This is a genomic window from Chloroflexus sp., from assembly GCF_049970315.1.
Lineage (GTDB): Bacteria > Chloroflexota > Chloroflexia > Chloroflexales > Chloroflexaceae > Chloroflexus.
Genome location: NZ_JBMFNE010000025.1, coordinates 1 through 57,671, shown reverse-complemented (window position 1 = coordinate 57,671; position 57,671 = coordinate 1). Strand labels below are relative to the sequence as shown.

45 protein-coding genes and 1 pseudogene (1 of these 46 running past the window's edge) are annotated in these 57,671 nt (G+C 55.0%); 22 read left to right on the top strand and 24 right to left on the bottom strand.

The genetic code is table 11. The annotated features are described in order from the left end of the window. From ACP5OT_RS14900 to ACP5OT_RS14890, 3 genes are all read right to left on the bottom strand, one after another. A protein-coding gene (locus tag ACP5OT_RS14900) for a protein kinase domain-containing protein (protein ID WP_424675455.1) crosses the window boundary here: on the bottom strand, positions 1-749 show its 5' portion. The gene continues 565 nt to the left of window position 1, outside the view; 749 of the gene's 1,314 nt are visible here — the first part of the coding sequence; the start codon lies at positions 747-749; its stop codon lies off the left edge, out of view. Next, positions 746-2,353, bottom strand: a complete 1,608-nt coding sequence (locus tag ACP5OT_RS14895; RefSeq protein WP_428112650.1) for a Stp1/IreP family PP2C-type Ser/Thr phosphatase — start codon at positions 2,351-2,353, stop codon at positions 746-748. The genes ACP5OT_RS14900 and ACP5OT_RS14895 overlap by 4 nt, the downstream gene beginning before the upstream one ends. Positions 2,354-2,477: 124 nt before the next feature. Next, positions 2,478-3,737 (bottom strand): Stp1/IreP family PP2C-type Ser/Thr phosphatase, encoded by a 1,260-nt coding sequence (locus ACP5OT_RS14890; protein ID WP_428132568.1) that lies wholly within the window; start codon positions 3,735-3,737, stop codon positions 2,478-2,480. 330 nt (positions 3,738-4,067) lie between these two features. Here ACP5OT_RS14890 and ACP5OT_RS14885 point away from each other — a divergent pair, with 330 nt between their 5' ends. From ACP5OT_RS14885 to ACP5OT_RS14875, 3 genes are all read left to right on the top strand, one after another. Then, entirely contained in the window at positions 4,068-6,659 is a 2,592-nt protein-coding gene (locus ACP5OT_RS14885; RefSeq protein WP_424675452.1) for an FHA domain-containing protein, read from the top strand. 229 nt (positions 6,660-6,888) lie between these two features. Next, positions 6,889-7,434 (top strand): helix-turn-helix domain-containing protein, encoded by a 546-nt coding sequence (locus ACP5OT_RS14880; RefSeq protein ID WP_424675451.1) that lies wholly within the window; start codon positions 6,889-6,891, stop codon positions 7,432-7,434. A gap of 37 nt (positions 7,435-7,471) precedes the next feature. Continuing rightward, on the top strand, positions 7,472-8,725 hold the full coding sequence (locus ACP5OT_RS14875; RefSeq protein ID WP_428112648.1) for an AI-2E family transporter: 1,254 nt from the start codon (positions 7,472-7,474) through the stop codon (positions 8,723-8,725). A 72-nt stretch (positions 8,726-8,797) separates the two neighbouring features. Here the strand turns inward: ACP5OT_RS14875 and ACP5OT_RS14870 are convergent, their stop codons facing one another. Beyond that, positions 8,798-9,361: an HD domain-containing protein gene (locus tag ACP5OT_RS14870; protein WP_424675449.1), complete on the bottom strand. Its 564-nt coding sequence runs from the start codon at positions 9,359-9,361 to the stop codon at positions 8,798-8,800. Positions 9,362-9,540: 179 nt separating this feature from the next. On the opposite strand from ACP5OT_RS14870, the gene ACP5OT_RS14865 reads away from it, so the two are divergent. Genes ACP5OT_RS14865 through ACP5OT_RS14855 form a run of 3 tightly spaced genes read left to right on the top strand, consistent with a single transcriptional unit; the run spans position 9,541 to position 11,399 of the window. Beyond that, positions 9,541-10,260 carry an SDR family oxidoreductase gene (locus ACP5OT_RS14865; protein WP_287906269.1) on the top strand — a complete coding sequence of 240 codons (720 nt, stop codon included), beginning with the start codon at positions 9,541-9,543 and terminating at the stop codon, positions 10,258-10,260. Between the two features lie 16 nt (positions 10,261-10,276). Then, complete coding sequence (locus ACP5OT_RS14860) at positions 10,277-11,092, top strand: class I SAM-dependent methyltransferase (protein WP_424675448.1); 816 nt, start codon at positions 10,277-10,279, stop codon at positions 11,090-11,092. Beyond that, the gene (locus tag ACP5OT_RS14855) at positions 11,070-11,399 is read left to right on the top strand and encodes a hypothetical protein (protein WP_424675447.1); all 330 of its coding nucleotides are present in this window, start codon (positions 11,070-11,072) and stop codon (positions 11,397-11,399) included. The genes ACP5OT_RS14860 and ACP5OT_RS14855 overlap by 23 nt, the downstream gene beginning before the upstream one ends. Here ACP5OT_RS14855 and ACP5OT_RS14850 read toward each other — a convergent pair. Both ACP5OT_RS14850 and ACP5OT_RS14845 read right to left on the bottom strand, forming a co-directional pair. Next, entirely contained in the window at positions 11,390-12,337 is a 948-nt protein-coding gene (locus ACP5OT_RS14850) for a 1-phosphofructokinase family hexose kinase (RefSeq protein WP_428112646.1), read from the bottom strand. The two genes, ACP5OT_RS14855 and ACP5OT_RS14850, sit on opposite strands and share 10 nt — an antisense overlap. 98 nt (positions 12,338-12,435) lie before the next feature. Then, positions 12,436-14,220, bottom strand: coding sequence for a SulP family inorganic anion transporter (locus ACP5OT_RS14845; RefSeq protein ID WP_424675445.1), 1,785 nt, complete (start codon positions 14,218-14,220; stop codon positions 12,436-12,438). Between the two features lie 338 nt (positions 14,221-14,558). On the opposite strand from ACP5OT_RS14845, the gene ACP5OT_RS14840 reads away from it, so the two are divergent. Beyond that, positions 14,559-14,882 (top strand): ArsR/SmtB family transcription factor, encoded by a 324-nt coding sequence (locus ACP5OT_RS14840; protein WP_424675444.1) that lies wholly within the window; start codon positions 14,559-14,561, stop codon positions 14,880-14,882. Between the two features lie 160 nt (positions 14,883-15,042). Here ACP5OT_RS14840 and ACP5OT_RS14835 read toward each other — a convergent pair whose 3' ends face one another. Beyond that, the gene (locus ACP5OT_RS14835; RefSeq protein ID WP_424675443.1) at positions 15,043-16,296 is read right to left on the bottom strand and encodes an acyl-CoA dehydrogenase family protein; all 1,254 of its coding nucleotides are present in this window, start codon (positions 16,294-16,296) and stop codon (positions 15,043-15,045) included. A 203-nt stretch (positions 16,297-16,499) separates the two neighbouring features. Here ACP5OT_RS14835 and ACP5OT_RS14830 point away from each other — a divergent pair, with 203 nt between their 5' ends. Then, positions 16,500-17,687, top strand: a complete 1,188-nt coding sequence (locus tag ACP5OT_RS14830) for an iron-containing alcohol dehydrogenase (RefSeq protein WP_424675442.1) — start codon at positions 16,500-16,502, stop codon at positions 17,685-17,687. 66 nt (positions 17,688-17,753) lie between these two features. Here ACP5OT_RS14830 and ACP5OT_RS14825 read toward each other — a convergent pair whose 3' ends face one another. The 3 genes from ACP5OT_RS14825 to ACP5OT_RS14815 are packed head-to-tail and all read right to left on the bottom strand — an operon-like array spanning position 17,754 to position 19,290. Then, positions 17,754-18,155, bottom strand: a complete 402-nt coding sequence (locus ACP5OT_RS14825) for an anti-sigma regulatory factor (protein WP_424675441.1) — start codon at positions 18,153-18,155, stop codon at positions 17,754-17,756. Then, positions 18,142-18,528, bottom strand: a complete 387-nt coding sequence (locus tag ACP5OT_RS14820; RefSeq protein ID WP_041470350.1) for an STAS domain-containing protein — start codon at positions 18,526-18,528, stop codon at positions 18,142-18,144. Before ACP5OT_RS14820 ends, ACP5OT_RS14825 begins: the two co-directional genes overlap by 14 nt. Before the next feature lie 48 nt (positions 18,529-18,576). Next, positions 18,577-19,290 (bottom strand): diacylglycerol/polyprenol kinase family protein, encoded by a 714-nt coding sequence (locus ACP5OT_RS14815; RefSeq protein ID WP_424675440.1) that lies wholly within the window; start codon positions 19,288-19,290, stop codon positions 18,577-18,579. Between the two features lie 180 nt (positions 19,291-19,470). On the opposite strand from ACP5OT_RS14815, the gene ACP5OT_RS14810 reads away from it, so the two are divergent. Both ACP5OT_RS14810 and ACP5OT_RS14805 read left to right on the top strand, forming a co-directional pair. Then, entirely contained in the window at positions 19,471-20,742 is a 1,272-nt protein-coding gene (locus ACP5OT_RS14810; RefSeq protein ID WP_424675439.1) for an alkaline phosphatase family protein, read from the top strand. A gap of 63 nt (positions 20,743-20,805) precedes the next feature. Further along, positions 20,806-22,401, top strand: a complete 1,596-nt coding sequence (locus ACP5OT_RS14805; protein ID WP_424675438.1) for a hypothetical protein — start codon at positions 20,806-20,808, stop codon at positions 22,399-22,401. A gap of 3 nt (positions 22,402-22,404) precedes the next feature. Here the strand turns inward: ACP5OT_RS14805 and ACP5OT_RS14800 are convergent, their stop codons facing one another. Then, positions 22,405-23,643, bottom strand: coding sequence for an MFS transporter (locus ACP5OT_RS14800; RefSeq protein WP_428112641.1), 1,239 nt, complete (start codon positions 23,641-23,643; stop codon positions 22,405-22,407). Then, positions 23,640-24,110 carry a MarR family winged helix-turn-helix transcriptional regulator gene (locus ACP5OT_RS14795; protein WP_424675436.1) on the bottom strand — a complete coding sequence of 157 codons (471 nt, stop codon included), beginning with the start codon at positions 24,108-24,110 and terminating at the stop codon, positions 23,640-23,642. Before ACP5OT_RS14795 ends, ACP5OT_RS14800 begins: the two co-directional genes overlap by 4 nt. 515 nt (positions 24,111-24,625) lie before the next feature. On the opposite strand from ACP5OT_RS14795, the gene ACP5OT_RS14790 reads away from it, so the two are divergent. From ACP5OT_RS14790 to surE, 8 genes and pseudogenes are all read left to right on the top strand, one after another. Continuing rightward, complete coding sequence (locus ACP5OT_RS14790; RefSeq protein WP_428132564.1) at positions 24,626-25,960, top strand: ABC transporter substrate-binding protein; 1,335 nt, start codon at positions 24,626-24,628, stop codon at positions 25,958-25,960. An 81-nt stretch (positions 25,961-26,041) separates the two neighbouring features. Beyond that, a complete protein-coding gene (locus tag ACP5OT_RS14785) occupies positions 26,042-26,983 on the top strand; it encodes a carbohydrate ABC transporter permease (RefSeq protein ID WP_428132562.1) in 942 nt (313 codons plus the stop codon). 12 nt (positions 26,984-26,995) lie between these two features. Beyond that, positions 26,996-27,835 carry a carbohydrate ABC transporter permease gene (locus ACP5OT_RS14780; RefSeq protein ID WP_424677574.1) on the top strand — a complete coding sequence of 280 codons (840 nt, stop codon included), beginning with the start codon at positions 26,996-26,998 and terminating at the stop codon, positions 27,833-27,835. Positions 27,836-27,850: 15 nt separating this feature from the next. After that, positions 27,851-28,890, top strand: a pseudogene (locus ACP5OT_RS14775) (UDP-glucose--hexose-1-phosphate uridylyltransferase). 288 nt (positions 28,891-29,178) lie between these two features. Continuing rightward, positions 29,179-29,937, top strand: a complete 759-nt coding sequence (locus tag ACP5OT_RS14770; RefSeq protein ID WP_428112638.1) for an RNA polymerase sigma factor — start codon at positions 29,179-29,181, stop codon at positions 29,935-29,937. 460 nt (positions 29,938-30,397) lie between these two features. Next, positions 30,398-30,781, top strand: a complete 384-nt coding sequence (locus ACP5OT_RS14765) for a zf-HC2 domain-containing protein (protein WP_424677480.1) — start codon at positions 30,398-30,400, stop codon at positions 30,779-30,781. A gap of 206 nt (positions 30,782-30,987) precedes the next feature. Beyond that, the gene (locus tag ACP5OT_RS14760; protein WP_424677481.1) at positions 30,988-32,247 is read left to right on the top strand and encodes a vWA domain-containing protein; all 1,260 of its coding nucleotides are present in this window, start codon (positions 30,988-30,990) and stop codon (positions 32,245-32,247) included. Between the two features lie 165 nt (positions 32,248-32,412). Further along, complete coding sequence (gene surE / locus ACP5OT_RS14755) at positions 32,413-33,171, top strand: 5'/3'-nucleotidase SurE (RefSeq protein WP_424677482.1); 759 nt, start codon at positions 32,413-32,415, stop codon at positions 33,169-33,171. A 16-nt stretch (positions 33,172-33,187) separates the two neighbouring features. Here surE and ACP5OT_RS14750 read toward each other — a convergent pair whose 3' ends face one another. The 6 genes from ACP5OT_RS14750 to ACP5OT_RS14725 form a co-directional block, all read right to left on the bottom strand. Further along, on the bottom strand, positions 33,188-33,919 hold the full coding sequence (locus ACP5OT_RS14750) for a hypothetical protein (protein WP_424677483.1): 732 nt from the start codon (positions 33,917-33,919) through the stop codon (positions 33,188-33,190). Between the two features lie 676 nt (positions 33,920-34,595). Further along, entirely contained in the window at positions 34,596-37,796 is a 3,201-nt protein-coding gene (gene ileS, locus ACP5OT_RS14745; protein ID WP_424677484.1) for an isoleucine--tRNA ligase, read from the bottom strand. Between the two features lie 355 nt (positions 37,797-38,151). After that, a complete protein-coding gene (locus tag ACP5OT_RS14740; protein WP_428132560.1) occupies positions 38,152-39,756 on the bottom strand; it encodes a glycosyl hydrolase in 1,605 nt (534 codons plus the stop codon). Beyond that, a complete protein-coding gene (locus tag ACP5OT_RS14735) occupies positions 39,753-40,379 on the bottom strand; it encodes a GNAT family N-acetyltransferase (RefSeq protein WP_424677093.1) in 627 nt (208 codons plus the stop codon). The genes ACP5OT_RS14740 and ACP5OT_RS14735 overlap by 4 nt, the downstream gene beginning before the upstream one ends. A gap of 4 nt (positions 40,380-40,383) precedes the next feature. After that, positions 40,384-45,561, bottom strand: a complete 5,178-nt coding sequence (locus ACP5OT_RS14730) for an Ig-like domain-containing protein (RefSeq protein WP_428132558.1) — start codon at positions 45,559-45,561, stop codon at positions 40,384-40,386. An 87-nt stretch (positions 45,562-45,648) separates the two neighbouring features. Next, positions 45,649-46,653, bottom strand: coding sequence for a homoserine kinase (locus ACP5OT_RS14725; RefSeq protein ID WP_424677095.1), 1,005 nt, complete (start codon positions 46,651-46,653; stop codon positions 45,649-45,651). A 122-nt stretch (positions 46,654-46,775) separates the two neighbouring features. Here ACP5OT_RS14725 and sfsA point away from each other — a divergent pair, with 122 nt between their 5' ends. Beyond that, complete coding sequence (sfsA, locus tag ACP5OT_RS14720; protein WP_424677096.1) at positions 46,776-47,558, top strand: DNA/RNA nuclease SfsA; 783 nt, start codon at positions 46,776-46,778, stop codon at positions 47,556-47,558. Positions 47,559-47,581: 23 nt separating this feature from the next. On the opposite strand, the gene ACP5OT_RS14715 is transcribed toward sfsA, so the two are convergent. From ACP5OT_RS14715 to ACP5OT_RS14705, 3 genes are all read right to left on the bottom strand, one after another. Further along, positions 47,582-48,307, bottom strand: a complete 726-nt coding sequence (locus ACP5OT_RS14715) for an SGNH/GDSL hydrolase family protein (RefSeq protein ID WP_428112632.1) — start codon at positions 48,305-48,307, stop codon at positions 47,582-47,584. A 35-nt stretch (positions 48,308-48,342) separates the two neighbouring features. Then, positions 48,343-49,557, bottom strand: a complete 1,215-nt coding sequence (locus tag ACP5OT_RS14710; protein WP_428112630.1) for an MFS transporter — start codon at positions 49,555-49,557, stop codon at positions 48,343-48,345. Positions 49,558-49,732: 175 nt separating this feature from the next. Further along, positions 49,733-50,656, bottom strand: coding sequence for an LLM class F420-dependent oxidoreductase (locus tag ACP5OT_RS14705; protein WP_428132555.1), 924 nt, complete (start codon positions 50,654-50,656; stop codon positions 49,733-49,735). Between the two features lie 134 nt (positions 50,657-50,790). On the opposite strand from ACP5OT_RS14705, the gene ACP5OT_RS14700 reads away from it, so the two are divergent. From ACP5OT_RS14700 to ACP5OT_RS14690, 3 genes are read left to right on the top strand one after another with little or no spacing between them, the layout of a single operon-like run. Then, on the top strand, positions 50,791-51,204 hold the full coding sequence (locus tag ACP5OT_RS14700; protein ID WP_424677101.1) for a gamma-glutamylcyclotransferase family protein: 414 nt from the start codon (positions 50,791-50,793) through the stop codon (positions 51,202-51,204). Between the two features lie 19 nt (positions 51,205-51,223). Continuing rightward, positions 51,224-52,111 (top strand): carbon-nitrogen hydrolase, encoded by an 888-nt coding sequence (locus ACP5OT_RS14695; RefSeq protein ID WP_424677102.1) that lies wholly within the window; start codon positions 51,224-51,226, stop codon positions 52,109-52,111. A gap of 4 nt (positions 52,112-52,115) precedes the next feature. Further along, positions 52,116-53,159, top strand: coding sequence for an agmatine deiminase family protein (locus ACP5OT_RS14690; RefSeq protein ID WP_424677103.1), 1,044 nt, complete (start codon positions 52,116-52,118; stop codon positions 53,157-53,159). 90 nt (positions 53,160-53,249) lie between these two features. On the opposite strand, the gene ACP5OT_RS14685 is transcribed toward ACP5OT_RS14690, so the two are convergent. The 3 genes from ACP5OT_RS14685 to ACP5OT_RS14675 are packed head-to-tail and all read right to left on the bottom strand — an operon-like array spanning position 53,250 to position 56,914. Beyond that, positions 53,250-53,702 (bottom strand): cupredoxin domain-containing protein, encoded by a 453-nt coding sequence (locus ACP5OT_RS14685; RefSeq protein WP_428132553.1) that lies wholly within the window; start codon positions 53,700-53,702, stop codon positions 53,250-53,252. A gap of 16 nt (positions 53,703-53,718) precedes the next feature. Then, positions 53,719-55,089 (bottom strand): DUF1501 domain-containing protein, encoded by a 1,371-nt coding sequence (locus ACP5OT_RS14680; protein ID WP_424677105.1) that lies wholly within the window; start codon positions 55,087-55,089, stop codon positions 53,719-53,721. Positions 55,090-55,117: 28 nt separating this feature from the next. Further along, complete coding sequence (locus ACP5OT_RS14675; RefSeq protein ID WP_424677106.1) at positions 55,118-56,914, bottom strand: DUF1800 domain-containing protein; 1,797 nt, start codon at positions 56,912-56,914, stop codon at positions 55,118-55,120. Between the last annotated feature and the right edge of the window lie 757 nt (positions 56,915-57,671).

Genomic DNA, 57,671 nt, shown 5'->3' with positions numbered 1-57,671 from the left:
CTCGGATCATGACCGGTGAGCAGATGGTGCATCAGCACACCGAGGCTATAGATGTCGGAGCGCGGATCGGTTTGACCACGACCGTACTGTTCGGGTGCGCTATAGCCGAGCGTGCCAAAGACTTGGGTATCGCGTTCCTTACCCGGTTTGAACAAGCGGGCAATACCGAAATCGACCAGCTTGATCGTACCTTCTGGCGTAATCATCACGTTGGTCGGCTTCAGATCGCGGAAAATGATCGGCGGTTGTTGCGCGTGTAAATAGGTAAGCACCTCACAAATCTGGGCGGTCCATCGTAACACCTCATGCAATGGACGCGGCAGGCCAACGCGATTGGTATAATCTCTCAGATTCTCGCCAGGCACGAACTCCATCACCAAATAGTGGCGGCCATTCTCTTCAAAGTGGTCGGTGACGCGCGGGAGATAGGGATGGTTTAGTTTCGCCAGCAGTTCTGCTTCTTGGCGAAAGGCCTCTTGGGCCAGTTGGCGATCGATCGGCGAAGTGATCAGGGTATCACTCATCTCTTTTACTGCCCATTGGATTGTACCCAATCGTCGATCGGTCGCGAGATAGACCGCCCCCATCCCACCTGCACCAAGGCACCGACGTAATTCGTACCGGCCTTGCAAGACTGCTAATGGGGCAGATGCTGCAACCGGTTGATCGGTGCTGCGGATGCGGTTTCCACATTCGGGGCAAAAGATAACGTCTTTGTTAAAGCTGGCCCCACATTGTGGACATTTCATGGCATTATTCTCACCAATATGACAGCGATGTTGTCTTCACCGCCGGCTTGATTGGCTGATGCGACTAACGCTTCACAGGCCTGCTGTGGATCGGCAATTTCGGTAATAATCCGCTCCATCTCCGGATCGCGCGTCATCTCCCATTGTCCATCGGAGCAGAGTAAGAGCGCGTCACCGGCAAAGAGACGGACACTGTACAGATCAATCTCTGGCTTCGTGCGATCACCTAACGAACGAAGTACGGCATTGCGCTGTGGATGAGTGTAAATATCCTCTTCTTGCAAATGACCAAGCTCGACCAACCGCATCACCAGGGAGTGATCCTTACTGATCCGTCGGAGCTTGCCATTGCGAAAGAGGTATGTCCGACTATCGCCAACATTAGCAATTACCGCTCGATCACCGATCACGAGCGCCATGGTTAAGGTTGCTCCCATATCATTGGCCTGCGCGTGGCCTTCGTGATAGATCGCTTCATTGGCGGATAATACAGCTTGCCGTACCAATTCCCGCATCTCAGACTCGTGATACAGACGTGATCCGGCTATCATTTGTTGCAGGTAGTTATCGATCAGTAGGCGAGCAGCATTCCTCACGGCTAAGCCACTGGCGACTTCGCCGGCTGCGTGTCCACCCATACCATCGGCGACGATATATATGCCACAGCTCTGTCGTTGACCGTTATTTTCAAGGCAGACGGTTAGGCGAAATAGGCTATCTTCATTGTGATCGCGCACGCGGCCCACATCGGTATACGAACCGGCCATTTGGATGAGGGGTATGGGATGGGTGCGTTCATCGCGTAATGCACTGAGGCGTGTAGCAACCGTGGTTGCATCGCGTAGTTCACCGGTACGGATTTGCCGCAGGACGGTTCCTAGACTATCGGTGATCTGCGTTGCTTCAATCAACGCCTGTTCGTCAAGGCGCTGCGTTGTGCGGGGGATGGCCATCAATCGTTCCAATATCTCAGCAAGCACAACGAGATCGGCGTAAAACACAGTTTCGCGTTCATCATCATTAACCAGCCGCAACTGATTTACCTGACGGAGTCGAATCTGTTGTGGCCCACTCAAACCGAGATCCTCGACGGTCAATTTGCCAAGAGCGATGTGTGATCCGTGAAGATTGACCAGGAGTTGGGCCAGTGCGGCGCCGATGGTCAGGGCTGTTGTCTCATCGAGCGGTGTGCTAAGTGGGGGCAATTCACTATCGTTCAAGACCGTAAGGCGCCAGCCATCGAGATCATGCTGTTCAAGAACTTCAGGCAAAATAGCGCGTGCTAGCGGATCGGCCAAGCGATCGATCAAGGCCGGGCCAGATGGAGTATCACGGGGGGAAAGGAAAGCGGGATAGACCCTTGTTTCGAGAGCAGCTCCGCAATCGATGCAGTACGACTCGTGCGCTTCGTTGGCCGTCGAACCACATGCCCAACAGCGTTGCCACGGTGCTAAATCACGTACTTCGAGCGGTCCGGTCGACCATGGTTCGGTAAGTGGGTGGGTTGGCGCAAACCGGTTAGCAAAGAGTGGTAGGTTGGGTTCCATCAGTTCCTCCTCACCGGCGATCGGTTGTGTGGGTGGATCGAGCGGACTAGCGAGCATGTCGCTTAACCATCCTCCACTAACCGCAAGCGGTTGGCGTCCCGGCAATGGTTGTCCGCAGATGGCGCAACAGCGAGCTTGTGGGCGATTTTCAGTGCCACATAACGAACAACGCATATGTCATCTACATCGCAGATTGAGCGCTAAAATGCGCAATAATAATCGAAATGTTATCGTGTCCGCCGCGTTGGTTGGCAAGATCGACTAACGCCATCGCAGCACGTACCGGTGGATTGGTAACGACCAGTTGGGCTAACTCTTCATCGGTGACGTGGTTCACCAATCCATCGGAGCATAACAACAGTATATCGCCGGGTGCTAGCGCCTGTACACGGGTGTCAACAACAAACGGCTGGTCAGTACCCAATGAACGATAGAGGATGTGGCGTTGTGGATGGGTGCGGGCTGCTTCCGGGCTGATCTGACCAATATCGACAAGCCGCGCAACAATCGTGTGGTCGGTCGTCAATTGCTGACACAACGGCGCCTCATTGTCAGTTCCGGCAGTAATGAGGTATGCGCGACTATCCCCAATGTGGCCGAGGTAGGCCCGTCGATCAACCGTCAGTGCGATGGTGAGCGTTGTACCCATGCCGGCTCGGTGTTGGTCGGCGTGGGCCGCATGAGCGACTTGTTCGTGGGCGGTCTGCATCGCGGCTTGTAACAAAGCAAGCCACGCCTCGTCGTCGCCGGGGAGGTTCTTGTTCAGCGCCTGTTGTAAGAAATGCTTCACCGTCGTTACTGCCAATTGTGAGGCCACTTCACCGGCTGACGCACCACCCATGCCATCGGCGACGATAAGTAATGTGCCGATATGCTCGTTCCCACGACTAAAAGTACCGGCGTACACGGTATCTTCATTAATCTGGCGGACACGACCGGTGTGGCTATGGAGGGCCACTTGTGGTTGCAGTGGTGGCGGTGGATACGTTTTCTGCAATGGTGGTTGGAGGCTAGAACCACACGAGACGCAAAAGCGAGCTTGCGCACGGTTCCCACGGCCACAGAACGGACAGGCGAGCGGATAGCGTCGTTGGGCGGGCAAGCGGGTGGTAATATGAACAGTCTCGCGCCCTTGGGCAATCTGCTGCCCCAGGCTAGCAAGAATTTGTGACAGTTCTTGTAACGCTACGGCAGCCTTGTCACGGGCGACACCGGTTGCGTTCTCGTATCGCCGACGCCAGAACGCAAGGCTGGTTTCGATAATCGCCAGTAAATCACGTAAACTAATCGTGTCGGCCACGAGTACTAATTGGCGTTCGCCGGTAATAATCACCTGTTCGGATGGCGTAGCAAGTGATGATCCGCAGTGAGGGCATACTTGCTGTGCCGTTCCGATTGGGTTGCCACACACTCTGCATTGCCCAGACTCTTGTGTTGCCACCGCTTACCTTCATCATATGGTAGGTCGGAATGGGAGCAACTTTGCTGGTATCTTACTCCACTCGCTCGTAATGAACATATACTGGCGTAATGTTATCTCGTGGTGCGATGCGTATTGGTGTGAGCCGAACGTACCGGTTGATTTGGTGCATGCATCCCTTCGCTCCTTTGCGCCCTTCGCGTCTTTGCGTTAGCGCCTATGCGTCAGGCAACACATACGACGTCACACAACGGATGTTGGATGCATTGCGGTTGCAAATCGTAGTGATCCATGCTATCACAAGAACGGAACCCGAGAAGCAACTCGCATTATAGCATAGGAGCTACCGTTGTGGCGACCGATGAAACGCCGCTGTGCCCCTTCTGCCAGGCCCCGCTTACCCGGCCTGATGCCCGCTTTTGTTCGTCGTGCGGGCGAGCGTTGTCCCCCTCCCCCCCTCACGACCCGACTACCATCCTTGCTACTGGTAATGCCGTTTTGCAGATTAGCGAACTCGGCAATGAACGTCACGTGTTGCTCGGTAGTCGACCGTTAACAATTGGGCGGGCTGCCGATAACGATATTGTGTTGCAATCACGCTTTGTCAGCGGACGACATGCCCGCATCGAACCGAGTGGTCAAGGGCATCGGATTGTCGATGTCGGCAGTCGTAATGGTCTGCTCTTTGCCGGCCAGCGGGTCAGCGAGCGTGAGCTGGCGGATGGTGATGTTCTGCGCATCGGTGATCCGGCCACCGGTAACTTTGTCTCGTTAATATATCACAACCCAATGCTGACTACTACGGCGGCAGGGCAAGCCGTACCACAACAATTCCCCCTCGATCCGAACGATCCGGAAATCACCATCGGACGAGTAGGTTGTGACATTATTCTCAATAATCCGCAGGTATCACGCTTCCACGCACAGATTGATCGTACTCCTGGTGGAGTAGTGCTGCGGGATATGGGTAGTACCAACGGCACATTCGTCAACGGTCAGCGGGTAACAGCGCCGGTAATGCTGAAACCGGGTGATGTAATCCAGATCGGCGCGTTTAAACTCGTCTACAACGTTACCCGTCTTGACCGTTACGACCAGCAAGGCGCGTTACGGATCGATGCCCGCAACTTGTCGCGTGTGGTTATGCGCAACGGTGTTCGGCGGATTATTCTCAACGATGTCTCTCTCTCGATTGCACCGCGTGAATTTGTTGCGATTGTCGGCGGTTCAGGTACCGGCAAAAGTACTCTGATGAAAGCACTCTGCGGGTATGCACCGGCCGATCAAGGACACGTGCTGGTCAATGGTGACGATTTCTATCGCAATTTTGCCGCTTACCGCACGGTTTTAGGTTACGTGCCGCAAGATGATATTCTTCATCGACAGTTACCGGTACAACGGGCATTGGAATATGCTGCTCGGCTGCGTTTACCCGCCGATACGTCTGACCAAGAAGTAGTAACTCGGATCGAGCGAGTGCTCGACGATGTCGAGATGACACCGCACCGTGATAAGCCGATTGAGACCCTTTCGGGTGGGCAACGCAAACGTGTCAGTATCGGTGCCGAATTGTTGGCCGATCCCAGCCTGTTCTTTCTCGATGAGCCAACGAGCGGGCTTGATCCCGGTCTCGAAAAGAAGATGATGTATACACTGCGCCGTCTCGCCGATAGTGGGCGGACAGTAGTGCTGGTGACGCATGCCACGGCCAACATCACGCAATGTGATCACGTTATCTTTATGGCAGGGAATGGTCGCATGGTCTTCTTCGGGCCGCCTGCCGAAGCGCTGCGGTTCTTTCAGATTACGAGCGGCGATTTTGCCGATATTTACACTAAAATTGAAGGCATAGCCGGTCCTGATCATCCGGTGGTACGACGCGATCTGAAAACCGAGTACGACATGTGGTGTTCGGCGCATCCTCAAGCGGATGGCTCGCCGACACTGGCCGAATTGTGGGAAATGCGCTATCGTCAATCATCACTCTACCAACGGTACGTGGTAGAGCGACTGGCTAGTGCATCGAGTGGGCCACAGGTACAGAATCCTACCGTCAAGCAGGCACCGCAGCGTGTCTCAGCATGGCGGCAGTTTGGTCTCTTGACCCGCCGCTACTTCGATCTCATGCGGCAGGACCGGCGTAACGTACTGATCTTACTCCTCCAAGCGCCGATCATCGCCTTACTATTGGTATTAGTCGTCCGTAGCGATGCGCTGACCGGGACACAAGCCCAAGACCTGATCCAGCGTAGTGAAGCAAAAAAGGTACTATTTATGCTGGCGACGGTCAGTGTCTGGTTTGGGATTATCAACGCTGCTCGTGAGATTACTAAAGAGCAAGCGATCTATCGGCGAGAACGGTTAGTCAATCTGCGGATCGGGCCATATTTGTGCTCGAAGGTAACGGTTCTTAGCGGCCTGATCGTGGTGCAGACAATCGTATTATTAGCCATCGTGCTCCTCAAAGTAAGGTTTCCCGATGATACCGGCATCTTCCTGCCACCACTTATCGAGACATTCATCACACTGGTACTTTCATCAGGTGCCGGTATGTCGTTAGGGTTGGCGATCAGCGCGGCGTCGGCAACACCGGATCGGGCGATCAGTCTGGTACCGTTTGCTCTCATCCCTCAAATCTTATTTGCCGGGCTGATCTTTGCCATCGAGGGTCTTGCTACGCCGCTCTCATGGCTCACGATCAGTCGGTGGGCGATGGATGCGCTCGGTGCTAGTCTTGATATTAATCGGTTATGCAACCTGCCTAACACCGATGATCAGGGAAGTATTCCTCCCGGCTGTTCCCCCGGTTTTCTCGAAACTGAAGCAGCCTTTAACCATGATCCGGCTCATCTAATCGGGCGTTGGCTGGCATTGGGTACGTATGCCGTGGTCTGCCTGCTCATTGCTGCATGGATCTTGCGACGTCGTGATCGTATGATCTAATATTCCTCTGCATGAACTTTGCGACATTTTTCATTTATGAAAAATGTGCAATTTTTACTTCAGACTGCCTCCCAATCATCTAAATAGGCTCTTCGTAGCCTGTGCAACACCTTGACATTGGTTTCCTGTTGGCGTATAATCACAACTGACGAATTGGAACTGTTGAGGTGACGGCTATTGTCAGCGTGCAAGTGTGTGCAGCACTTGCTTTTATTTATCGAGTTTGCGTATGTCACTCGGACAAAAGATCGGGCGGTTACGCCAGGAACGTGGTCTAACCTTGCAAGAGGTGTCTGAAGGGTCGGGGTTGACACCATCGTTCCTCAGCCGCCTCGAGCGAGATAAAGTGAATATATCAGTGGCAAACCTGCGCAAGCTGGCCCAATTTTTTAGCGTGAAGATGACCCATTTCTTTGAGGGTGAAGATAATCAGCAGGTTGGTCAGGTAGTACGTCCCGCCGAACGAGTACGGCTTTCCCTTGATGATGCACCGGTGCAAGTTTTTTCCTTGCTACCGCCGAACAGCGATCTTGACGCACGTCTGATCGAAGCCTACCCCGGTAGTAGCCAGCAAGGCTTTTCGTCACGTGGTAGTCAAATGGTATTCGTGCTGTCAGGCCATGTGCGCTATACATTAGGTGAAGAGCAGTACGATCTCGAAAGCGGCGATACCCTCTTTTTCCACGATGATACTGCCTATAGCTGGACAAACGTCGGTAATTCGATTGCAACAATGTTGACCGTCAATACGTTAAATTTACGTGATGATCGTTGACTGACGGCAAGTCAGTGCCACCCTTGATCGAGGTTGCATGACCATCTTCACCCCAGCTCAAATCCGCCGGATTGCGCGCTGGTTGCTTGTTGCGGTGTCAATTTATTTTGTTGGCTGGCTGATTAGTCATGCCAGTTCGGCGATTACGCCGTTTGTGTTTGGCGGTGTGCTCGCCTATCTATTTTTACCGCTAGTCAACTTCTTTGAGCGCTGGATGCCGCGTTGGTTAGCAATTCTGGCCGTGTATCTGCTGACCTTTGGCACAGTGGTGGCTGCGATTGCGTTTGTCATCCCACCACTGATTGCCCAGATCGCCGAACTGATCCGTGCCCTACCTGATATTGCAACGATCCAGCGTGAGGCTAATCGGTTACTCGATGAGTATGAGCAGTTGCTTGCCAGCTTGCCACCTGCTATACAGTCTGAGGTGCAAAGCGCGATTGCATCGGCGACCTCAGAGGGCTTGGGCACCCTGCGGGCTAATTTCGTCAACTATTTGCAAGGAATCGGCCAGTTTCTGATTAATAGTGTGTTATCGGTTGTTAATACGGTCACCTTTCTGCTAGGTTTCTTTCTGGTGCCATTTTGGCTCTTCTACGTGCTGATGGATCAGCGCACCGGGCGCGATTATCTCAATCGCTTGATCCATCCCCGCTTACGGGCCGATTTTTGGGCGATGATATCAATTATCGATTACGACCTGAGCGGTTATCTGCGCGGTCAGTTGATTCTGGGTACGTCCGTTGGCTTGGCCGCGTGGATCGGCCTCACGGCGCTGAATATGGCGGGGATGAAGATACCATATACGGTGTTGTTAGCGGTCGTAGCCGGTGTTACCGAGTTAGTACCGGTGATCGGACCAATTATCGGTGCCATCCCGGCAATCTTGTTGGGTCTGGCCGATTCGCCGACGACTGCGCTGGCCGTTACTATTCTCTACATTGCTATCCAGCAGCTCGAGAATCATATCCTTGTGCCACGCATTATCGGCGAAAGCGTGGGGGTCCATCCGGCGATCCTCATGGTTGTGCTGGTCGTGTGTTCGCAGGTTTTTGGTTTGTTGGGAGCGATCCTTTCGGCGCCACTGAGTGCAATGGCCCGCGATCTGTTCCTCTATCTCTACGGTCGTTTGAGCGATCCGCCCCGTCCGGCAGGTGTTCTGCCTGAACGGTTGCGTCCGATAGCAGCTCTTACCGAAGTAGTGGCCCAATCCATGACCGATCAATCGGCGCCGTCTCCGCCCACCTCGGAAGACGTTCCCCGAACACGCCCACTTGATGAACCTCGATGATAACAAACCTGCTAAGGGCGCGGTCTCCCGCACCCTTAACGTTTCCGTGCCGATCACTGAATTGCTTATCAGCTAGACCTGTTGGGCTTGGTTGCCGAAACGCCAGCGCGATCCTCCGTTCCGTCCGAGCCGTCGCCAAAGTGAATTAATCAGACGACGATGGCGCCGACGTGCATACCGTGCAGCATAAAACGGATCACTTTGGCATAGTTGTCGGCGTACCCGTAGGCTGTGACCGGAAAGTAGCCCACTGACAAATGCCCCCAAATCGGCCAAAGATGCTAGCTTGTCGGCAACCGCTAACACCCATCCTTCGCGTGTGGTTGGACGTGGCCCAAAAGGGTACATGTGGCTGATAATTGCTGCCGAAACGGCTTCCGATTCGCCAAGTTCGGCGGCAACACGGGCAGCAATTGCGCCGTGCGTTGTCAGTGTGCCATACCGCGAATCGAGGTCGTGGAGAAGGGCTGCTCGCACGCACGTTACCCGATCGGCGCCAAAGAATGGCGCGAGGTAGTACGAGAAATGTACTGAGCGTAGCAAATGATCGTGCTTTGGAACACTGTGGTGCATGTGGTAGCGTGTCTCAATAACCCGTGGATGATGCAGGAGATCAGCGATGGTATCCCAGTACATTGTGCCCCTTCTCCTAATGTTGTGTTACCTGTTATGTTATACCACTTCTTGTTTGTCAACGCAATGGTAGCGTATTGCTCCTACTGTGACATTACCATGCCGAAAATGGTCTATACTTCAGATATTCCTCAGGTATAATACCCATGAAGCCATTGTGACTGATCATCGGAGAAGACACTATGCGATTGAAAGGGCGCGTTGCAATTATTACCGGTGCTTCAAGTGGAGTTGGCTATGCGGCTGCCCGTCTGTTTGCTCGTGAAGGGGCAACCGTCATTGTTGCCGCCCGCCGACGTGATCGCCTCGAACATTTGGTCAGTATGATAACTACGGAAGGGTATCACGCCTTTGCGATCCCCACCGATATTACAGTCTCAGCACAGGTCCAGCATTTAGTTGATACAACGGTGCAAATGCTTGGTCGGATCGATATTTTACTCAACTGTGCCGGTAACGTCGAGAAGATCGCACCGCTTGAGCAGTTTAGCGATGCCGAATGGCAGTCGGTCATGAATGTCAATCTCAATGGTGTGTTTTACCTGATGCGCGCAGTGGTGCCCTATATGAAGCGTCAGCGAAGCGGAACGATTGTGAACCTCGGTTCGCGGGTGGGCAAGATCGGGGTTGCCAACATTGCACCGTTCTGCGCGGCTAAATTCGCGCTGTCAGGGTTGTCGCAGGCGCTTGCCCAAGAGTTGCGACCTTACAATGTCTTTGTGACGACCGTCTTTTCCGGAATGATCGATGCCGATATTGCGCCGCTGAACCCGGCTGAAGAGTTGCGCAAACGGTTGATGACCGTCGAAGACGTGGCGCAGGCATTGTTGTGGGTCTGTACGCTGCCGCCAAGCCTGCGGGTTGATGAGTTGCCCATTATGCCACGCACGGTCGATTTGTAAGCAGGTGGGGTGTGGTATGGCCGAGCAGGCGTCACGTGATTGGTGGGAAGAATTACTCCAAGTCTATGAGTTCGCCCACTACCGCCAGTATGCCGATGAGTTGACACGCCGTGAGGTCGATTTTCTCATCGATGCCCTTGGGTTACGCGGTGTGGAGACGATCCTCGATCTGGCATGTGGCGGTGGACGCCACAGCTTGGCCTTGGCAGCCCGTGGTTGGACGGTGGTGGGGTTAGATGCCGCAGCGTCGGTATTGGACCATGCGCGCGCTGCTGCTGCCGAACAAGGGCTAAGCGTGGAGTTTGTTATCGGCGATATGCGTGATCTGCCCTATCACGAACGGTTCGATGTTGTGCTGCTGATGAACAGCAGTCTCGGTTTTTTCGATGATGCGACGAATCAGGCAGTGTTACACGGTATCGCGCGAGCGTTGGTTCCCGGGGGTAAAGTTCTGATCCAATGTCTCAATCCATACCAAATTGAGCGCTACTTGCGAGATTTTCGCAGTGGTTGGTATCCAATCGGTAGCGGATTTGTGTTGCGTGAAGCGCGTTTTGACCCTCGACGAGCAACTCTCGAAATTGATTATCGTTATATCGATGCCAGTCGCGGAATTGATGTCACTCATCCCGGTGACCAGATTCGGCTCTACGGTTTCCCGGAATTAACGGCAATGCTGCGTGCTGCCGGTTTACGTCCGCTGAGCGTATTCGGTGATGCAGCGTTGCCACCAGTACCCTTTACCGAAGAGAGTGTCTGGCAGGTGGTGATCGCAACTCGCGACCGGACGGTGAGGATGGAGGCAGAGGATGCCGATCACGCTCATCGGTGAGTTTGAAGTGTCGTACCATCCTGATGCGACGCCGGCGCTGATTTTGCACCACCTGATCCGTGGGTACGATGCAGTAGTACTCAACGCCGATGAGGTGGTGGTTTTGCGCGAATTGCTTAGCGTGGTGCAGAAGCGTATCCGTGAGGTGGGGCATTATCGGTTGATCCTCGGTGCAGGAGGTGATCTGACCTTTTATACCGCAAATGGACAGCGTAGTGCGTATCTGACCGCTGACCAGATGCGCTTACTTGCTCGCTTGATCGGTGCGACACCGCCGCACCTGACAGAAGCTGAAGTTCACCAATAGCTGATGGCTATCTGTTGAGCGAGCGTATTGATGATGTGTGGGTCGATCCGGCCCGGCTCGATCGTTTGGGCATCAGCCACACCACAGGCAGTAGCGATTTGTAACGCTTCCGCCAGTGATCTGTCGTCGGCGAGTGCTATGGCAAGGCCGGCAAAAAACGAATCGCCACAGCCGATCGGACTGCGGGCAGTTATAGGTGGTGGAATGGCGATCACGCCGGCCGGCCGATGTCGTCGTCCGATACCGACCGCTCCTTGAGCACCGAGGGTAATAACGGCGGTGTCGATCCCGCGTCGAACGAGTTCGCTTGCCGCCTGTTGTGCGGTCACAATGCTTGTCACCGACATACCGAGGAGTTCGCCGGACTCATCACCGTTGATTTTGACCACGTCGGGCTTGCCTGCTATCGCTGCGGCTAGCGCCGGCCCACTGGTGTCAACCAGTACATAGCGGTTCTGCCGGCACAGTTCACGAATGAGATCGGTGAGGACGGTAGGCGCAATTCCCGGTGGTAAACTACCACAAATGAGATTCCACGTTGCCTGAACATCCAAAACGCGATCGATAAATGCCTGCCAATGGCGATCGGTCAGGAATGGCCCTTGTTCGTTGAGCACCGTGATTGTGTCGGTCGTCGGATCGACGATGAGCGTGCAGATGCGTGTCTCGCCGTCAATCGGGACAGCGGTGAGGTTAATACCTTCACGCGCGGCGAGTCTGGCTACGTGTTGTCCGGTAAATCCGCCGAGCGGCGCACATACGGTGACGTTCATCCCTAGCGCTCGCGCTACTCGAGCGACGTTCAACCCCTTGCCGCCGGCTGCCAGATGAGTTTGGGGTACCCGCTGAATGGTACCGAGTCGTAACGATGGGGCGAGTAAGATGTGATCGAGGGCCGGATTAGGCGTGATAATACAGAACGTTGGTGAAGCTGCCATCATGCATCCGTTGCCGCTAAGTGGTATTTGTCCAATCTTAGTATACCAAAAGGCGGCCACTCAGGCCGCCTTGTCCACTCACCGCTCAATCGGTTGGGTTAGCTCGTATGCGTTGATGGAGAAGCTGTAGGCAGGGAGGGCGGTGTCGGTTGGTTACCGAGTCGTTCACGAGCCATCTGCAAGACGTGACAACTATCACCGTGTGCATGGCAGCGTGGGCAACCGGCAACCAGCCGTTTTTCGTGCAGTTCGACAATCGCGTGGGCCGAACTCCAGTAGATATTCCGTGCTCCGACAAGCTCGAAGAGACCGGTGCGTTTGAACATCTCCAGTGCGTTTGGTTGCAACGCGGTGAAAATGACTTCACCACCGCGTGCATGATGTTCTTCGACGATCTGATGGAGGGCCTGAATACCCATTGCATCGATCAGGGGTACGCCGCGCATACTGATGATAATCGTGTGATAATCGCCGGCGGTTTCAAACGCTTCTAGCACCGTGGTGACACTACCAAAAAAGAGAGGACCGGTCAAGTAGTAGACGTGAATGCTGGGGCACGTTGCAGTAATCGGCGAACCTTGCCCTTGCAGTTGCTGTGGATTGATAGGCGAACTGGTCACTACCGTACTGGTGGCTGATTGGCGGAGATAGATTACTGCCGAGATCGCAATTCCGATCAAGATCGCTTGCGTGAGATCAAGCGCAGCAGTCGCCAGCATCGTGATGAAGAAGCCGATGAGCGCGTGGCGGAGACGTGCATTGACGAAGAAGTGAATGCTCTCCCACTCATTCATGCGCCATGCAGTCATCAGAAGGACACCGCCAAGCGCAGCAAGGGGAACGTAGCGCAGAATCGGCCCCAGGGCCAGTGCGCTGAGGAGCAGCAGTAAGGCATGGACAATACTGGTTAGTCGGGTTACCGCTCCGCTCTTGATTGCTACGCTGGTACGGGCAATCGCAGCGGTAGCCGGCACTCCACCAAAGAACGGTATGAGTAGGTTTCCGATCCCTTGAGCCACCAATTCTTGATTGCTCTCAAACGGTTTACCGCTCATCGTTGAGCCAACCGCACCGCATAGCAGACTCTCGATTGCGCCGAGTGCAGCAATCGAGACGGCCGGTGTTAATAGGTCACTAAGATGATCCCATGGAATGGTTTGCCATGTCAGGCGATGGTCGAGCAAAATCGTTTGTGGAATATCACCGATGATCGGTACATTCCACCCTAGACCGACACTGATCGCCGTTGCTACAATAATCCCAACCAGCGAGGCAGGGATACCTTTGTGAAAACGTGGCAGGAGGATCATGATCGCGATCACGATACCGGCAATGACCAGCGTATGCCAGTCGGGAAACAGGGGATGGGTGAAGTAGTGGAGTAACTTCTCAAGTGCGTTTTCAGCTTTCGGAGTTTGAATACCGAGCACGTTATCAAGCTGACCGATGGCGATAATAAGGGCAATCCCACTGGTAAAACCGGCAATGACCGGTGAGGGGATAAATGCGATATAGCGACCGAGTCGGGCTAGCCCAAGACCGATCATTATCAGGCCGGCCAGGAGCGTTGCAACCCACACACCTTCGATACCATAGCGCGCCGAGATCGCGATCAGAATGGCCGACATTGCACCGGTCGGACCACTAATCTGATAAGCGGCGCCACCAAGACCACCGATGATCAATCCGGCTAGAATGGCGGTGATTAAACCGGCGGGAGCATCGGCGCCGGATGCGACACCGAAGGCAAGTGCGAGAGGCAACGCAACGGCGCCGGTTGTCAAACCGGCCAGTATGTCTGAGCGCAGGTGCTTGAGTGAATAACCGGCAAATTCGTGTTGCCAAGTGGAGAGGATGGGTAAGCGACCGAGCAAGTTGTTCATAGGGATTTTCCTTAATCATAATATGATAATAATTTCATATTTTAATAACTTAAAGAATTGTAACACACTCGTAGTCTGATGTCAATCCGCCGTATGGTGGATGTTGAGATAGGTAACGTGCGCTTTGACCGTTCGGCAAACGTAACAGTTGAGCGCCGGATGCTCACCGGGAGATGCGTCAAAGTTGTCGAAACCTGCCAAGCACGTGGTTATGGAACCTATGCTCGGTAACACCAAAACAACCAATGTATGCTTGGTGAGTTCATACACGTAGGTTGACAGTTCGGTCGATTCGTGTTAAAAGTATCAAAATATTAGAATATTCAAAGGAGATTCCTATGCCTCTCCATCGGTTCAAAGCCGAGTTCTTTAAAGCCCTTGGGCATCCTACCCGGCTCGCTATTCTCGATCAGTTGCGCGCCGGTGAGCGGAGTGTGCAGGAGTTGCAGCAGGCACTGGCGATTGAGCAATCGAGTGTCTCGCAGCAGTTGGCTGTGCTGCGCAACAAGAATATCGTCGATTCTCGTAAGGAGGGTACGACGGTCTACTACCGTGTCCGTGATCCGATGATCTTCCAATTGCTCGATGTGGCTCGGCAAATTTTTAATAACCATCTGATCGATACACAGGAGATGTTAGCGATCTTGAATGAAGAGCAGTGATGCCGTTCGATAGAGCGATCCACACCGAGTGAAAGAACTTGCGGTAAAAGATAGGAACGGGATGGATGCTACTGCGCTTCTACCACCCCGCTCCGTTTCTCCTTCCAGTATTCGCACGGAAGGCTGATATCCCTGCGTGTTCTACCCAGCTCCCTGTAGGCTACGCTTCGCCCTCCCAAAGCTCCGGGTCGTAGGCCGGTAATTCACACCGCAGGGTTGGATATTTGCGGTAGCCCATCACAAAATCGGCCTGTAGCAGCTCTTGTAACTCGCGTGTCCCCTCATAGATGATCGCACCACGGGCGTTGCGTAAATAACGCTCAACCGGATACTCGTCGGCATAACCATACGCACCGTGAATCTGGAGCGCATCATCAGCGGCTTCAAAACTGCTTACCGTCGCGTGCCATTTCGCGAGGGTGGTTTCGCGGGTGTTGCGAATGCCTTTATTCTTCATCCAACCGGCTCGGTAGACGAGCAAGCGCGAGGTGTCGAGTTTTCGCACCATATGACTGATCATTCGCTTGACCAGTTGGTGTTCGCCGATAGGCACACCGAAGGTTTGTCGTTCGCGGGCATAACGGATGCTCGCTTCAAGACTGGCTTGGATCAGGCCGGTAGCACCGGCAGCGACGGTGTAACGGCCATTGTCGAGCGCGGCCATCGCAATCTTGAAACCTTCACCCTCTTCGCCTAGCCGATGTGAGAGTGGTACACGGACATCTTGGAACACAACACCACCGGTGTTGCCGGCCCGTACTCCCAATTTACCGTGAATTGGGTAGCTGCTTACACCGGGCATAGTGCGTTCAACAATGAACGCCGTAATACCGCGTGGTCCGGCAGCGGGGTCGGTTTTGGCAAAGACGAGAAAGTTGTCGGCCAGATCGGCGAGACTAATCCAAATCTTCTCGCCGTTGAGGATATAGACATCACCATCGCGGCGCGCAGTAGCCTGCATGGCGGCGGCATCGGTGCCGCTGTTAGGCTCGGTCAAGCAGTAGGCGGCCAGCTTCTCGCCACGTGCCTGCGGTACCAGGAAGCGCTGTTTCTGCTCTTCCGTGCCCCATTGCAGGAGCGAGAGCGAATTGAGGCCGGTATGCACGCTCATGACAACCCGCAGAAAGCTGTCAACCCGTTCCAGCTCTTCGCAGACTACTGCGAGCGCCAGATAATCCATCCCGGCACCACCGTACCGCTGTGGAATACAGATGCCGAGGAAGCCTAGTTCGCCCATCCGTTTGAGGATCGGGCGCAAGTGCGGGCGATCTTCTGGCCCTTCAGCTTTTGCGCCACTCCGATCCCATTCGCGGATGTACGGAGCAACTTCACGTTCGGCGAAGTTACGCACCGTTTGGCGCAGGAGGTCGTGTTCGGGGCCGAGAAACATGTCATAGTTGGCGGTCAGATCCATTGCGATACTCCTTTGTATCGGGCAGAGCAGGTTATGCTTGCCGCAGCACGAGCGTCTTGATTATACCTTGACTGTGCTGAATTGTGGTATGTCGCTCGTTTGGTCTTTCTTTGACGCAGCGTGCAAATTGTATTACACTTCAAGCCAATTATTCCTCACCGCGCAACGATGTGAACAGCTTCCATAGCAGAAAGGAGGGGCGTATGATGCCACCACGTGAGTTTATTATGCCGGCCCAGATGGTGATCGGTTCCGGTGCGGTTGAGCAGGTCGGCGCGCAGTGTGCGAAGCGGGGCTGGCGGAAGGCACTCATCGTGACCGATCAGATTATGCAGAAGCTCGGTATTGTCGGGCAGGTTGAGCAGAATCTGGCGAATCACGGCATTGCCGGTGTCGTGTATGCCGGTGTCAATACTGAACCGGTGGTTGAGTATGTGCAAGAGGCGCTTGCCAGCTACCACGAGGGCGGTTGTGATTTTGTCGTTGCCGTCGGTGGTGGTAGCCCGATTGATACGGCCAAAGCAGTAGCGGTATTGGTCACCAATGGTGGTTCAATTGAGCAGTACAAGGGGATTGGTAAGATTGCCAGCCCTGGCGTACCGTTGGTGGCAATTCCAACCACAGCAGGTACCGGTAGTGAAGCGACGATCTATACGGTGATTACCGATCAAAAGACTGATGTCAAGATGTTGATCGGTAGCCCTTACTTGATGCCGACAATTGCGATTGTCGATCCGATGCTGACCATCTCATCACCGCCGAGCGTGACCGCTGCGACCGGAGTTGATGCGTTGGTGCATGCGATTGAGGCCTACGTCTCGGTAAAGCGGCAACCGATGACCGATGTGTTGTGTTTGTCGGCGATTGAGCTAATTTCGAGCAATATCCGCCAGGCGTGGGCCAACGGTAATAATATCGAAGCGCGCGAAAAGATGATGCTGGGCGCAACCCAAGCCGGGATTGCGTTTAGCAACTCATCGGTAGCACTGGTTCATGGGATGTCGCGCCCGATCGGTGCGCACTTCCACATCGCGCATGGTGTCTCGAATGCAGCGTTGTTGGCCGTCGTGACCGAGTTTAGTCTGGTTGGTGATCCGAAGCGGTATGCCGATATTGCCCGCGCGATGGGAGAACCGATTGAGGGGTTATCACTGATGGAAGCCGCCGATCGTGCCGTGGTCGCGATTCGGCGTTTGGTACGGGACATCAACATTCCCTCGCTTCGTCAGTTGGGGGTTGAACGTGAACGGTTGATGGAACTTGCCCCATCGATGGCCGATGCAGCCATTGACAGTGGCAGCCCAGCGAATAACCCACGCAAGCCGACCAAGCAAGAGATTATTGAGTTGTACGCTAAGGCGTATGACGAAGGTGAGCGAATGGTTGGGTAAGCAGCATCATTATGGGGCACCGTATCGTTGTGCCCCTCTTCCAACACTGCGTGTGCAGTAAGGTTTCTACGTGCGCCACTTCCGGCAAATAATCGTTGTACCTACGCCTTCTTGCGACTTAATGTCGAACTCATCCATCAGGCGTTTAGCGCCGGGTAGACCCATCCCCATCCCACGCGAGGTGCTGTAGCCGTCTTGCATCACCAGATCGATATTGGGGATACCCGGTCCTTGATCTTCGCAAATAATCTCGATGCCCTTACGTGATCCCTTCTCAATATTGCGCACGGTCACATTGCCCGTCCCAGCGTAGAGAAAAATATTGCGGGCCAACTCGCTCACTGCCGTCGCGATGCGCGCTTGATCGATTGGTCCGAAACCGAGCGCCTTGGCCATATCGCGAGCCATGGTGCGCGCGATGACAATATCAAGGTCACTCCGAATGACAGCAGTCTTACTCTGCGCCATCGTCGCTCTCCTCGGCGGTCATCCGCTGCATCATAGCCAACCCCTTTTCGAGGTTGAGCGCTGTGAGCACACGCGGTAGTTCAAGCCCTAATTCGACGAGTGTAATAGCAACCGCCGGTTGGAGGCCCGTCAGTACCACTCGTGCTCCCATTAACCCGGCCATCGCAGCAATGTCGGCAATCAGGCGACCAATGAAACTATCGACCACGTCGAGCGCGGTCAGATCGATAATAACACCACGGGCGCGGGTATCGTGAATCTTTTGCAAGAGATCGTCTTTGAATTGAACTGCGGAGGCATCGTGGAGCGCCACCTGAATTGAGGCGATCAGGATGTCTCCGATTTTCAAGATAGGAATGCGAAGATTGTCCAAGACGCGCTCCTCTACCATTCCAGCGAGCGTGGGTATTCGCTCCACATATTATTGCACAACTGCCAGCATTCCGGCAATCACGGCAGCCGCTAGTAATGGTACGCTAATGTTATCTGTTCCGTGCGGTGAGACCCCTTCAGCAAGCGTTGCGACGATTGCTGCAACAATACTCGACAATAGCGCCGCAGTGAAGCTGATCGGTGTGCTGAGGGGACTAAGTGCTGAACCCGGTACGTATAGGAGAGTCAGCAGCATTGCAATGAGGCTGGCGATGAACATCGCCACCGAGCCTTCAACTGAACGCCGTCCACGCCCGATTTGGTAATGGTGACGCCCCCAGCGTCTACCGACAATCGCTGCCAGTGCATCGCCCCATGTCATCGCCATCGTGCCGGCAGCCGCGATGGAGCCGCGATCATCGGCCGAATTAGTACGCCAGAACGCCAGAAACAGAAGGGTGATAGATAGGGCAAAATATACCGTTCCGGGGCTACTGTCAGGCGAATCAACCGACTCGAGTAGCCGAAAACGGTAAAAAATGTAGTTGAGCACAATGAATGTGGCAAAAGGAATAATCCCGATTGTCCAGTTCTCAAAGAGCGCCAGTACACCAAAGACCCACATACCGGCGCCGATATGGACAAATTTGCGCGTAAAGTCTTGAGGGTACCCGCGCCAACGGCGAATAACTTCGGCAATAATGAGCAAACTAAATGCGTAACCGAACGAAGCAATAAGTCCTACGAGATCGCGTGTGCTCATAATGTAATGGCGCCGTATTCTTGATGGCGAGACTTGCCTCTATTCTATCCTCAGGTAGGCAAATCGTCAATTGATGACTTGTCAAGAACATGGTGAGTATTGTCTGACAATTGCTTGGTGGTAGCACTGTAGATTATGGTACAGTGTGGTTAGCTTGTCGCTATACCTGAGGAGTGGATTATGTTGATTACCGAATCAACCTCTGCGGTAACAGCGGCCGTGCGGAGGCCTGATCACGTGGTTCCGCTCTATGACACCTTTGGTTTTGCGCGTATTCCGGCCACGATTGAGGGTTGGTTTACCGGGGCAGCTTCGGCAGGTTTGCCACCAACGGCCCTTACCGGCTTGCCGTCGCAACCGCAGACCGTCATCTTACTGATGCTCGACTCGTTTGGGTGGCAGTTTTTTAGTCGGTTTGTTGACCAGGCTCCGTTTCTACGCCGGTTTAGTACCGATGGTCTGATCCTCCAATTGACCAGCGCTTTTCCCTCGACCACGGCTGTTCACGTGACGTTACTCCATACCGGCCTGGCCGCCGATCGGAGTGGGATTTATGAGTGGTATATCTTTGAACCCGATTTGCAAGCGGTTATCGGCTCGTTACTCTTCTCACCGGTGTTTGAACATACATCCGATATACTGGCGACTTACGGGGTCGATCCGCAGCAGATTTATCCGACCGAACGCTGGTATCGGCGTTTGCAAGACGCCGGTGTGACGAGTACCGTATTGTTGCCGATGGCGCTTACGCACTCTGTCTATACGCGCACGTTGTGCCAAGGCGCGTTAGTGACGCCCTTTCACACGATTGCCGATGCTGCGACCCGATTGCATGCGTTGTTCGCTCGCCAACAAGAGCCGGCATTCTACCATCTTTACCTTGATACGATTGATGCGGTGATGCATTTGCACGGACCAGATTCAGCAGCGGTCACCGCTGAAATTACCGCAACACTCGATCAGCTCGAACGGCATCTGATGCCGGTATTGCAGTCGGTGCCAAAACCTGCCCTTTTGTTGTTGACTGCCGATCACGGTCAGGTGTCGGTCGATCCACAACACGCCATTGTGCTTAATCGGTTGTGGCCAGACCTGACCCGCTACTTGCGCCGTGGCGGTGATCGCCAACCGCTGCCACCATCCGGTTCGCCGCGGGTGATGGTGCTCCACTTGCAACCGGAAACGGTGGCTGAGGTGCAAGTCCAATTGCAACTGCGTCTTGGTGAACAGGCGACGGTAGTGACGACTACCGAATTGGTGACGTCGGGCTATTTTGGTCCGCAACCGGGTGAACGGTTGCTTGCCCGTTTAGGTGAACTGACCGTCTTGCCTGCTCCCGGGAAGGCTTTGAGTTGGGAGCATCCACGTGCTCGTCCGTTTACACTTCGCGGATTGCATGGTGGTTTGACGCCGGCTGAAATGTTGACCGAGTTGGCGATTCTGCCCCTATAGGCGTCTCTTGCAGCGATATGTTAAGATAGCGAGGGATGCCTGCATTGTAGCGGAGGCTTTTCTGTGTCAGAGACTGAACCGTCACCGAATCCTTTGCCGCCGACGCCACGCTTGAATCGCGACACCTTGCTTTTGCTGGGAGCATTGGCGTTGTTGGGGTTGGGAGTTGCGCTTACGTTTGTCTTTTCGCCTGGCATTAACGATGTAAGTACTCCCTCACCGGCGCCTTCAGTGATAGGTACGCGCCCGCCGACACAGGTTGGGGTATATCCCGGCATAGCAACGACCGTACCTGCCGGTGGCGCAGTCACGCCGAGTACTGCCTATCCGGTAGGTCAGCCGACTACCTTGGTGTCTAATCTTGCCCAAACGCAGACGAGTGTGGTGGTAGAAATTACCGCCCTCGCTGCGACGGTGCAGGCTGAAAGTGTGGTAACGGCCACGACGGTGCCAGCGTATCCGGTGCCGGAAGGTACGCCGCCGGTCTTGTCAACGATTCCGCCGACGGCTACGTTTACTCCTTCAGCTCCGCCACCGACGATTCGCCCCCCAACGGTACCACCACCGCCAACTCCAACCAGTTCCGATCTCGTGATCGATGACAGCCCGACCGTGCCACCGCCGCCGACGGCAACTCCAGTTCCGACTGCCACACCGGCTCCGACGCCAATCCCGGCGCTGGTATTGCGAGGCAGTACACGCTGGGCTGCCGGGCAGGGGCCGATCGTGCTGAACCGTGATGTTCAAATTCCTGCCGGCAGCGAACTGATCATCGAGCCGGGAGTCGAGGTGCGGCTTGCGCCGGGTGTGGCAATCTATGTTGATGGTGGACGGATGATTGCCCTCGGTCAACCCGACCAGCCGGTACGGTTTGTGGCCGCGACCGGTACGCGCTGGAGTGGTATTTTTGGTCGGACCGGTGGTTTTATCGCGCTTGAACATACCGACATTCGCGGTGGTGGTCTCGGCGGGGTTGTTTTGGTCGGTGAAGAGGGTGGTTTGGTTGTTCGCTTTAGCCGGATAACCGACAACGGCGGTGGCGTGCTTGTCGTCGACTCTCAGTTCGAGTTGAGTCACAGCGAGATTGCCGGTAACGATATACCGTTCGGTGCCGCCCTCGAGGTCTCGTACAGCCGCGGGAATAGTGTGAAACTGATCGGTAATCGGATTGCCGGTAACCGTCTCAGCACCGGTGCACCAATGGTGCGACTGGCTAATCAGAATGCCCGCGAGACGCTGAACTTGACAGTCGAGGGTAATCTTTTCCGAGGTGGTAGTGCAAATCTGCAATTAACGACGAATGGCATACTACAGGGTAGTGTCGTCTGTAATGCGCTGGTCGGCGATAATCTTGGGCTGAGTGTGCGTACCGAAACGTTGCAAGTTAAACCCGACGGTACGTTTCTCATGCCATTGCGGATCGAACAGAACCGAATCGAAGGGCACACACCGGTGATTCGTCCGACATATCTGACGTTTGGGATCGGACGCGGTGCAGCCAGTGAGATTGCGCTCGATATGCGCAATAACTGGTGGGGACATGCTTCTGGACCATATGAACCGGATAGTAATCCGCTGGGAAGCGGTGATGCAGTAGGAAGCAATATTACCTTTGCACCGTGGTTAACATCATCACCGTCGTGTGCACCGGTGCAATAGCATTCATAACCGGCGTAATTGCGGTGTTTGCCATTCGACGAGCAGCACAAGGAGCCAACCGATAACAGCACTGCCAGCTACTACGGTAGGTACACTCCCAACCAGTTCAGCGATACTGCCGGCCAGCATACCACCCAAGGGGCTAAGCCCCATCAAAAGCAGGGTAAAGACGCTCATAACCCGCCCGCGCAGTTCATCGGGTACAGTAAGTTGAATCAGTGTGTTGGTGAGCGCCATTGTGGTGACCCCGGCCCAGCCGCAGAGACTGATGAAGAGCAATGCGAGCGGTAGGCTACGAACTTGGGTAAACATCATAAGGAGAGGCGCATAAATGGTAGCTGCGATTGATAGCAACTTACCGCGCGGTGCATCATCGCGGAGTTGGGCGAGGATGAGTGCTGCGACCAGCGAACCACAACCGCTGGCTGCCGATAGCCATCCAAGACCTGTAGCTCCGATCTGAAGAATGTCACGGGCAAATATTGGCAAAAGCGGAATATGAACGAAACAGAAGAAACTAACGGCGCCGGCCCGTAATAATAGGGCGCGAACATGCGGTTCACCGGCAATATACGCCAATCCGGCGCGTAACATTCCACCCCGATGCGGTCCGCGGTGCAATTGCGTATCAAGACGCATCAAGAGAAGACTGGTGAGAACGGCTCCAAAGCTCAGCGTATTAAACAGGAATGTAGGTCCTTCACCAATCCAAGCTACCACCATACCGGCCAACGCCGGCCCGACGGTGCGTGCCCCATTGAAGATTGACGAATTGAGTGCGATGGCATTGAGCAGATCTTCGCGTCCCACCATCTCAACGGTGAAGGCCTGTCGAGCCGGTGCATCAAATGCATTGACGATCCCTAACAGGAGTGCCAAGATCATCACATGCCAAATTTGTACAACACCACTGAACGTTAGGAAGGCCAATATCGCCGCCAATACCATCGCCGTCGATTGAGTGACGAGTAAAATGCGGCGTTTTGGAAAGCGGTCGGCTACAGTGCCGGCGAACAGGGAGAACAACAATACCGGCAGCGAATTGGCCGCTGCCGTTGCACCGAGTAAGAAAGGTGAGTCGGAAAGTCGGAGGACTAGCCAGCCCTGTGCAACGCTCTGCATCCACGTCCCGGTTAGTGAGATCAGTTGCCCGATAAAGAAGAGACGATAATTTCGATGGCGTAAGGCCCGGAATATGGCTGCACGATGATGAGGTGAGCTGAGGGCAGGGCTACTTCTCATTGTATTGGTTGGTTATCCTGATCTTGATGCGTTTGCAGCGCATCGTACAAATGCTGCATGGCCTGGTGGAAGGCCGCTAATTCTTCAGGAGAGAGATAACTTAGCCGTTGTTCAACAAGTCGACGATGACGCGGGCGTAATTCATCGATCAATGCCTTACCGGCTGACGTCAGTTGCACGAGCGTCACCCGTCGGTCACGTGGATCAGTTGCCCGCCGCACCAAACCGCGCCGCTCGAGACGGTCGACCAAGCGGGTGAGATTTGAGTTGTCGGCTAACATTTCGTTGCAGATATAACTCAGCGGTACCCCCTCTTCGGTTGCGTAGAACAAAATCGCGTATTGCGGTGTTGACAGGTCATACGGACGAAACTCTTCACGGTTAAGCTCCTGAAAGCGACGGTGGAGCTTCAGGAAGAGACGGTACGCTTCGATTTGTGGAGAGTCGCAGGTACTGATTTCGGGCATAGTTTATTCCTAGATTTATCAACTATTTTAGCAGTAATTGTGGATTTAGCAAGTAGTACACGGTTGCGCCCGTCCTCAGTGTGATGAGGGCGGGCGCACGGATCCTTACCAGTAAAATGCGAACAGCCACACCATGAGGAGAAATGCGACCGCTCCGGTCAGCGTTACTGCGAATAAGACCGGCTTGACCTCGGGATCGCCACTCCACTCAGGTTGCATACAACTCACTCCTTTCCGGTGTTTAGGATCTCCATAATAGCACGTAGATGGATACATTGTACCGCGTTTTAGGGAGGTATGCTGCAACGTGAGGTTGCCAAGAGCGCCGTGTTGCTATGCAGCGTACAGTTACGATACTTGCATGGTTTCGATAACAACTATATAATGACCCGCACCACGCATTGTATTTGTACTCTGCAGCGCTGTGTTCACCGATGGCACGCCCCATCGTTGTGCGTGCAAGGGTAGTGCATGGCCAGCGTGGTATTACAGGTTCTGTGTAGAAAGGATGAGCAATGATGCTTCGGAAACACACCCTGTCGTGGATTGCGCTGATTGCCCTGTTTATCGTGATGCTAGCGGCGTGTGGCGGTGGTCAGCCTACCACTGGTGGTGGCAGCAGCGGTGGGCAAAGCGGCAACAGTGCGAATACCGGTGGCAGCAGCCAAGCGGTGACAATTCGCTGGCGGACTCGTCCCGGTGATGCTGCCGAGCAGCGTGTCTATGAAGAGTTAAATGCCCTTGTCAACGAAAAACTCAAGGATAAAGGGATCACCGCAGTGTACGATCCGGCGCCAAATCAGGGCTATTTCGAGAAGCTGAAGACCGAGTTGGCAGCCGGCAATGCCCCTGACATCTTCTGGATCGGTGGTGTCGAGTTAGCAGATTTTGTCAATACCGGTCAGATTCTCGATCTGAAGCCACTGATTGATGCCGATAGCAGCTTCCAGTTGAGCAACTTTTACCCGAACGTGATCGAGCAATTGACGCGCGATGGGAAAATCTACGGTCTGCCGCGCGACATCTCGACGATGGTCGTGTATTACAACGAAGACCTGTTCAAAGCCGCAGGCTTGAAGACACCGAAAGAGTTGGCGGCCGAGGGTAACTGGAACTGGGATACCATGCTCGAAGCGGCACGCAAACTGACCGATCCGGCGAAGCAGCAGTACGGTCTCGGGTTTGGTAACTGGTGGGGACCGGCTTGGGGTTACTTTATTAACGCTGCGGGTGGTAGCCCCTTCACGTCTGACCGTCGCGGGTGTGCGTTGAATTCACCAGAAGCGATTAACGGCGCCAAGATGGTGCGGATGCTCTACGATGAGAAGCTCCTGCCGGCCGGTGATGCGGATGGTGAGGCACTCTTTAATGCTGGTAAGGTAGCGATGTATTTCAACGGTCGCTGGTTTACCCCTGGTGTTCGCACCAATGCAACCTTTAATTGGGATGTAGCGGTGATGCCGGAGGGTAAGGTGAAGAGTACCTGGCTCTTCTGGGGGCCGTACCTGGTGAATGCGAAGACGGCTAACCCGCAGGCAGCTTGGGAGGTGCTGAAGGTACTGACCAGCGCCGAGGCCACGGCTAAGGTCGCGGCGTTAGGGACAAACATCCCGCCACGCAGCGATCAAGAGGCGGTCAATGCATTTCTCGCCTCGACTCCACCGGCCAATAATCAAGCCTTCCTTGATGGGATCCCCTACGCAGCACTGGAGGCACCGGTGTGGGATGGAAGCTGGGCAGATTTCAGTGGTATTGTCCAGAGCCTCTGGGACCAGATGATCGCCGGACAAATCACGCCTGAGCAGTTTGGTCAGCAGGCATGTGAACAGACGGCCAGCACGTTTAAGTAGGCCGAGGAGTAGGTGGGCGGTGGGCGTGCATCGCGCCACCTACATACGGGTATGCACTTGATTTCGTGGGGAGGTGGTCCAATGGCCAAACAAGCGCCGGCCGCTCTGCCTACCTTGTCGGCACGCCGTCTGAGTGGAAGGCAGGTCAGACAATGGCTCGATGCGTTCGGCATGTTGCTGCCAACGATAGTAGGCGTATTGATCTTTTTTCTCGTCCCACTCTCCATCTCGTTTTATCTGAGCTTTACCGATGCACGGCTTTTTGGTGATCCCAATCTCGTTGGGCTGAATAATTATCAACGTGCGTTGTCGGACCCGACTTTCTATCGGGCGATGTGGAATACGGCCGCGTTTTCGCTGGTCACGTTGATTGTATCAACGGTACCGGCGTTGTTGCTGGCGGTGATACTGAATGAGCGAATTATCGGACGAACATTCTTTCGCGCCGTGTTCTTCATTCCGGTCGTGGCTTCGGTCGTTGGGGTGACCTTACTTTGGCGCTACTTGCTGAATGTCGATTTTGGTTTCGTCAACTATGCGATCCGCTTGCTCGGCTTCGAGCCAATCCCATGGCTGACCCGGCCAGAATGGGGGTTAGCCAGCGTGATTTTAGTCTTCTCGTGGAAGACGATTGGCTACAATATGGTTATCTTTCTCGCCGGTTTGCAGGGCGTACCGCCACAACTTTACGAGGCGGCCAGTCTTGATGGGGCCAGCCGTTGGCAGCAGTTTCTCTTCATTACCGTGCCGATGCTCTCGCCGACGACGTTCTTTGTGCTGGTCACAACGCTGATCAACTGTTTGCAAATCTTTGACGTGCCAATTGCGCTCGGTCTTACCCGCTCGAATACGGTTGGACCGGCCGATTCAATGTTGACGATTGTTCCGTTGCTCTGGCGCGAGGCATTTATCGGTGGACGGATGGGCTACGCTTCAGCGTTGGCGTGGCTCCTGTTTGTGATTATTATGGTGTTGACGCTCATTCAGTTCCGGGTGTCACGGCGCTGGGTGCATTACGAGTAGCGAGGCAGTGCGATGGCGAATGTAATCTTACGGCGACCATGGGAGCGCGTGTTGGCGTATGCCGTGTTGAGTGTGACCGGCTTTGTCATGGTCTTTCCGTTTATCTATATGCTGCTTTCCTCGCTGAAGCCCTCGACCGAAGTGGTGCAGGTGCCGCCGACCCTGTGGCCGAGTGAGATCCGTTGGACGAATTATTTAGAAGTACTAAATATCGTCCCGCTTGGCACGCAGTTGATCAATACGGTGATCGTGACCGTCTTTGTGGTGTTGGGTTGGGTGATTACCTCTGTTCTGGCCGGTTATGCCTTCGCACGCCTCGAGTTCCCCGGTCGCGATTGGCTATTTGGCGCGTACTTAGCTACATTGATGGTACCGTTTGCCGTCTTGATTGTGCCGATGTATCGGCTGATGCTCGTGTTCGGCTGGGTTGATCGGCTGGAGGCGTTGATTATTCCATGGCTATTCACCGCCTACGGTACCTTCTTGTTGCGCCAGTTTTTTATGAGTATCCCGAAAGACCTTGAAGATGCCGCCCTGATCGATGGCGCTTCCCATTGGGGGATCCTCTTCCGTATCTTTCTACCGCTGGCTCGCCCGGCAATCGCGACACTGGCGACGTTTGCCTTTCTGTATGCGTGGAACAGTTTTCTCTGGCCGCTCATTATTATCAGTAGCCCGACGCGGAAGGTGGTAACGCAAGGGCTGGTGGATCTGCAAGCCCTCTACGCGGCGCGCGTTGATCTGATTATGGCCGGCTCGACATTGGCCGTATTACCGACCTTGATCGCCTTTCTCTTTGCCCAACGCTACTTTATCGAAGGCATTGCTACGTCCGGGTTGGCCGGACGCTGAACGGGAGAATCGTCTATGCCCGATCTCTTTAGCCGGCCACACCGGCGTCTCAACCTGCTTACCGGCGAGTGGGTATTGGTGTCGCCACATCGCACGCAGCGGCCATGGCTGGGTCAGGTTGAGCAATTGCCACCGATGGAGTTACCGACCTACGATCCAACCTGCTATCTGTGTCCGGGCAATACCCGTGCTAACGGAATCCGGAATCCGGCTTATACCACAACGTTTGTGTTTGAGAACGATTTTGCCGCGCTGCTTCCCGATGTTCCCTTTGAACGGGTGTGTGTCCGGGCCGGAGGTGATGCAAGCGGACCGATCTTGCTGCACGCTGAAGCTGAGCGTGGTATCTGCCGGGTGGTCTGCTTTTCACCACGTCACGATCTGACATTGGCCCAGATGACCCAAAACGAAGTGCAGCAGGTGGTTGAGGTATGGGTCGAGCAGTATAACGAGTTGGCGGCGATTGATTGGGTCCAGTCGTACTGATCTTTGAAAATCGTGGTGCGATGATGGGGGCGTCAAACCCGCATCCGCACGGCCAGATTTGGGCGAACGAGCAGTTACCCAACGAGATGCGAAAAGAGTTGGCAACCCAAACTGCCTACTGGCAAGAACACGATCGCTGCCTCCTCTGCGATTATCTGGCGCTCGAGTTGTCGTTGGGTGAGCGGATCGTCTGCGCCAATGAGACATGGGTTGCGCTGACGCCATTTTGGGCAGTTTGGCCGTTTGAGACGTTGGTATTGCCACGCGCACATGTTGGTGCGATTGGTGATCTTGCCGATGAAGGACGGGCAGGTTTGGCCGCCATCTTGCGTGAATTGACGGCTCGCTACGATCGGCTCTTTAATGTTACGTTTCCCTATAGTATGGGCTTTCATCAACGTCCTACCGATGGCTTACCGCACGACGGTTGGCACGTTCATGCCCATTTTTACCCGCCGTTGCTGCGCTCGGCAACGGTGAGAAAGTTTATGGTCGGCTACGAGATGCTCGGTCAACCACAACGTGATTTAACCCCCGAACAAGCAGCCGCACGTTTGCGCGAGGTATGACCGGATGTCAGTGGGGTAGATAGAGGTAGAAGCGCGCAGTAGGTCTGCTTCTCACCCTCCATTGTTGTTCGTGGGTGATAACGCTCTTCTTTCGTCCACGATTTCCCAATTCAACCTTTTTTTTACCGTATTTGTCATCTCCTGCTCATCTACACTACTTCTCGTCAGGCGCACAACTTCCTACAATGCAGCGCAGAAGGTTTATCGCAAGCCGCGCAACTCCGTCAGTCGCAGCGAATCAACGTTGGGCAGCGGAGGATAGTGCACGACAATGCAGCGAGGAAGTCAATGATTGCGCCTACAATGACCACTTTCGATCCACCGACACCGTTACCTATATCAGTTGGAATTGAGGATGTAGCAGACAACATCGCTGCAATGGAAGTAGATGAGCTGGCACACCGATGTGTGATCGAGAGTGAGCGTTTCTATCGTGGTCAGCCGCACGACTCACGGTACAGCTTTGAACTCTTCCGGCGTGCCCTCGTCGAGCGTGATGAAACGGCGTGGAGCTATCTGTTTCAGCAGTACAGTGCCCTGGTCGAGGGCTGGATCCGCCGCAGTGGCGCATTTGCCAGTAGTGGTGAGAGCAGCGAATATTTTGTGGTGGGAGCATTTGCTAAGTTTTGGCGTGCCGTGACTCCCGAACGGTTTGCGTCGTTCCCGAATCTGGCCTCACTGTTGCAATATCTGCAACTGTGCGCGTCGAGTGTGGTGATCGATGCAGTACGTGCTCAATCATGGGCAGAAATGGTGACGGAAGACCGGATCGACATCCACCGTACACCACGCACGATGCCCGATGAAGAGGCGATGCGGCGGGTTGATCGACAAGAGTTTTGGCGCTTTATTGATAGTCAATTGCACAACGAGAGCGAGCGAGTGGTGGTCTACGGTTCGTTTGTGCTCGGCCTGACGCCGCGCGCTATCTTCGAACGCTACGCTTCCCTCTTCGAGAGCGTCTACGACGTGTACAACGTCAAACGCAACGTATTGAGCCGGCTGAGCCGCAATAGCCATCTGCGGGCATTGTTTGCGCAGGTGTGAACGCAAAGGTGCAGAGGGTTCAAACGCAAAGGCGCAGAGGGTTCAAACGCAAAGGCGCAGAGGGTTCAAACGCAAAGGCGCAGAGGGTTCAAGCGCAAAGGCGCAGAGGGTTCAAGCGCAAAGGCGCAGAGGGTTCAAACGCAAAGGCGCAGAGGGTTCAAGCGCAAAGGCGCAGAGGGCGCAAAGGCGCAGAAGGTTTAGGGTCATCGGTAGAGTTGCACGGCTGTGCGGCTCTACCGATGAAGCGCGATTGAGACGGTGACGCAAGGGCATGGGGCGCGAGTGCGACGGAGCGACACGGATCGAGCAGCGGTTTTGAACCATACAGAGCACCTACAGAGTCAATACCTAAAATCTTGTGTGAGCGGGAACGTGAAAAACGTTCCCGTTTGCGTTTCTTTCAACAGGAAACGCTTGCAGGTTCACCTGCTGAACTGGTTGCTCACGGAGGTGCGCCGGTATGGAGGAAGAACAATTGAGTGACGGCGCAACCCATCTTTCCGGTCTGGAGCTGATAGCTGCTGTTGATGGTGAAGCCGATGAAACGATCCTCGCCCATCTCAACGAATGCCCTCTTTGTCGTCAGCGCGTCGCGACCCTGCGGAATCTGCAACATGCGTTGCGCTATCGTTTGTATCGCGTTCTTTGCCCAAGCACCGATCTGTTAGTTGATTACTGTCAAGGATTACTCCCACCGGCGCAGCAAGCACGGATTGCGCACCATGTTGCTTCGTGTCCGTATTGTCGGTCAGAGGTTGATCTGTTGATGCAACGCGATCCATTGATTGACCGACTTTTGTTGGCGAGTCTGCTTCATGGACGAGTGATGCGGTATCGGCGGTAAGATCGATCTCGTGACCGGTACCCTCGGCGTACATCATCACGTTGCCTCCTAGTGATGGTATGTGCATCTACCTCATTTTGTATTCATCATCTGCTGATAAGCTCGTGATACAATACACCTGATTGCAACCACTGCTGACCTTGCATCGTCGCATACGTCGAAGCCTTCTCGCCAGATGGCGAGTGCCTTGAGACGAGGAGTGTGCTATGGCTGGAGAAGTTTCTCTGCGCGCCGTGTTAGCGCGTCCCTTTTTAGCAGCCACAACCACGCCACAAGTGGCCTACGTGCTGCTCGAGACGCAGCCGGCCTCGCAGATGATACAGGTGCGAATGCCGGTCAATGTCTGTTTTGTGCTTGACCGGAGCGGTTCGATGAAGGGTGAGAAGATCGAGCGATTGCGACAAGCAGTGGTGAAGGCGATTGAGCTGCTCGATCAGCAGGACTCTATTGCGATTGTGATTTTCGATCATCGTACCGAAGTATTGGTTCCGGCTCAGCCGGTGCGTAACCGCGCGATGATCCTCGATCTCGTTCACCGTATTCATGATGCCGGTGGGACGCGGATTGCACCTGCGGTCGAAAAAGGGTTGCAGGAGTTGCAGAAGATGCCACCGGGTGTACGCCGTCTCATATTACTTACCGACGGCCAAACCGAGCACGAAAAAGAGTGCCTCTTGCGGGCCGACGATGCCGGACGGCTGGGTGTGCCGATTACTGCCCTTGGGATCGGTAAAGATTGGAACGAAGATCTTTTGATCGAGATGGCGAATCGCTCGAAGGGCGTGGCCGACTACATCGCCCAACCGAGCGAAATCGTCAACTACTTCCAGCACACCGTCCAACGCGCCCAACAGACCGTCATTCAGAACAGTGTGCTTACCTTGCGGTTAGTGCAAGGCGTAACGCCGCGCGCCGTCTGGCAAGTGACACCGCTGATCGACAATCTCGGCTACCAACCGATCAGTGATCGGGCGGTGAGTGTGAAACTCGGTGAACTCGAAAGTTCGCAACTCCGGATACTCCTGATCGAACTGTTGATCGATCCCCGCCCGCTCGGCACCTACCGGATCGGGCAAGCCGAGTTGAGCTACGACGTGCCCGCATTGCAGTTGGTGGGAGAAAAAGCCAAGTTGGATATTATGCTGACCTTTACCAATGATCCAGCTCAGTTGCAGCAGCTTAATCCAACGGTGATGAACATCGTCGAGAAGGTGAGTGCATTTAAGCTACAGACGCGCGCCTTGCAAGATTTGGCTGCCGGCGATGTGAGTGGTGCAACCCAGAAGCTGAAGAGTGCGGTGACGCGCCTGCTCAATCAGGGAGAAGTGGAGTTAGCGGCGACGATGCAGCAAGAGATTGCCAACCTCGAACAGCATGGCCAAATGTCGAGCGAGGGCCAAAAGACGATTAAGTTTCAAGGGCGTAAGACGGTACGCTTGACCGACATCGAATTGCCGAAGGAGTGATCAGAATGCTCCTCCTAGCATCCCCCCGCTGGGGGGTAGAGCCGCACAGCCGTGCGGTTCTGCGAATTATCCCACAACCCTCTGCGTCCTCTGCGTCTTTGCGTTTACGTCCTCTACTACGTGTGCATCGGCATACCGTAGGCATTTCACATAAGGACACCACGTATGTACATTCTTGTCACCAACGACGATGGCTACCAAAGTCCGGGATTAGCGGCATTGCGCGCCGTGTTGAGCGAAATCGGCGAGGTGGCGGTGGTTGCCCCTGACCGCAACTGGAGCGCCGCCGGTCATTACCGCAAGCTGTTCGATCCGCTGCGGGCGTGGGAAGGGACGTTAAGTGATGGTTCGCCGGCATTGATCTGTGATGGGACACCGGCCGATTGTGTGGCGTTGGCCATCTTGGGTCTCCTCGACCGCAAACCTGATTTGGTGGTGTCGGGGATCAATCTAGGCGCGAACCTCGGCACCGATCTGCTCTATTCTGGTACGGTTGCCGCTGCGATGGAAGGGATTGTGTTTGGTGTGCCAGGGTTGGCGGTGTCGCAAATACGACCAAAGGATGGGCAGTGGGATTTTCGGGCGGCGCAAGTGGCAGTGCGTCGTCTGGTGATGCTCATTCGCGAACGGGGTTTGCCGCCGGAGTTGTTACTGAACCTGAATATCCCGGTGGTGACGCCCGAAACGCTTCGTGGGATCAAAGTTGGTCGGTTGGGGCGTCGTGTGTATCGCGATGAGCTGGTGGTACGCTACGATCCGCGTGGGCGGCCTTACTATTGGATCGACGGTGCCGAGCCAGAAGACCATTATGAAGAGGGGACCGATATTGCGGCGATTAGTGAAGGCTACGCGAGCCTCACACCGGTGCATATGGATTTGACCAGTCATCGTTGGCTGGAAGAGTTGCGTAAGTGGGAGTTGTAAGGGTCGTGTTGGTGATTTAAGATAACAGATTGACTTCCAACCATTGTGCTTCGTTACACGCCTGCAACCCCCAACCGAGGCGACCGGTTGGACGGACGATTGTGTATTGGTTGTCGATCCAAATGACGGTACTGAGGGGGCCGCGTGGTGACGGTGCCCGTAAGACGACAACTCCATCAACCAGGAGTTCGCTCAGAGTCGTTCCCCAACGAATCTCGTACTCGTGCCACCGGGTGAGGTCAACATTGACGACCGCTTCAGCGACACCGACTGCGCGTTGGATACGGGGCCAGAGACGGCGGTAGAGCGGTGGTACGTTCAGCAGAGGTACGATCAGGGGTGCCGCCGGTAACCAACCCAATGCTGCTGGTCGTCCGGTGTCGATGGTGGCTGCCTTCCAGCCATAACCGGGGATGCCAAGGGCAAGCGGCATATCGTGTGGTGGTGCGCCGAAGAAGAACCAGATTGCCTGTGGCATACGCGGGGGCCAGGCCCACGGGTAGCTCCAGAGGCCAAAACCGGCAGTACCGACTAAGTGGCCGACCGGATGTGACGCGCGGGCGACGAGGCGGATCGTCAATGGTGGCCGCAGTGCTCGCACAGCGTTAGGTCGGCGCCCTACATTATCGAGTTGCGCATTACGGTAGCGATTGGCGGGGCCGGGGGGACGGATCAGGCGAAACCCGCTGGCGAGCCGAACCACACCTGCCCCACCGCTACAGCGCGGGAGGAGCGGAAGCGATGCCATACCGTGTGATCGCGAATGTGATAACTGTTCTCATCTGATACGTGGATCTCCCGCTATCGAGAACGTGTGCACGTTCTCTGGCTAAGCCGCGTGACTCATATCAGCTCATCGCTCCACAGGCGTCACGTCACCGACTGTAGCAGGAATCCTTTATGTCACAGCACCGCCATTGCCGAATGGACTTGTCATAGGGCGGGCAGGTGTGCGGTTGCCGGCCGGTTGTGATTGAGTACTGCATTCACGGCACCGCTGTGGTGCGTGCCACAGTGTTGACACGTCTACGCGTGATCACAATGGACCACCCACTGACCGCACAGCGGCGATGATGTGGATGCCGGCACTCGGCACTTGATCGGCTGCATGCCAAAACGTTGGGCTTGGCACACCATCCGCGTGTGTACCCATCCCCACGTCGCTGATGGCCCAAACCAGCTTCCGGGTTGCCGGCATCCTTTGGACGTACCCGTCCTCGACACCTACCGTTTGGGTTTCATGGTAGAGCCGAGGTGTGATCGTATGCACGCGATCCACGCGAGAGTGGCAATGCTCGTAGGTAACCGTGCCAAGGCCGTAATAGTCTTCTTGCGATTGTTGATGCAGGCAGGCGCTGCCGTTCGTCTGGACCTCGGGACCAAGCCTACAGCTCTTTTAGTCTCGCAGCAGTGTATTGTTGGCGTCAGCCGGCCTTCACCACCCCAATTGTTATCGTACTATTGCCGAACTCATCGGTCGCAACGTGCGCACCGTCTGGCGGTGTGCCTACGGTCAACTCAACAGCGAGGGTCTCGGTTTTAATATACTGCTCGTATTGAGCCAGTGTCGTCGCCAAGAGTTCAGTTTCATCGGGACTGGACAGGAAGAGTCGGATGCGGTCACTGATTGCCAGTCCGGCACTCTTACGCGCATCTTGCACGTAGCGGACCAGATCGCGAGCGGCCCCTTCGAGACGTAGTTCTTCCGTCACGGTGGTATTCAATGCGACCAGCATACCATCGGCTTCGGCAACCGCGTACCCTGCGGGCGCACTGCTCTCGACTAGCACCTCTTCGGCGAGCAGCTCAATCGTTTGGCCGTCAACCGATAGGTGTACCGGCTGACCGGCTTCAACGGCCTGCGCTGCGGCTCGTGCGTCATCACCGGTGAGATCGCGTAATGCTGCGGTGAGCGCCGGCACCAATTTACCGAACTTCTTGCCGACGAGGCGCAAATTAGGCTTCAGCCGATACTCGACGACAGCGCTCTGCGCATCGAGGTAACGTACCGCTTTGACGTTCAACTCATCGCGCAATTCCGTCTCAAAACGGCGGACACCGTTGAGCAGTGTCGGTGTACTAGCCCGCAGCCACAGCTCACTGAGGGGCTGACGAACCTTGATATTAGCCTGTTTGCGCGCGGCTCGTCCGAGTGATACTGCTGTCAGTAATGCTTCGGTATCGGCCACCAGTTGGTCATCGAGCAGTGCTTGATCGACTTCTGGCCAACGAGCGAGATGAACACTTTCGGGAGCGGAAGCGTCCCGTTCGGCGACCAGATTGCGATACATCTCCTCGCTGACAAACGGGATAAACGGCGCTGCTAACTTAGCAACGGTGACCAGACAGGTATAGAGGGTCTGGTAGGCAGCTTCCTTATCTGCGTCGCCTTCGCTCTTCCAGAAGCGACGACGGTTGCGGCGCACATACCAGTTCGACAACTCATCAACGAAGTGCTCGATTGCGTTAGCTGCCGAGTAGACATCGTAATCCTCGAAGGCAGCGGTTGCTTTTTGGACAAGTTGATTAAGTGCGGCCAAAGCCCAGCGATCGATTGGCTGGAACTCAGCGGTACGTTCACTGTTAGGCTGCCATCGGTCGAGATTGGCATAGGTGACGAAGAACGCATACGTATTCCAGAGTGTAAGCAAGAACTTACGCATGCTCTCGCTCACGAGATCCATGCTAAAGCGACGGGCATTACCGGGAGGGGCAGCGGTAAACAGGTACCAGCGCAGGGCATCAACACCGTAAGCGTTGATTACTTCTTGGGGTTCGATCACATTGCCCCGGCTCTTGCTCATCTTTTGACCATCTTTATCGAGAATGTGGCCGAGACAGATCACATGTTTAAACGCCGGCCGGTCGAAAAGTAACGTGCTTACCGCATGCAGTGTATAGAACCAACCGCGGGTCTGGTCTACCGCCTCACAGATATAGTCGGCGGGATGGGCCATCTCGAACACATCACGATTCTCGAATGGATAATGCCATTGCGCGACCGGCATCGAACCACTATCGAACCAGCAGTCGGCCACATCGGGAATCCGACGCATCAACCCATGTTCGGGGTCTTCCCACACTACTTCGTCAATATAGGGCCGATGGAGGTCAATATCACGGAGCGAACGGCCTACCTTCGCTTCGAGTTCGGCAAGCGAGCCAATACAGACCATATGCGAGCCATCGGCGTTCGTCCAGATCGGAATAGGTGTTCCCCAATAGCGTTCGCGACTGATCGCCCAGTCAATGTTATTTTCAAGCCAATTGCCGAAGCGACCATCGCGGATGTGTTCGGGCACCCAATGGATTTGCTGATTGTTAGCGACGAGATCGTCTTTGAATGCAGTGGTGCGGATGTACCACGAACGCTTAGCGTAGTAAAGGAGTGGCGTACCGCAGCGCCAACAGAATGGATAGTAGTGACGCACCCGGCCACTCCGTAACAGGAGGCCACGGACCTTGAGATTGCGGATAATGTCGGGATCGGCCTCTTTGAAGAACTTACCGGCAAAACCAAGGTCGGCAAACTCCGGCAATACCCGACCGTCGAGACTAACCGAAAACAGGGTAGGTAAGCCGTGCTTGCGCCCGACGTCGAGGTCTCCGTAGGCCGGCGCGATATGCACGATACCGGTACCGTCCTCAAGGCTGACAATTTCGTCGGCGATCACGCGGTAGGCTGTCTCCCAATCGACGGTATCGCCGGTACCGGGCACACCGCGGAAGAGGGGTTCGTAGCGAAGACCGACCAGATCGTTACCGCGGAAATGGCGGATCACGGTAAAACTTTCGGCGGGTAAGACATGATTGACCAACGCTGCTGCCATCACCAACCGCTCGCCGTTGTGTTCAACTTCAACATACTCGGCATCGTGCTTCACAGCGAGAGCGACGTTGGCCGGTAATGTCCATGGTGTGGTTGTCCACGCCACCAGGAAGGCACCTTCGAGCGTACCATCAACTGCCGGTGGTGGTAATGTCGTGCCTTTCACGCGAAACTTAATATAGACGCTCGGATCATCGACATCATCGCGCGCGCCAAGGCTCACCTCGTGGTCACTGAGGCTGGTGCCACAGCGCGGGCAGTGCATGGTCACCTTATAGTCACGGAAGAGCAGGCCGCGATCCCACAACTGACGGAAGATCCACCACGTCGATTCGATATAGTCATTCTCGTAGGTGATATAAGCGTCTTCGCTCAGCCAGAACGCGATCCGTTTGGTAAACGCCTTCCACTCTTGGATATACTCCCAGACGCTCTCGCGGCAGAGGCGATTAAATTCAGCGATGCCAAACCGCTCGATGTCGGGCTTGCCGCTAAAACCGAGCTTCTTCTCGATCTCGATCTCAACCGGCAGACCGTGGGTATCCCATCCCTCACGGCGGCCAATAATGCGATAGCCCTGCATCGAGCGATAGCGCAAAATCACATCTTTGAAACTGCGCGAGATGGTATGGTGAAGACCAGGGCGACCGTTAGCCGTTGGCGGTCCCTCATAGAAGACAAACGGCTTTTCGCCGGCAGTCAGTGATTTGGCAACGATATTGTTGGCTTCCCACCATGCCAGTACTTCTTCTTCGAGTTGGGGGAACTTAACGTTTGGATCAACCGGTTTGAACATGCAACCTCCATACACGCCAAAACAAAATACCCCGTCCCACGTGGGGACGAGGCTGATCAACCCCGCGGTACCACCCCTCTTCGATGGTACGCCAACAACGTAGCCATCGCACTCGGTGAGCGTCTCGGGCAAAGGTGCGAAGAATGTATGGACATCAAATGCACGTATCGCACACAGTGCGTGTCGATCAACGCTCTGCCCTGGTAACGGTGGGCATTCCGGGCGCAGTTACTAGGCGTGACGATGATCACACGGTTCACCTGCCGGCTCAGGGGTGATATTCACTACCGCTGGCTCCACCCGGCTTCCACCATCCCGGGCTCGCTGGCGGGCAGACGGTAGCTACTCGTCCCCGTCATCGCCATTGAGTGACAGTATACGTCGAGAGTGATGCTGCGTCAAGTGTGGTGCGTACCGCGACGATGCGCTCGATCAGCACTTCACCCATTCCGGTCCAGGCATCATCTTCGTCATCGATAACGATGGCCGCTAATGCGAGTGGAGCGTCAGGTCGCTTGTTGCCGTTCCCGGCAATCAGTTTATCCTGAATCGGTCGACGGCTCACGGGAGTATTGATGGTTTGCCAGGCGGTTGGGCCGATAATGCCGGCAGTCAGTGCGAAGGTTTCACCTTCGCTGTCACGCAACCAAAGTCGGAGTCGGTTTCCGTTGCCGTCGCCGAAAAGCTGAACGGTGATGGCGGTCGTGTCGTTGGGCAGCGGGATGGGATCGCTCAGCTCAAAGGCCACGTAATCATTTGTCCGGGTGGTAAAGCGGTAGCTGATGCGGAAGACGCTACCGTCTTCGATCAATCGGAGTGAACCGTTGGGCTGGCTGGGACGTTGCCATTGCACAGGCTGGCTGCCGGTAAGGAGTGGAACGGTAGTAGTAGGTGGTTCTGGGCGACACGAGGCAAGTGTGTTGGCTAGTTTACGCATCGCTGTCGCTGCCGGTTTGGGTATGCTGAAATCGGCTCGTCCGCTCCCATACGCAAACAGCCCATACGGATTGTGTGGATCGTCTTTGAGCATATACCAAAAGACGACAGCCACGCCACCGTACCAAAGCGCACAGTAGGCACGGGCGAGGTACGCAGCTTGATAAGCAGCATTCGTCAAGCCGAGGGCATCGCGGTCGCCGGGGCCACTCGCCCACCCAACTTCGGTAGCCCAAATCGGTTTCATACCGTATCGGGCAGCCACGGCGCGCACACCATCAGCAGCAGCGATAAGATTTCCCTCTTCTGGACTGAGTGGATCGACGTAGGGGTGAATAGCAATTACATCGAAGGCGTCCCAGCCGCCGTACTCGGCGATAGCGCGTAGAAAGGTCGTGTCAAAGGGATTGATACCACCAAGCACAATGGTGGCCGTTGGGTCGATGGTGCGGATCACACGCGCAGTCGCGATCAACAGACGAGTATACCGTTCGGGATCGGGTGCGGGTCGCCAAAACAAGGCCTGATCCGGTTCGTTCCAAATCTGCCAGTGCTTGATCAAATGGTGATAACGTTGGACGACAGCCCCAACGTAGGTAACAAATGCAGCTTCTTCAGGTGGGGCAAACGAAATCAGGTTGGGATGATCGGTCGGATCGGCGGTAGCCCAGCCAACGGATGGGCCGAACACACCCAGAATCTGTACATACTGACGGCTGAGCGCATGGAGAGCGGCATCGGTAAATACCCAATCCCAGACATCGGGTTGAGGTTGGATGCGATACCAATGCAGGTCTTCACGCACCCACTGCACTCCCAGGTCGGAGATAATCGCCGCCGGGATTTTCATCGTGGCAGCGTCGGGATAACGAGTTGCCAGATGACTGTTGATACCAATAGCCAGTGGCCCAGTTGGGCTGCGAATCGCGATTGGTTGGGTGATGAGCCGGTGTGGAGCAGGTGCATCGGCGACGAACATTACAGTAGTGGTGAGCAGTAATGTCAGATCGAGGAGTAATCTCATCTGTCGTGGTCGCATTCAAGAAGTGAGGATGCTAGCGTCATTGTATATACCTGATGTTCAACCCAGCCCTGCCCGATCTGCCGCCAACAGGTTACGTTCGGCAACGGCGCGAATCCGCATCGTTCGACCAAGCGGCGTGCAGCGATGTGTTGCGGTGCGATCAATGCTTCGAGGCGATGAAGTCCAAGTACTTGCCCGGCGTAATCAATAACGGAGGCTAACGCTTCGCTCATCAGCCCCTTCCGGCTTGACCGTTCCTCCATGCGACACTCGATCAGGGCAGTATGGTATACGAGACGATCAATGCAGTCGATCCAAATATCGCCGCAAATCCGTTCAAAAGGGTCGTCCTGTTGCACGAGGAAGAGGCGCACGTTGCGGCCGGTGGCGCGCATCGTTTCTTCCGCAGCCAATTGGCGTCGCTGCCCTTGTAAGGTAAAAAAATCGGCAGGTGGAATTGGCAACCAGTCTTCGCCAAACGTCCAGGCTCGATAAAAATAGCCGCGAACTGCCTCGTTATCGCACGGTGCCATCACGCGCAGCCAGAGGCGCGGCGTAGTGAGAATCGTCTTGTCCATCGATGTCACGACAGTGCTAGCAGTGGTTGAATCGGGTTTCACCATACTATTATTCGTCAATTTTTGGCGTAATCGCAATCATCGTTTGCCATTCTGCTACGACCGGAGCTAAATCACTCCCCGGCATGCTGATGAATGCCGGTGGCACAGTAAAGCTACCGGTTGCGGTGGTCTGTGCCGTGATGAGAATGCGATACACGCCACGGGCTAATCGTACACCGCCGAGCCGCACTTGCCGTCGTTCACGATCGATCGGTTGAACGGTAAGTTCAGTACCGGCGTCAACTGCGAGCGGAGTCAGACCGGCCGGGAGAGGTACGGCAACATCAAGCCGGAAGAGTGGCTGAGTGGTGAGCAGGATGAGTTCGATCTGCACCGGCCGATCAACGGTGAGCGAGTTGGTACTGGTGAGGTATTGCAGGCGAGCACGCACTTCGTTTGGCTGCGCAGGAGGTGCTGGACGACGCACCGTGATGAGTGCGGCTGTCTGAGCCGGTTCGATCCGCAGGGTGCCGCCGTTGAGCCGGAAACGTGCCACTTCACCTAGTGGCCGGTCGGTTGTCAACATATTGTTGTGGAAGACCTGCACCTCGCCATCGTCGGCCAATAATGTGGTGTTAAGGGCAAGGGCAACTCGTGCCACTTCATACGGCGTTGCCCAACCATCGATCTGCCAGTGCTGTATGAGAGCCGTGCGCCATTGGGTAAGACGTGGATCGGAGGGACGATCTTGCGCTAATGCCTGAATGACGCTCGCACTGACGGCGAGAGTGCTCGGTGGTAATCCTTCGGCGCCGGACCACAGCAAATGACTGTTCACAGTAACTTGTAAGGGATTGAGCAGTGTACCACGCTCGTTTGGCAATTGCAGGGCGGTAAACGCACGTCCGGCCGGTCCGGCACCGGTGGGGAGGGCCGGCGCCGAGTTAGCACCGTGGAGCGACATGACATAATTAATATAAGCCTGAGCATCGGCCGGTTGCATCAACCGTGTACGGCGTAGATAGCTTAGAGCCGGTTCGCTCAATTCACGATGCTCGTCAGACGGTGAAGGAAGTCGGCCTATTGCTTCGAGCACAAAGGCGGTCACGAAGGGATCGGAGGCCGTATTGGGCCACCAGCCCCATCCGCCATCGGGGTTACGAAGGCTGCGCAGTTGTGGTAACACGTTCTCGATAGCTGTTCGCCACCGGTCGGCTTCGGCAGTTGTGGTAGCGGTACGTTCGAGTTCACGACCGATCACAATGGCAGCGGCCAGCGTTTCCGCGGTTGGGGGCGTAGTTTGCAACAACCGTTGGGCTTGGTCGGCCAAAGCGGCACGGACACTTGCTGCAATGACGACTTCGTTGTCACCATCGGGAAGGGTGATGGTGATTGGGTCGGCGGCGAGGTATGTCTGGCCGGTAGTATACAGTGGAGGGTCACGCCATACCGGTATGGAGTATTCAATTGGTGGCAAGCTGATCGTATCGAACACTTCATAGCGCAAACTTACGAGCTTGGCATCGGGTTGTGGTTGTAAGCGCCAGGCGATTGGGACGGTTGTGCCGGCTGGTACGGTGGTGGTCTGTTCAAGCGGATCGAGGAGGATACCATCATTGAGCCAAAGCCGACTGCGCACCGTGCGGTCTTGTCCACCGAGATTGCGCAGGATGAGGGTTGCCGTCACCGTGTCGGCTGGGCGTAGGGCCGGGAGAGGAATGGCAATCGCTTCAAGGAGTTGGTTGGTATCGAGCATAGCACTGGCGATGGTAGCGATACCGTTTGGATAAACCGCAATCACGCTGAGTCGCCAGCGGCCGAGTTGATTTGGCAGGGTCACACTGATCGTGTGTTGGTTTTGGTTGGATTGAATACTCGCCGGCAGGATAATCCCGTCAAAATCGGTCTGTTGCTTTGGTGCGCGGGTTAAAGGTGCGAGAGGTTGATTCCAGTGCGTCAGGTCAACTGGCGGCGAATGGAGCGACGTGAGCACAACCAGTAGGGTGTCGGTTGCTGCCGTTGCCGTGAACGTGACCGTTGTGCCAGGTAAGACATCGGACTGGCTGATGTTCAGTTCTGGTGGCGGTGGAGGATCGATGGAGATCGTGGTAGATGTCATCCAATGCCGTACTCCATCATCAATCAGGGCGGTGAGTAGGGTCATTGGCGCCAGATCAGTGCTTATCGGTAGATCGAGCACCGTACCAGACTGCGCAGTAGTGATGAGGGTTTGGGCATGAGCGCCTTGACCGATAATGAGGAGGAGCGTTCGACTGCCGGCCGGTCCGGTGATCAAGACACGAGCCGTTTCGCCCACTGTATAGGACGAGCGATCGGGGATGATTTGCGGTTCGGCAGTAGATAGACCGAATCCGGCGACCCACAAGGGCCGACGGCTGAGAGCCATGCCTGCGCGGGCGGTGAGTTCGTAGCGGCCCGGTGCGAGTGGTACGAGATCGGCGCTTGCCTGACCATCATTGTTGGTACGAACACGACGCACGATCAGCGGCGGTTCGGTTGGGTTACGGCGCACTTCAAGTTCAACCAACGTATTCTCAATCGCTGCACCATCGGCTGTGTGCAACCACATCGTGATGGTGGCCCGTTCGTTGCGCTCAATGATCGCCGGAGCGTCGATCACCAACCGCGAACTACGAGGTGTAATTACCCCCTCTGTTTCACGTGAGAGCTGTTCGCCATCGGGGAGAAGGACGGTGAGAGCGAGTTGATAGCGTAGTGGGCGTAGCAGGTTTTCATCGGCCGGCAGATTGATCATCGCCCGACCGCTGGCGTCGGTGGTGGCACCGGCTTGGTTTTCGCTCACCCCACCGATCACCACGCCGTTGACTCCGTCAAGTTCGGCGACCGCGAGGGTTTCGAGGCGGAGTGTCCAACTGATGGTTGCACCGCTCACCGGTAGTCCAGCACGGGTCACATCAACCGCCAGACCGGCCGGGCGTGCGGGCGTGATTTGAACGGCCGTAACGGTAGACGGTTCCCTAACTCGAATTGGCAAACGGTAGACGCTATCGCCGATAACGACGGTTGCTGTATAGAGGCCGGGTGGAGTACGGGCATTCAATTGTAGACTGCCGTTAACAATACCGGTATCACTCACCGTACAGGCCACTGCGGGTGGTTGGTCGATCAGGTTTGGGCCGTCGAGTTGAACGGTACAATTGCTGCTCGTTGGCATCCCCAGCCGACCATCAGGTTGTTGAGCACGAACCAAGCCGTTGATTCGCACGACGCCACCCGGACGATAGCTCAACCGATCAGGGGCAAGCAGGGCTTGTATTCGTGGTTGTGTCGTTCTTAGTTCGGTACGGGCTAGCGCCAAGCCATTGCCTTCGGCCAAAGCAATTATCGGGAGTGGCAAACTACTATTCCCGGTTGACAGACCAGTCAACGGTACCCGCCACAGCCCCTGATCGTCACTTGTACCGCGCGCCAGTACTGTCTCTCCGATATAAACCGTCAACGGAATATTGCCGGCAGGTGTCCCGGTTCCACCGGTTGTCACCCAAAGTAGCAGTTCATCATTGTTCACCAACAGCGACAAATTCAGCGATGAGATGAGCAATAATCGGTCAGCCCGCAAACCGGCACTACCGGTCATCCGTAGATAGTATGCTCCCGGCGGCAAGGGATCACCGGCACTGTTGGTCGTGATCGGGAGCAAACTACGCACAAGGGTATCGGCCGGATCGTTCAGTAGCTCACGCCATGCACGCACGAGCGGTTGCCCATACCGTTCGGGAACGAAGCTAGCCCATTCGGTCGGTCGGAGTGAGAGCGCTCGGATCAGGGTTGACGGATCGAGTTGGTACAATTGGCTGTCGATCACCGATAGATTCATTCGCTCGATAGTTACTACCGGTTGCACATTGGCGAGAAACGAGAGAATGGTCTCGCCGATGACCTGTAACTGCGGTGGTGCACTGGCGGTACGAATGGTGAGCGACACATCACGGGCAAGTGGCACCCCACTGCGATCACGTGTACCGGCAGCAATGGTGATGGTATACGTCGTTGCTGCCTGTACGAGCGGTTGCAAGGTGATTCGATTCTCGTCCACTTCCAGTTCGAGGCTTGCCACCGGCGGATCAACGTGCAAACCGGCACGTATCTCAGCTTCGTCCATTGGGGTACTGAAGATCAAGCGAATCGCTTGACCTGGAGCGAGCGTCTGGCCTTGCCCCGGAAATGATGCGATAAGGAGCGGTTCAGTTTCGACGGTGAAGCTCCATGCAGCTACCGGTTCGCCACTTGGGTCGGGTTGGAGGCGGATCTGATAGGTTTGGCCGGGTGACCAACCGTTATAGGGGGTAAAGATAGTGATATAGCGATTGCCATCGATGAAACTGCTAAAATTGCCGCTGACAGCCGGAGTAATAGTTAACGCTGAGCTGAGCAGACGAGTATCAATTGGGGCATCAAACACCAAGGTCAGAGGCTGTTGCGGATTTACCCATTGCTCGTTGGGCAATGGTGTATGTTCGAGTAGAATTGGCCATGGCGTTGTGAATTGCCATTGGAACGGTTGACCAAGTTCAATCCCACGTGCATCACGGAGATTCGCATCGAGGGTGAGAGTGTAGGTGGTGATGGCCGTAAAGGCAGTTATCGGCTGCAACAACAACGTTTGCCGATCAAGCCATTCGCCATTCAGTTGTAGCGGTGGTGATATTCGGATCTGTTCCAGCGATGCAGGCTGACCGATTGCGTCTGGTTCAACCATTGGCTGGCTAAAGATAAGCGCAATTGGGGCTGTACGCGACTGCGGGGCCAATGCCGCGGTAACGGTAGGTTGGGCAGCAGTGGTAAACTCAACGTCAAGTGACCGAGCCAAGGGCCGCCACCATTGGCTCTGCGCGTTGGTCATCACCTGTACACGGTACGTTGTAGCCGGTTGCAGCGGTTGATCCGGGATCAAGCGCACACTACGTCGGTCTTCCGACCATTCCAGCTTGCCGGCGATTGGCGGATCGATGCGTAACGCCCGCACAACCGTAAACGGGTTCATCGGCGTGCTAAAGACGAGCGTGATGGTACTACGCGGCGGTACAACTTGACTTTGCGGTAAGGGATCACGCAATTGCGCAGTTGGCGTTTCAGCCCACGGTAATACCGGCACTAACCAGCGAATGGCCAGCCCCCCAAGTAAGCTTATCACTACGCCGAACAGCATGATTGTCCAAAGACGGGCCAGAACGCCCAGCCAGTGCTGTATACGTGTGATCATGCCTCTTGTTGATGATAGTGGATGACGCAAAGCGAACGAGTGTCTTCCATCAGATTGTACGGTGCGAGCGCCACGTTTCGTATGGTGTTAGTATACCATTGCCGCAGCGATCACTTGCTCACGATAACGATCCATCCATTCGGACAACCACCGGCCTTGCCCGAGTAGCTCAAGATGATAATCAGGGTCGGCATCGGGCGTGCTTAAGACACGTCGAAGATTACCTTGCAGCCACACCGTTTCGAGCATTGCCGGGAGGGCGTTCACTTCACGCGTCGACAAGGGTGCAATCGCATTATATGCGCTCAGCAACAATTTTACCCGCTCGATGTCAAGCGGCGCTCGATACACTCCCCACATTGACCAGTTGGGCGGCGGTGCGCCGATAGCCATATCAACCAGACCGTCAACCAGATCGACAAGGCGGGCATCAATGCCAATTTGATCGTAATCGATTAATGCTGCCACCGCATCGCCACGAAAGATCAGGTTATCGCGATGAATATCGCCGTGGATAAGTAAATGCGGTAACGCCGCATACGCTTCATCTCTTAACTGGCGACGTAGTTCGGCGATCCGTCGTTCGTACCAGTGCAAAGCATTTGTCAAATCACCGAGAATGTCACGCGTGATCAGGCGTTCGGTTAAGCTACCAAGGCTCGATGGGAGATAGCGGGGTAGCGGTGCAGGTGGCGGATCGGGAAAGTCGCTCACCGCCCGATGATAACTGGCCAGCACGCGGCCAATGTCACTTAGTTGGCGTGGTCGGTTGGGGTTGAACTCATCACCGATAATAAAGACGCTCAGTTCGTACACCCGGTCGTTAAGGATGACTACCGGCTCGCCGTTACGAGCCGGTAACACCCTTGGTGCGGGAAAACCGCGCTGATGCAGCCACTCGAGTAGGCGATGGCGTAAGCGGACGGCTTGCAAACCGTGCTGACGACGGTTACGTCGGATGACGAACCTGCCAACGGTTGTTTCGATAAATGCTGTCTCGTTGATCGCACCGTGACTTGCCGGACGGCTCGACCGTAACTCGCCGACGTCGTAGTATGCCAATACGCGGGCAATATCGTCGTGGGTCAGCATTACGCTTCCTCTTAGCCGTGCTCCCACCTTATTGTACCATTATGAGTATCGGATGGTGGTGGCATCGGTTAGGTCAAGGCATGATACTCGCTGTGATATACTAATGTGATATACTAAAAGGTATGAATACAGGACATGGAACCGGTCAGCAGATTCACCCTATTGTGCGCGTACCGTTCTCGGCCGGCGTACCGTTAATCGAGGCGACATTTGCTGCACGGTCTGGCCAATTTTTGGTTGAAGCGCAGATGGGCGGACGCATGGTGCGGGCACATTTAGCCGACCGTGGCCGTCTGGTTGATCTCCTCGTCCCCGGCGCTCGTCTGTTGCTTGCTCCGCGCGAAGAAGTTGGTCGCAAAACAGCGTTTCAAGTGGTGGCGGTCTATCAAGACAACGATTTAGTCTCACTTGACACCCAACTACCCAATCGTCTAATCGCTGCTGCGCTGTCGTTGGGAGCATTACCTCAGTTTGCACGTTATGGTAACATTCAGCGCGAGGTACAGCTCGGCCCGCACCGGATCGATTTTCGCCTAAGCGAAGGGTTGGATACCTGCTTGCTCGAAGTCAAGTCGGTTACTCGTTTGATCGATGGGGTTGCAGTCTTTCCTGATGCTCCGACCGAACGTGGTAGTCAGCATCTCGAATTATTGACCAACGCAGCGCGTAACGGTCAACGAGCAGCAGTAGTGTTTATCATCCAGCGGTCTCAAGGGGTTGCCTTTGCTCCTGATGAGACAATTGATCGGGCATTTAGCCGAGCGTTACGTACCGCACGCACACTTGGGGTTGAGATATACGCCTATCTTTGCCCGGTTACACCAACCGGTATCACACTTGGGCATGAAGTCCCGGTATTCATGTCGCTCGGTGCAGTTCCCAACGAATTACGCCGTCGCATGTGAGATTGTGGTGGCAAGCTCTTGGTTCATGGGCCGATGTGTGCGGTTAACAATGGACCAAGTGCTTCGTTCAATGCTCGATACCCAGCCCGATTAATGTGTAGCAAGTCAAGACGGTAACCTTCAGCGACAAAACCGTCATTTCCGGCTAATACCGCGCTACTATCGAAGATGAGCACATCAGGTGCTGCCATTGCTCGTATAGCGGTATTGACGCGCTCAATACCGGTAGCAATTAAGCCGGTTCCCGGATTGATCCGTTCGAAGGGATTTGGGCCGAGCGGAAAGATGGTCGTGAGGATAACGCGACTACCATCGGCGCGGGCGAGTTCGATAATTGCGCGCACGTTGGTGATCGTGTTTTGGATGATCATCTCGGTGTCGTGGGGAAATACCTCGAGCGCTGTCAGATCATTAACCCCAACTTGGATGATAACCCATTGCGGTTTGAGTGGACTCACCAGCAGGGGGTAGCTGAGCCGCGTTTGCATAGTCGTATGACCGGGTACACCGCAGTTGTCAATCGTAACGCCGGTAGGCGCTGGCCATGCTGCTGCTCGTGAATCGCCAACGAAGACTATCGTTGCTGGCATTGTTGGTGTACTGCGAACCGTGTTGAGGCCAAGCGGATCAAGACGGACAAGGTGAAAAAGGCGTTCATATTGAAATGCCCGTTGCCAACCCAAGAAACCGGCGACAAGGACCGTGCCTGATGTGACGATCCCAACAATCCAAACAAGGCGACGATCCAAATCAATGCCTCCTTACAGTACGGTCATCTCCGCTGCTATGTCGGTTTTGATACAATCTGCCGTTCTTCGATAGGCAACCGTGCTGCGCCAATACTGATGGCGAAACATGCTAAACTACTCACCGCAAACGCTGCTCCGTAGCCGAACGGTCCTACTACCAACGCGCCGATCAAGGGTGCAACTGCTCGTGCTGCCGATACAATCGAACTATCAAGGCCATACACGGCCCCTTCATTGCCGGTTGCCGTGTATCGGCCAAGCAATGCACTTAACGAAGGGGTAATCCCGCCGATTGCTGCTCCGCTGAGCACCTGTAAGATGAGAAGTTGCCAGACATTGCTCACCAAACCTTGTGGTGCAAAGGTCAGAGCGGCAAGGAGTGCGCTACCCATTAACACGTGTCGATGCCCGATCCGGTCACCGAGGCGACCAAGCCAGATCGCTGTGGCCGTACCGGCAGCAGATGAAACCCCGACGATCAGGCCGGTATAAGCGCTCACCGGGTCGTTGGCACTGAGCAGGCTGGCGATGAAGAGTGGCGCAAACGGCAGCAAAATCGTCTGCGCCAAACTGCTCAGAAAGCGCATACCATATGCAGGGCCGATGCCGGGAGTTCGCAGAATCGTCAACCAACCGCGTAGCATTCCGGTTGGTTGTTGTTTGGGCTTTACCGGTGCTGGCCGACCATCACGCACTCCTACCGTTACCAGTATACCTGATACAAGTAAGAGCGCTGCAGTTGCGATAAATGTGGCCCGAAATCCCAGCGTCTCGGCCATCAGTCCGCCAATCAGTGGGCCGGTAGCTGTGCCGCTCCATAGTCCCATCTGCAACGTTCCCATTGCAAACCCCATTCGTTCGCGCGGGGTAACAGTTGCTACCAGCGCATTCGCTGCCGAAATCGTGCCGGTAATCATCCCCTGAATTGCCCGTAGGAGCGTTAACTCCTCAGCCGACCGTGCAAATCCCATCAGCAACAGAATTATTGCACCACCGTACATTGCTCGTTCGACCATCAACTTGTAGCCGAACCGGTCGGCCAACGATCCCCAAATCGGTGCAGCAATGGCCATGGTGAGGGCTTGCAATGAGAAGACTAACCCAGACCATAAGGCAATATCACCGACCGTAGCGACACCGAGATAAGCGACGTAGAGTGGTAAAAAAGGGAAAATAATTGAAAATCCGATTGCCGAAAGGAATTGCGCAACGAACATGATCCATAAAGTTGTTTGCCAACGTGTTTGCATAAGTTTTTGATGAATGCGATACGCTTCGAGTAGGTCTAAACAGCCGTGTGGAGGTCTGAAATTGGTACAACGAATATCGATCAGATGGTTGCTGTTGCTACCGTGTGGTCCTTATCCTGACTCGATAGAGCTATTCCACGATGCCTAAAAGTTCATGATCTGAGCTTCGCCGTTCTCAACCGACATGCGGTAACACCTGTGTAGCAAATGCTTCTAACCGGTTGAGATCATCTAAATCGAGCCACTGCACCATCAGCCGCTCAACACCTACCGCCGCGAAGGTATGAATCTGTTCGATCACTTCACCGGCTGTACCTACCAGCACCCCGCGTGCGCGTAGTGTCGCCCGGTCACGTCCGGTGAGCATCCGTTTGACTTCAGCGTCATCACGCCCAAAGACCGACCCGGTCATCAGCGACCGTCGGACAGCCGCACGAGGACGCCCGGCTGCCACCAACAGTTCGTCGAGTTTAGTGTTGAGTTGGGCAAAGCGATCCGGTGGCACGAACACGGCATTCCACTCATCGGCGTAGCGGGCAGTGAGCGGAAGGGTGCGCTTTTCGCCGTTGCCACCGATTACAATCGGTGGACCGCCTGGACGTTGTGGACGCGGGAGCAAGATGGCGTCGCGTAATTGGTAGTATTCCCCGATCCACGTGATTGGTGTCTCGCTGCGCAATAGGCGTGTGACCACCTCAAGCCCCTCGGCAAAACGGTGAAACCGCTCCTGAACCTGAAGGAGATCAAAGCCAAACATGGTATGTTCGCGCTCTTGCCAACCTGCGCCTAAGCCGAGCTGTAATCTACCACCCGCCAAATCATCGACGGCGGCTGCCATTCGTGCCGTGAGTGCCGGATGGCGGAACGAGACCGGTGAGACGAGTGGGCCGAATTCGATCCGTTTGGTGTGCGAAGCCAGCCACGTCAGTGAAACCCACAGCTCGAGCGATTCTTTTTCCGGGGGGTTGGCATTGGTGAAATGGTCAGATCGGTACAATCCGACAAAGCCGAGATCTTCTGCCGCTTGAGCCAGGCGCTGCCAACGTGGCCATGTCAACCTGTTTTGACCTTCGATCATGAGAGCGATTTCAATCGGCATGGTGCTGCTCCTTGTTGGTGTGTAGTAGCGCTACCCTTGTTTGGTTGATCGTAGCGCTGTACCCGTACAATGATGGTATAGTATCTGTGGGCCACATTGCGGCTTAAATGCTAGTATACCGCAAAAAATAGTTGATGCGTCCATTTTTTGTCTACGGAACGTTGAAGCGGGGACAATCAAATTATGCTCGCCTATTGGCCGGGCGGACGGTGAGTGAAATGCGGGCTTGGTTGCCCAACGCTGCGCTCTATACCGCCGGTCCATATCCATTTCTGATCGAAGCGGTTGATCTGGCGCCACCCGGCGCGACCGTTTTTGGTGAACTCATGACAGTGGCAGTGAACCAGTATCGGCAAACGTTGGCGCTGCTCGATGAGTTAGAGGATTTTGTCCCCGGTCGTGTCGGTAATCTCTACGAGCGGGTTATCAGGACGGTTCAGACGGCTACCGCATCGTGTGAGGCATGGGTGTACATTGCCGGAGCTGTTGTAGAAGCAGCTATTCGACGTGGTGAATTATGGTTGATCGACAGCGGCGAGTGGTCATGAGCCGTTACGGAGTAAGCAAATGAGCAAACGTATCGTCAATGTTGGGTTAGTGCAGATGCGCTGTACTGCCGATCCAGATACTAATCTTGCGCAAGCGGAAGCCGGTATTCGGACTGCTGCGGCTCAAGGGGCGCAGATCGTCTGCTTACCGGAACTGTTTCGTTCACTGTATTTTTGCCAGAGCGAGGATCACGCCAATTTCGCGCTGGCTGAGCCGGTTCCCGGTCCAAGTACCGAACGTTTTAGTGCGTTGGCGGCTGAGTTGGGTATCGTGATCGTCGCGAGTCTGTTTGAGAAACGGGCCGAAGGTCTCTACCACAATACGGCGGCGGTAATCGATGCCGATGGTCGTTATCTGGGCAAATATCGCAAGATGCACATACCCGACGACCCACTGTTTTACGAGAAGTTCTATTTTACGCCAGGTGATCTTGGTTTTAAAGTATTCCAGACACGCTACGCTCGCATTGGTGTGCTTATCTGCTGGGATCAGTGGTATCCTGAAGCGGCGCGCCTGACGGCGTTGCGTGGGGCTGATATTCTCTGTTATCCCACTGCGATTGGCTGGCATCCCTCAGAAAAAGCCGAATACGGAGTCACCCAGCATCAAAGTTGGGAGATCATTCAGCGTTCACACGGAATTGCTAACGGCTGCTATGTGGTGAGTATCAACCGTACCGGACACGAAGGCGATCCCGATGGCGGCATTGAGTTTTGGGGACAGAGTTTTATCTCCGACCCGGCGGGAATGGTGATTGCCCGTGCGCCGGTTGATGAACCGGCTGTGTTGGTTGCACCGGTCGATCTAGACAAGATCGATGTGCAACGTACCCACTGGCCGTTCCTACGTGATCGCCGTATCGACGCTTATGGCGAGATTACCCGTCGCTATATCGATGAGGAGTAAGCCGATGCCGACGCCTGCTGAATTAGGTTACTTCATGCCCGCAGAATGGGCGCCGCATCAAGCAACGTGGCTATCGTGGCCGCATAAAGAGGCGAGCTGGCCGGGGCTGATCGAACGGATCTGGCCGGTCTATGCGCGTTTTGTCGCCGAACTGGCCTGCAGCGAGACCGTACACATCAACGTGAATGATGCAGCGATGGCTGCGCAAGCCCGTGCATTTTTGGCCGAGGTCGGTGCTACGGGTGATATTCGCTTGCACGAGTTCCCGACCAATGACGCCTGGTGCCGTGACCACGGGGCTATTTTTATTGTGCGTGATGGCCCGCATGGTCGTGAACTGGCGGCGACTGATTGGGAGTTCAATGCGTGGGGCAATAAGTATCCACCCTACGATCTTGACAACCAGATACCGGCTCGTATGGCCGAGTATCTTGGGGTGCCCCGCTTCTGCGGTGGAATGGTGCTCGAAGGTGGCTCGATTGAGGTTGACGGTAATGGGTTGTTGCTCACATCCGAACAATGTTTACTCAACTCTAACCGCAACCCACACATGACCCGAGCAGAGATTGAACAACGTCTCCGCGATATGCTCGGCGTCCATACCATTCTCTGGCTTGGTGAGGGTATTGTCGGTGATGATACCGATGGTCATGTCGATGATCTGGCCCGCTTTGTCGCCCCAAGTACAGTGGTTACGGTCGTCGAAGAAGATTCTACCGACGAAAATTATCACGTGCTCCAAGACAATTTGCAGCGTCTGCAACATATGCACGATGCTGCCGGTAAACCACTGACGATTCTTACCATTCCGATGCCGCCACCGGTGTATTATCAGGGGCAGCGGCTACCCGCCTCGTATGCTAATTTTTACATTGCGAATCATGCGGTGATTGTACCGGTTTTCAATCATCCTAACGATCAACGAGCATGTGAGGTCTTGCAGCGCTGTTTCCCCGACCGGCGCATCGTTGGGATTGATGCCACCGACGTGGTGTGGGGATTAGGTGCGTGGCATTGTCTCAGTCAGCAAGTGCCCGCCGTGAGGTAGTTCTCGCCGAGCAACGTATGGAATGCGGCAGTTATTTTGCCGCATTCCAAAGTAAATCACGACCGGAACGCATGCATTCTTCCGCCAACCCTACCGCCCCTGTTCAAGCACCTCCCGGATGCGGTCGTGCGGCTCGATGATCAGTTTGCCACTCGAACGTGACACCGGCCGTAACTCATCTGGTTCAAGTACGCAGAGAAATGGGTTGTCGCCGCCAAGGGCGCGGTGATCGGCAGCGCTGAGGCAAAAGAGATCGAACGTACCCATAATGTAGCGTGGTAATTCCAGGACTCCGCTGTCTCTCGGTGCAACTTCAATCCAGAGATCCATAACAGGAATACTCACCACCATCGCCTCGTGCGCTGTGTTGTGGATGGTAAGCATCGGTTCGTGTGTTGGTGGCAACGTGATGCTGCTTGGCATGCAACCGCCAGTATTCAGGGTGAGATCGGCTACCGGTGTTGGTGCAGCACATGCGCTCAATGATACCGTGATCATCAATAAGAGGATCGCACACCATTGTATGTGTATACGCTGTACCACCGAACCTTCCTCACTACTACCGACAGTGCTGAATCACCGGCACGAAAATACGATGCTCCGTAGTAGTAGGTGCTACCGTTTCCGCCGAAAGTACCGGCGGCAAATCGGCTCCACGCACAATGCCGAGCGGCGTATACGACGTCAAGCCAGGGAAGATCACTCCAAGCCGAGGGTTGCCCAACCGACGGATCAAGATCTCGCTCAGCACTTGTCGGAAGTCAGTTGTAATCTGCAAATCTTGCCGTTTATCAAGCTGATCGGGATGCAACCCCGGCCACGTACCATACACTTTGCGTCCATTAACATTGCCGCCCAGTACCATCATCACATTTCCGTGTCCGTGATCGGTACCGTTCGACTGGTTACGTCCCAAGCGACGACCAAATTCGCTCAGAACAACGATGGTCAAGCGGTTGTGATATGCTGCAAGATCATTGTAAAACGCGCCCAATCCCTGCGAAAGCACACCGAGTCGATCGGGTAAGTAGCCACTACCATCACTGTTTGCCTGTGCTTCGTGTGTATCCCAGCCACCGAAGTCAACGGTCGCTACTTGCAAACCAATCTCAGCTTTGATCAACTGAGCTACCGTCTTCAGCGCATCGCCAAATGTACCGGAAGGATAAGCGATACTTGAAGCGGGTGTGTAGCTCCCCATAGTACGCATCAGATCAAACACCTGTGCCACTCGCCGACCGGCCGATGCCAACGGATAGACTGTGCTGCGGTTGTACATCTCGCGCAGTGTACTCAGGAACGGAAAATTATCTTGTTCGCGGTTGTATCGCCAATGTGTGCTCACCGTGAAACCGCTCGGCGACGACAGTGCTACTGCCGGCGGGTGATTGAGCAGTGAGGCCGGCACGGCGGTATTTGCTGCAACTGCCGGTAGTAAACTACTGCTTCCTCCCTGCGACTGCAAATGACGGGTGAGCCAGCCGCTGTTTGTGGTTTTATTGCCCGGTGTCCCGCGCTCAATATAATCCATCGCGTCGAAGTGGCTGCGCGTATCATCGGTAAGACCACAGGCATGAATGAACGCAAGATGACCACTGTTGTAGAGGTCGCGTACATGCACCATCTTGCTATTAAGGCCAAAGCTGTTCGTGTTATACGAAGGGTTGTATGTATCAATCCGCAACGGCGCGTTGGGGCCGCTTAATGGCAAGGCCAACACCCCCCTTGCCGAACGGTAGTGGGTATCATCGTAGGGGCTAAGCAGGCTAAGGCCATCGCAACCACCACGCAAGAAGATCTGCACAAAAATCTCATTGGTGGCCTGCGGCTGTGCCGGCTCAGCAAAGGCCAAGTGGCCGATCCGGGCCGCTGCCATAGCGGCAATCGCGGCGCTACAACCCATCAGAAACTCACGGCGTGTCCACTGCATGTCAGTCTCTCCTTTGGTGAGGCGCCGCTTACCGCAACCAGAACTCAGGACTCATCGCCAATAATTGCACCATAACATTGATGCGGTCACGTACCGCGTCTGCACTTCCCCAATCCGGCGCACCGCGCAACGGCTGCGGTGGCTGATTTGGATCACCACCTTGCGCCAAAAAGTTGATCAGTAGCGTCCGTAGATCGCCGCTTGGTGTATAGGACAACATCCGTTGCAGCCAAAAATCAACAATGCCGACACACGAGAGACTGGCTGGAGTTTGACCAACGATGTCAATCGCGAAGTTACCTCCCCACGATTGCGTGATCGTGTAGAAGATACTCCATGTCCTGGTGAGCGCATTCGTGTTAGCCCAATACTCAGCACGCTCAGGGTGACCGGTCGGCGTATCCCACCCAAATAAACGGTGACCGGTCTGATCGACACTCCAGAAGAGGCTCTGCCAATAATTTCCCTTCGTCTCGTCGCCATTGACAGAAGGGACGTCGTTAGGTGCAGTGGCATTCGTAGCACGCAAGAAGGCCCAGATTGCTTCCAACGGACGACGCACCTTTCGCCCGAAAGTGTTTTTGGCTTCTGGTGACAACAAAATCGTTTCCACCACTCTTCGGATCTGATCGGGCGAGTCACGATGTTCCATCCAGACTATGGTTGCGCGATCGATCAACGACTCAGGTGGATCATCGGCTACGAGTCGCCGGCAAAGTTTCTTGCACAGGTTGCGTCCTGTTCCGGGGTGGCGAGCCACCAGGCGCAAGACCTTTTCACCGTCTTCCTGCGCACCTCTGTTATATGAGAAATTAGGCGCTGGCGGAACTCCGGGTAAGGGAGCCGGAGCGAGTACGGTTTTTGGGAAGTTATCGTGCCAAGCTTCCAAGAGATAAAATGCACCGGTGTTGGGTAGTCCGTCGCGTCCGTTGGCAATCGTCCAACCGGTCAAGCAGCGTGCCGTCTCGTACACATCGTAATCGATATAAGCAGAAGCATAACGTTCATTACCATACTCAACGACCGGAATATCCCCGCGCTGATCGTAAAATTTGAGATAGTTATCGCTGCCGAGCGTATGTAACTCGAAGAGTTCACGGGCAAAGTTTTCATTACCCCCTTCGCCACCACCGGCTTTATTGCTGACGTTGTTGAGGTAGTACATCATTGCCACGCTCTTGGTCACATCAAGGAGCATAGCATTAAAATTGCCAAGCGCGTGGGTGCGAATGATGCGGTCATAATCTGGCCATGTCGCCGCAATCCGTGAGTCGGCATCTGCGCGCACATTGAAGTGATTGTGCCAGAAATCGACCAATACCTCAAAAAGCTGCCGGCGACTATACAAGGCCCGCAACCACGTTGCCACCCGTACTTCGACATAGGGACGTATCCGTTCAGACCAATCTAAATCTGGTACGACACGTTGCTGCCACAGTGTTTCACGCGCAGCATTAAGCCAGCTCAGTGAGCGGACTTCGTTGACAGTTTGGTTGTTGCGGGTGTAACGAATCTTAAGTTGAGTTGCAGCGATCCGGTTAGTGCAGGGGGTATCATCAATAGCTGTAGGGTTCAGTTGCTGGCGCACCCAGTTGTCGAATCGCTCTTCGTCGCTTGCTCCCGGCGTCGCATCGTACATCGCCATCAGTTCAGGGCTAGGGCCGAATGCTAAACGCCGCATTGCAATGGTACGTAGCGAGGGGGGTATGTATTGACAAGCGGTAGCCGGGGTAGCAGGGCTACCTACAGCAGCAAAACCGGCGGCTGCTAACCCGGCCATCAGTGCAACTCCTCCCTCAAGAAGATTCCGGCGAGTGAGTTCCATGTATGAGCTTCCTCCGGGTATCAGTTCTAACAGCAATCGCAACGATGTTGTGCGGTCACCGTTGACGGTGGGTTGTCGAAAGATGAACATTTTGTTGACAGTATCATAATCTTGCGAGTGTACATAGTAGTATCGCCTAAAGGTACTATTTTTGTGATAGGAATAACAAAAAATGGAGATTTATAGTGAGAAGACAACATGTTCTATGAACATACTTTCAACCAAAAGCGAGCAATGAGATGAGTATTTTGTAAGCAAGTGATAGCGCTTGAAATGATTGCCTGACTGCGATCCGCAGAAGGGGGAACATTGGGCTTAGCGGATAAGGGTATACAGCTTTGATTCCCGCAGGCGGTACGGCGACGATAGATGGAGCATTAATGTGGGACACCATGTGCTCTAGCGGGGGCAGATTGCTCGCTGCACTCGCAATGACAGATGATACTGCGCTCACCCACTCCCTATTGTCATTTCAAGGGCGCACCAGCGCCCGCGAAATCTTACCGTGCGGCAGATTGCTCGCTGCGCTCGCAATGACAGATGATACTGCGCTCACCCACTCCCTATTGTCATTTCGCGGGCGCAGCAGGGCAAATCATCCGGTATAAACACAGCGCCGGTCGCGGTGGGCAATACCCCCGACCGCGACCGGCACTGACGTTCTCACCCTGACACGCAAGCGTGGTGAACATGACGCGCCGTAGCTGCATGGTGTATTGTTGGGAGACACTCCCTAGAAAGGAGGTGATCCAGCCGC

Excerpts from the sequence above, each read along its gene's own strand:
- ACP5OT_RS14765 (WP_424677480.1), top strand. The coding sequence starts at position 30,398 with ATGGAGGAAGAACAATTGAGTGACGGCGCAACCCATCTTTCCGGTCTG.
- ACP5OT_RS14875 (WP_428112648.1), top strand. The coding sequence starts at position 7,472 with ATGACCATCTTCACCCCAGCTCAAATCCGCCGGATTGCGCGCTGGTTG.
- sfsA (WP_424677096.1), top strand. The coding sequence starts at position 46,776 with ATGAATACAGGACATGGAACCGGTCAGCAGATTCACCCTATTGTGCGC.
- ACP5OT_RS14855 (WP_424675447.1), top strand. The coding sequence starts at position 11,070 with ATGCCGATCACGCTCATCGGTGAGTTTGAAGTGTCGTACCATCCTGAT.
- ACP5OT_RS14730 (WP_428132558.1), bottom strand. The coding sequence starts at position 45,561 with ATGATCACACGTATACAGCACTGGCTGGGCGTTCTGGCCCGTCTTTGG.
- ACP5OT_RS14800 (WP_428112641.1), bottom strand. The coding sequence starts at position 23,643 with ATGAGAAGTAGCCCTGCCCTCAGCTCACCTCATCATCGTGCAGCCATA.
- ACP5OT_RS14750 (WP_424677483.1), bottom strand. The coding sequence starts at position 33,919 with ATGGCATCGCTTCCGCTCCTCCCGCGCTGTAGCGGTGGGGCAGGTGTG.
- ACP5OT_RS14740 (WP_428132560.1), bottom strand. The coding sequence starts at position 39,756 with ATGAGATTACTCCTCGATCTGACATTACTGCTCACCACTACTGTAATG.
- ACP5OT_RS14815 (WP_424675440.1), bottom strand. The coding sequence starts at position 19,290 with ATGAGCACACGCGATCTCGTAGGACTTATTGCTTCGTTCGGTTACGCA.
- ACP5OT_RS14870 (WP_424675449.1), bottom strand. The coding sequence starts at position 9,361 with ATGTACTGGGATACCATCGCTGATCTCCTGCATCATCCACGGGTTATT.
- ACP5OT_RS14710 (WP_428112630.1), bottom strand. The coding sequence starts at position 49,557 with ATGCAAACACGTTGGCAAACAACTTTATGGATCATGTTCGTTGCGCAA.
- ACP5OT_RS14865 (WP_287906269.1), top strand. The coding sequence starts at position 9,541 with ATGCGATTGAAAGGGCGCGTTGCAATTATTACCGGTGCTTCAAGTGGA.
- ACP5OT_RS14735 (WP_424677093.1), bottom strand. The coding sequence starts at position 40,379 with ATGGTGAAACCCGATTCAACCACTGCTAGCACTGTCGTGACATCGATG.
- ACP5OT_RS14895 (WP_428112650.1), bottom strand. The coding sequence starts at position 2,353 with ATGCTCGCTAGTCCGCTCGATCCACCCACACAACCGATCGCCGGTGAG.
- ACP5OT_RS14780 (WP_424677574.1), top strand. The coding sequence starts at position 26,996 with ATGGCGAATGTAATCTTACGGCGACCATGGGAGCGCGTGTTGGCGTAT.
- ACP5OT_RS14845 (WP_424675445.1), bottom strand. The coding sequence starts at position 14,220 with ATGAACAACTTGCTCGGTCGCTTACCCATCCTCTCCACTTGGCAACAC.
- ACP5OT_RS14835 (WP_424675443.1), bottom strand. The coding sequence starts at position 16,296 with ATGGATCTGACCGCCAACTATGACATGTTTCTCGGCCCCGAACACGAC.
- surE (WP_424677482.1), top strand. The coding sequence starts at position 32,413 with ATGTACATTCTTGTCACCAACGACGATGGCTACCAAAGTCCGGGATTA.
- ACP5OT_RS14860 (WP_424675448.1), top strand. The coding sequence starts at position 10,277 with ATGGCCGAGCAGGCGTCACGTGATTGGTGGGAAGAATTACTCCAAGTC.
- ACP5OT_RS14760 (WP_424677481.1), top strand. The coding sequence starts at position 30,988 with ATGGCTGGAGAAGTTTCTCTGCGCGCCGTGTTAGCGCGTCCCTTTTTA.
- ACP5OT_RS14785 (WP_428132562.1), top strand. The coding sequence starts at position 26,042 with ATGGCCAAACAAGCGCCGGCCGCTCTGCCTACCTTGTCGGCACGCCGT.
- ACP5OT_RS14790 (WP_428132564.1), top strand. The coding sequence starts at position 24,626 with ATGATGCTTCGGAAACACACCCTGTCGTGGATTGCGCTGATTGCCCTG.
- ACP5OT_RS14680 (WP_424677105.1), bottom strand. The coding sequence starts at position 55,089 with ATGCAGTGGACACGCCGTGAGTTTCTGATGGGTTGTAGCGCCGCGATT.
- ACP5OT_RS14825 (WP_424675441.1), bottom strand. The coding sequence starts at position 18,155 with ATGGCGCAGAGTAAGACTGCTGTCATTCGGAGTGACCTTGATATTGTC.
- ACP5OT_RS14695 (WP_424677102.1), top strand. The coding sequence starts at position 51,224 with ATGAGCAAACGTATCGTCAATGTTGGGTTAGTGCAGATGCGCTGTACT.
- ACP5OT_RS14725 (WP_424677095.1), bottom strand. The coding sequence starts at position 46,653 with ATGCTGACCCACGACGATATTGCCCGCGTATTGGCATACTACGACGTC.
- ACP5OT_RS14770 (WP_428112638.1), top strand. The coding sequence starts at position 29,179 with ATGATTGCGCCTACAATGACCACTTTCGATCCACCGACACCGTTACCT.
- ACP5OT_RS14690 (WP_424677103.1), top strand. The coding sequence starts at position 52,116 with ATGCCGACGCCTGCTGAATTAGGTTACTTCATGCCCGCAGAATGGGCG.
- ACP5OT_RS14880 (WP_424675451.1), top strand. The coding sequence starts at position 6,889 with ATGTCACTCGGACAAAAGATCGGGCGGTTACGCCAGGAACGTGGTCTA.
- ACP5OT_RS14675 (WP_424677106.1), bottom strand. The coding sequence starts at position 56,914 with ATGGAACTCACTCGCCGGAATCTTCTTGAGGGAGGAGTTGCACTGATG.
- ACP5OT_RS14850 (WP_428112646.1), bottom strand. The coding sequence starts at position 12,337 with ATGGCAGCTTCACCAACGTTCTGTATTATCACGCCTAATCCGGCCCTC.
- ACP5OT_RS14810 (WP_424675439.1), top strand. The coding sequence starts at position 19,471 with ATGTTGATTACCGAATCAACCTCTGCGGTAACAGCGGCCGTGCGGAGG.
- ACP5OT_RS14840 (WP_424675444.1), top strand. The coding sequence starts at position 14,559 with ATGCCTCTCCATCGGTTCAAAGCCGAGTTCTTTAAAGCCCTTGGGCAT.
- ACP5OT_RS14700 (WP_424677101.1), top strand. The coding sequence starts at position 50,791 with ATGCGTCCATTTTTTGTCTACGGAACGTTGAAGCGGGGACAATCAAAT.
- ACP5OT_RS14705 (WP_428132555.1), bottom strand. The coding sequence starts at position 50,656 with ATGCCGATTGAAATCGCTCTCATGATCGAAGGTCAAAACAGGTTGACA.
- ileS (WP_424677484.1), bottom strand. The coding sequence starts at position 37,796 with ATGTTCAAACCGGTTGATCCAAACGTTAAGTTCCCCCAACTCGAAGAA.
- ACP5OT_RS14830 (WP_424675442.1), top strand. The coding sequence starts at position 16,500 with ATGATGCCACCACGTGAGTTTATTATGCCGGCCCAGATGGTGATCGGT.
- ACP5OT_RS14795 (WP_424675436.1), bottom strand. The coding sequence starts at position 24,110 with ATGCCCGAAATCAGTACCTGCGACTCTCCACAAATCGAAGCGTACCGT.